The sequence below is a fragment of the Brevibacillus laterosporus genome, assembly GCF_030489605.1.
In the GTDB taxonomy this organism is placed as follows: Bacteria; Bacillota; Bacilli; order Brevibacillales; family Brevibacillaceae; genus Brevibacillus_B; species Brevibacillus_B laterosporus_E.
In genome coordinates, this window is sequence record NZ_JAUKFY010000001.1 from 1 (window position 1) to 57,671 (window position 57,671).

At 40.8% G+C, this 57,671-nt stretch carries 50 protein-coding genes and 2 pseudogenes (1 of these 52 running past the window's edge); 42 read left to right on the forward strand and 10 right to left on the reverse strand.

Translation table 11 applies throughout. From position 1 onward, the window contains the following. Nucleotides 1–550: 550 nt before the first annotated feature. Nucleotides 551–889: a DUF1036 domain-containing protein gene (locus QZ995_RS23770; RefSeq protein ID WP_366919670.1), complete on the reverse strand. Its 339-nt coding sequence runs from the start codon at nucleotides 887–889 to the stop codon at nucleotides 551–553. Between the two features lie 634 nt (nucleotides 890–1,523). On the opposite strand from QZ995_RS23770, the pseudogene QZ995_RS00005 reads away from it, so the two are divergent. From QZ995_RS00005 to QZ995_RS00025, 5 genes and pseudogenes are all read left to right on the forward strand, one after another. Further along, a pseudogene (locus QZ995_RS00005) lies at nucleotides 1,524–2,774 on the forward strand (SpoVR family protein); the annotation flags it as partial. 311 nt (nucleotides 2,775–3,085) lie between these two features. Next, on the forward strand, nucleotides 3,086–4,702 hold the full coding sequence (gene dcuS, locus QZ995_RS00010; RefSeq protein ID WP_301801557.1) for a DcuS/MalK family sensor histidine kinase: 1,617 nt from the start codon (nucleotides 3,086–3,088) through the stop codon (nucleotides 4,700–4,702). Then, the gene (locus QZ995_RS00015; protein ID WP_031411206.1) at nucleotides 4,695–5,408 is read left to right on the forward strand and encodes a response regulator; all 714 of its coding nucleotides are present in this window, start codon (nucleotides 4,695–4,697) and stop codon (nucleotides 5,406–5,408) included. Before dcuS ends, QZ995_RS00015 begins: the two co-directional genes overlap by 8 nt. A 248-nt stretch (nucleotides 5,409–5,656) precedes the next feature. Next, entirely contained in the window at nucleotides 5,657–6,712 is a 1,056-nt protein-coding gene (locus QZ995_RS00020; RefSeq protein ID WP_301801561.1) for an AEC family transporter, read from the forward strand. Nucleotides 6,713–6,775: 63 nt separating this feature from the next. Beyond that, the gene (locus QZ995_RS00025; protein ID WP_301801563.1) at nucleotides 6,776–7,777 is read left to right on the forward strand and encodes a 2-hydroxyacid dehydrogenase; all 1,002 of its coding nucleotides are present in this window, start codon (nucleotides 6,776–6,778) and stop codon (nucleotides 7,775–7,777) included. A gap of 89 nt (nucleotides 7,778–7,866) precedes the next feature. On the opposite strand, the gene QZ995_RS00030 is transcribed toward QZ995_RS00025, so the two are convergent. Continuing rightward, a complete protein-coding gene (locus tag QZ995_RS00030) occupies nucleotides 7,867–8,205 on the reverse strand; it encodes a YxeA family protein (RefSeq protein ID WP_301801565.1) in 339 nt (112 codons plus the stop codon). A 334-nt stretch (nucleotides 8,206–8,539) separates the two neighbouring features. Between QZ995_RS00030 and QZ995_RS00035 the strand changes: the two genes are divergently transcribed. Beyond that, nucleotides 8,540–9,616 carry a hypothetical protein gene (locus tag QZ995_RS00035; RefSeq protein WP_301801567.1) on the forward strand — a complete coding sequence of 359 codons (1,077 nt, stop codon included), beginning with the start codon at nucleotides 8,540–8,542 and terminating at the stop codon, nucleotides 9,614–9,616. Nucleotides 9,617–9,699: 83 nt separating this feature from the next. On the opposite strand, the gene QZ995_RS00040 is transcribed toward QZ995_RS00035, so the two are convergent. Beyond that, nucleotides 9,700–9,879 (reverse strand): hypothetical protein, encoded by a 180-nt coding sequence (locus tag QZ995_RS00040; protein ID WP_301801569.1) that lies wholly within the window; start codon nucleotides 9,877–9,879, stop codon nucleotides 9,700–9,702. Nucleotides 9,880–9,958: 79 nt separating this feature from the next. Between QZ995_RS00040 and QZ995_RS00045 the strand changes: the two genes are divergently transcribed. From QZ995_RS00045 to QZ995_RS00090, 10 genes and pseudogenes are all read left to right on the forward strand, one after another. After that, nucleotides 9,959–10,645 (forward strand): response regulator transcription factor, encoded by a 687-nt coding sequence (locus tag QZ995_RS00045; RefSeq protein WP_301801572.1) that lies wholly within the window; start codon nucleotides 9,959–9,961, stop codon nucleotides 10,643–10,645. Further along, entirely contained in the window at nucleotides 10,635–12,041 is a 1,407-nt protein-coding gene (locus tag QZ995_RS00050; RefSeq protein WP_301802242.1) for a HAMP domain-containing sensor histidine kinase, read from the forward strand. Before QZ995_RS00045 ends, QZ995_RS00050 begins: the two co-directional genes overlap by 11 nt. Nucleotides 12,042–12,329: 288 nt before the next feature. After that, on the forward strand, nucleotides 12,330–13,367 hold the full coding sequence (locus tag QZ995_RS00055; RefSeq protein WP_301801574.1) for an HlyD family secretion protein: 1,038 nt from the start codon (nucleotides 12,330–12,332) through the stop codon (nucleotides 13,365–13,367). A 35-nt stretch (nucleotides 13,368–13,402) separates the two neighbouring features. Next, the gene (locus QZ995_RS00060) at nucleotides 13,403–13,891 is read left to right on the forward strand and encodes an efflux RND transporter periplasmic adaptor subunit (protein ID WP_301801576.1); all 489 of its coding nucleotides are present in this window, start codon (nucleotides 13,403–13,405) and stop codon (nucleotides 13,889–13,891) included. Beyond that, nucleotides 13,851–14,615: an ABC transporter ATP-binding protein gene (locus QZ995_RS00065; protein WP_301801578.1), complete on the forward strand. Its 765-nt coding sequence runs from the start codon at nucleotides 13,851–13,853 to the stop codon at nucleotides 14,613–14,615. Before QZ995_RS00060 ends, QZ995_RS00065 begins: the two co-directional genes overlap by 41 nt. A gap of 71 nt (nucleotides 14,616–14,686) precedes the next feature. Beyond that, a pseudogene (locus QZ995_RS00070) lies at nucleotides 14,687–15,018 on the forward strand (ABC transporter permease); the annotation flags it as partial. A 286-nt stretch (nucleotides 15,019–15,304) separates the two neighbouring features. Further along, nucleotides 15,305–16,753 (forward strand): BglG family transcription antiterminator, encoded by a 1,449-nt coding sequence (locus QZ995_RS00075; protein ID WP_301801580.1) that lies wholly within the window; start codon nucleotides 15,305–15,307, stop codon nucleotides 16,751–16,753. A 304-nt stretch (nucleotides 16,754–17,057) separates the two neighbouring features. Continuing rightward, nucleotides 17,058–18,137 carry an HD-GYP domain-containing protein gene (locus QZ995_RS00080; protein ID WP_301801587.1) on the forward strand — a complete coding sequence of 360 codons (1,080 nt, stop codon included), beginning with the start codon at nucleotides 17,058–17,060 and terminating at the stop codon, nucleotides 18,135–18,137. Between the two features lie 125 nt (nucleotides 18,138–18,262). Continuing rightward, a complete protein-coding gene (locus tag QZ995_RS00085) occupies nucleotides 18,263–19,624 on the forward strand; it encodes an FAD-binding oxidoreductase (protein WP_301801593.1) in 1,362 nt (453 codons plus the stop codon). A 196-nt stretch (nucleotides 19,625–19,820) separates the two neighbouring features. Next, complete coding sequence (locus tag QZ995_RS00090; RefSeq protein ID WP_301801595.1) at nucleotides 19,821–20,366, forward strand: GNAT family N-acetyltransferase; 546 nt, start codon at nucleotides 19,821–19,823, stop codon at nucleotides 20,364–20,366. Between the two features lie 135 nt (nucleotides 20,367–20,501). Here QZ995_RS00090 and QZ995_RS00095 read toward each other — a convergent pair whose 3' ends face one another. Beyond that, nucleotides 20,502–21,398, reverse strand: a complete 897-nt coding sequence (locus QZ995_RS00095) for a LysR family transcriptional regulator (protein ID WP_301801596.1) — start codon at nucleotides 21,396–21,398, stop codon at nucleotides 20,502–20,504. 147 nt (nucleotides 21,399–21,545) lie between these two features. On the opposite strand from QZ995_RS00095, the gene QZ995_RS00100 reads away from it, so the two are divergent. Then, on the forward strand, nucleotides 21,546–22,205 hold the full coding sequence (locus QZ995_RS00100) for a DJ-1/PfpI family protein (RefSeq protein WP_301801597.1): 660 nt from the start codon (nucleotides 21,546–21,548) through the stop codon (nucleotides 22,203–22,205). A gap of 350 nt (nucleotides 22,206–22,555) precedes the next feature. Here the strand turns inward: QZ995_RS00100 and QZ995_RS00105 are convergent, their stop codons facing one another. Further along, complete coding sequence (locus QZ995_RS00105; protein WP_301801598.1) at nucleotides 22,556–25,129, reverse strand: glycosyl hydrolase family 18 protein; 2,574 nt, start codon at nucleotides 25,127–25,129, stop codon at nucleotides 22,556–22,558. 403 nt (nucleotides 25,130–25,532) lie between these two features. On the opposite strand from QZ995_RS00105, the gene QZ995_RS00110 reads away from it, so the two are divergent. From QZ995_RS00110 to QZ995_RS00180, 15 genes are all read left to right on the forward strand, one after another. Further along, nucleotides 25,533–25,985 carry a PTS sugar transporter subunit IIA gene (locus tag QZ995_RS00110; RefSeq protein WP_301801600.1) on the forward strand — a complete coding sequence of 151 codons (453 nt, stop codon included), beginning with the start codon at nucleotides 25,533–25,535 and terminating at the stop codon, nucleotides 25,983–25,985. 32 nt (nucleotides 25,986–26,017) lie between these two features. After that, nucleotides 26,018–26,284 (forward strand): PTS sugar transporter subunit IIB, encoded by a 267-nt coding sequence (locus QZ995_RS00115; RefSeq protein ID WP_301801601.1) that lies wholly within the window; start codon nucleotides 26,018–26,020, stop codon nucleotides 26,282–26,284. Between the two features lie 62 nt (nucleotides 26,285–26,346). Then, nucleotides 26,347–27,609 carry a PTS ascorbate transporter subunit IIC gene (locus QZ995_RS00120; RefSeq protein WP_301801602.1) on the forward strand — a complete coding sequence of 421 codons (1,263 nt, stop codon included), beginning with the start codon at nucleotides 26,347–26,349 and terminating at the stop codon, nucleotides 27,607–27,609. A 518-nt stretch (nucleotides 27,610–28,127) separates the two neighbouring features. Next, nucleotides 28,128–28,883 (forward strand): DeoR/GlpR family DNA-binding transcription regulator, encoded by a 756-nt coding sequence (locus QZ995_RS00125; protein WP_301801603.1) that lies wholly within the window; start codon nucleotides 28,128–28,130, stop codon nucleotides 28,881–28,883. Further along, nucleotides 28,880–29,791 carry a 1-phosphofructokinase gene (gene pfkB / locus QZ995_RS00130; protein ID WP_301801604.1) on the forward strand — a complete coding sequence of 304 codons (912 nt, stop codon included), beginning with the start codon at nucleotides 28,880–28,882 and terminating at the stop codon, nucleotides 29,789–29,791. The genes QZ995_RS00125 and pfkB overlap by 4 nt, the downstream gene beginning before the upstream one ends. Before the next feature lie 17 nt (nucleotides 29,792–29,808). Further along, a complete protein-coding gene (locus tag QZ995_RS00135) occupies nucleotides 29,809–31,689 on the forward strand; it encodes a PTS fructose transporter subunit IIABC (protein WP_301801605.1) in 1,881 nt (626 codons plus the stop codon). 31 nt (nucleotides 31,690–31,720) lie between these two features. Beyond that, complete coding sequence (locus QZ995_RS00140; protein WP_018671489.1) at nucleotides 31,721–31,981, forward strand: HPr family phosphocarrier protein; 261 nt, start codon at nucleotides 31,721–31,723, stop codon at nucleotides 31,979–31,981. Nucleotides 31,982–31,998: 17 nt separating this feature from the next. After that, a complete protein-coding gene (gene ptsP / locus QZ995_RS00145; RefSeq protein WP_301801606.1) occupies nucleotides 31,999–33,726 on the forward strand; it encodes a phosphoenolpyruvate--protein phosphotransferase in 1,728 nt (575 codons plus the stop codon). Nucleotides 33,727–33,964: 238 nt separating this feature from the next. After that, nucleotides 33,965–35,764: an IucA/IucC family protein gene (locus QZ995_RS00150; RefSeq protein ID WP_301801607.1), complete on the forward strand. Its 1,800-nt coding sequence runs from the start codon at nucleotides 33,965–33,967 to the stop codon at nucleotides 35,762–35,764. Nucleotides 35,765–35,803: 39 nt separating this feature from the next. After that, nucleotides 35,804–37,663, forward strand: a complete 1,860-nt coding sequence (locus tag QZ995_RS00155; RefSeq protein WP_301801608.1) for an IucA/IucC family protein — start codon at nucleotides 35,804–35,806, stop codon at nucleotides 37,661–37,663. Then, nucleotides 37,657–38,907 (forward strand): AMP-binding protein, encoded by a 1,251-nt coding sequence (locus QZ995_RS00160; RefSeq protein ID WP_301801609.1) that lies wholly within the window; start codon nucleotides 37,657–37,659, stop codon nucleotides 38,905–38,907. The genes QZ995_RS00155 and QZ995_RS00160 overlap by 7 nt, the downstream gene beginning before the upstream one ends. Further along, nucleotides 38,897–39,181 (forward strand): petrobactin biosynthesis protein AsbD, encoded by a 285-nt coding sequence (gene asbD / locus QZ995_RS00165; RefSeq protein ID WP_301801611.1) that lies wholly within the window; start codon nucleotides 38,897–38,899, stop codon nucleotides 39,179–39,181. Before QZ995_RS00160 ends, asbD begins: the two co-directional genes overlap by 11 nt. A gap of 43 nt (nucleotides 39,182–39,224) precedes the next feature. Continuing rightward, nucleotides 39,225–40,208, forward strand: coding sequence for a DUF6005 family protein (locus QZ995_RS00170; protein WP_301801613.1), 984 nt, complete (start codon nucleotides 39,225–39,227; stop codon nucleotides 40,206–40,208). A 5-nt stretch (nucleotides 40,209–40,213) separates the two neighbouring features. After that, on the forward strand, nucleotides 40,214–41,062 hold the full coding sequence (locus QZ995_RS00175) for a sugar phosphate isomerase/epimerase family protein (protein ID WP_301801615.1): 849 nt from the start codon (nucleotides 40,214–40,216) through the stop codon (nucleotides 41,060–41,062). A gap of 202 nt (nucleotides 41,063–41,264) precedes the next feature. After that, nucleotides 41,265–44,045, forward strand: a complete 2,781-nt coding sequence (locus QZ995_RS00180; protein ID WP_301801617.1) for an S-layer homology domain-containing protein — start codon at nucleotides 41,265–41,267, stop codon at nucleotides 44,043–44,045. Between the two features lie 131 nt (nucleotides 44,046–44,176). Here QZ995_RS00180 and QZ995_RS00185 read toward each other — a convergent pair whose 3' ends face one another. Both QZ995_RS00185 and QZ995_RS00190 read right to left on the reverse strand, forming a co-directional pair. Continuing rightward, complete coding sequence (locus QZ995_RS00185; RefSeq protein WP_301802243.1) at nucleotides 44,177–44,464, reverse strand: ArsR/SmtB family transcription factor; 288 nt, start codon at nucleotides 44,462–44,464, stop codon at nucleotides 44,177–44,179. A 58-nt stretch (nucleotides 44,465–44,522) separates the two neighbouring features. Further along, nucleotides 44,523–44,900: a DUF423 domain-containing protein gene (locus QZ995_RS00190; protein ID WP_301801619.1), complete on the reverse strand. Its 378-nt coding sequence runs from the start codon at nucleotides 44,898–44,900 to the stop codon at nucleotides 44,523–44,525. A 218-nt stretch (nucleotides 44,901–45,118) separates the two neighbouring features. Here QZ995_RS00190 and trhA point away from each other — a divergent pair, with 218 nt between their 5' ends. The 10 genes from trhA (at nucleotide 45,119) to QZ995_RS00240 (ending at nucleotide 54,816) form a co-directional block, all read left to right on the forward strand. Next, nucleotides 45,119–45,769 (forward strand): PAQR family membrane homeostasis protein TrhA, encoded by a 651-nt coding sequence (gene trhA, locus QZ995_RS00195; RefSeq protein ID WP_301801621.1) that lies wholly within the window; start codon nucleotides 45,119–45,121, stop codon nucleotides 45,767–45,769. A 394-nt stretch (nucleotides 45,770–46,163) separates the two neighbouring features. Beyond that, nucleotides 46,164–47,681, forward strand: coding sequence for a DEAD/DEAH box helicase (locus QZ995_RS00200; RefSeq protein ID WP_301801622.1), 1,518 nt, complete (start codon nucleotides 46,164–46,166; stop codon nucleotides 47,679–47,681). Between the two features lie 368 nt (nucleotides 47,682–48,049). Next, nucleotides 48,050–49,201: a TolC family protein gene (locus QZ995_RS00205; protein WP_301801624.1), complete on the forward strand. Its 1,152-nt coding sequence runs from the start codon at nucleotides 48,050–48,052 to the stop codon at nucleotides 49,199–49,201. A 108-nt stretch (nucleotides 49,202–49,309) separates the two neighbouring features. After that, complete coding sequence (locus QZ995_RS00210; protein ID WP_301801626.1) at nucleotides 49,310–49,915, forward strand: class I SAM-dependent methyltransferase; 606 nt, start codon at nucleotides 49,310–49,312, stop codon at nucleotides 49,913–49,915. A 66-nt stretch (nucleotides 49,916–49,981) separates the two neighbouring features. Beyond that, a complete protein-coding gene (locus tag QZ995_RS00215; RefSeq protein ID WP_301801627.1) occupies nucleotides 49,982–50,686 on the forward strand; it encodes a response regulator transcription factor in 705 nt (234 codons plus the stop codon). Next, the gene (locus QZ995_RS00220) at nucleotides 50,667–52,160 is read left to right on the forward strand and encodes a sensor histidine kinase (protein ID WP_301801628.1); all 1,494 of its coding nucleotides are present in this window, start codon (nucleotides 50,667–50,669) and stop codon (nucleotides 52,158–52,160) included. The genes QZ995_RS00215 and QZ995_RS00220 overlap by 20 nt, the downstream gene beginning before the upstream one ends. 201 nt (nucleotides 52,161–52,361) lie before the next feature. Continuing rightward, entirely contained in the window at nucleotides 52,362–53,414 is a 1,053-nt protein-coding gene (locus QZ995_RS00225; protein WP_301801629.1) for a YeiH family protein, read from the forward strand. Between the two features lie 140 nt (nucleotides 53,415–53,554). Beyond that, nucleotides 53,555–53,881: a hypothetical protein gene (locus QZ995_RS00230; protein WP_301801631.1), complete on the forward strand. Its 327-nt coding sequence runs from the start codon at nucleotides 53,555–53,557 to the stop codon at nucleotides 53,879–53,881. A 12-nt stretch (nucleotides 53,882–53,893) separates the two neighbouring features. Beyond that, nucleotides 53,894–54,448: a hypothetical protein gene (locus QZ995_RS00235; protein ID WP_301801633.1), complete on the forward strand. Its 555-nt coding sequence runs from the start codon at nucleotides 53,894–53,896 to the stop codon at nucleotides 54,446–54,448. Then, nucleotides 54,445–54,816, forward strand: a complete 372-nt coding sequence (locus tag QZ995_RS00240) for a hypothetical protein (RefSeq protein ID WP_301801635.1) — start codon at nucleotides 54,445–54,447, stop codon at nucleotides 54,814–54,816. Before QZ995_RS00235 ends, QZ995_RS00240 begins: the two co-directional genes overlap by 4 nt. A 27-nt stretch (nucleotides 54,817–54,843) precedes the next feature. Here the strand turns inward: QZ995_RS00240 and QZ995_RS00245 are convergent, their stop codons facing one another. The 3 genes from QZ995_RS00245 to QZ995_RS00255 all read right to left on the reverse strand — a co-directional run. Next, nucleotides 54,844–55,305 (reverse strand): hypothetical protein, encoded by a 462-nt coding sequence (locus QZ995_RS00245; protein WP_301801636.1) that lies wholly within the window; start codon nucleotides 55,303–55,305, stop codon nucleotides 54,844–54,846. A gap of 80 nt (nucleotides 55,306–55,385) precedes the next feature. Next, nucleotides 55,386–56,411, reverse strand: coding sequence for a hypothetical protein (locus tag QZ995_RS00250; protein WP_301801638.1), 1,026 nt, complete (start codon nucleotides 56,409–56,411; stop codon nucleotides 55,386–55,388). 200 nt (nucleotides 56,412–56,611) lie between these two features. Beyond that, nucleotides 56,612–57,671, reverse strand: the 3' portion of a protein-coding gene (locus tag QZ995_RS00255) for a potassium/proton antiporter (RefSeq protein WP_301801639.1). The gene runs 455 nt beyond the window's last position; 1,060 of the gene's 1,515 nt are visible here — the last part of the coding sequence; its start codon lies beyond the right edge, outside the window; it ends in the stop codon at nucleotides 56,612–56,614.

Consider the following 57,671-nt stretch of genomic DNA (forward strand, 5'->3'; position numbering starts at 1 on the left):
GATATAAGGAAACGATTTTTTCTTTTGTAAAAACGTTCGGGAAAGTACGCTTTTGACATATACCACGATAAAAAGTTTAAATGAGCTGGGGGTCAAAAAATATAGTACAAAAAAGGAACTTCAGTGGACTTGGTGATTTCAGTAGGTTTAGAGTTTAAAATGAAATAATATTCTGGTTTTAAAAAATCCCAAATCAAGAAAGTTTACCCCGAATTTAGAAAGCAATCTTTAAAAGTCCTGTGTGCATGCGGATTGGAAGGCTGAAAATGTTGCACCAAATAAGATGAAGCCAAAAATAAGCCTTGAACACGCCATACGCATAGGATTAGTGGATCTACTTTCGAAATTCGGGATTATTATTAAAAGACAAACCTCTAAAAAGCTATCCATTATTTTGACGGTTTTATAGAGTTGCAAAAAAATAAATATTCATAATTTTACTTCAAATAATAAAAATTATGTATTTTTAAGTGTCTAAAAAACGAAGATTTATGGAACACGCAAGGCAAAAAACACCCTGTTAAGAGTGTTTTTTAGAGAAGGAACCCTTTTACCTAATGTAAAGTGGCCATATGAATTCATCAGCAGTAGCTATAAAACTTTCCATCCCATGACGTTCCCCACCTGGTTCATCCCAGCACCGATCGAATGGGTGATAAGGGAGGTCGGTGTAGGTATTTCCTGACCATGTGTACTGAAAACCTCTGTCATTGGCGAAGAAGTAAAATCTTTTATTTTTAGTTGGCCCGTTATAAACCCTAATGCTCGATCTAGGTCCTAATTCCTTCCAGCCTTCTTTTCTCCATTTGCTGCCAGTGCATCTGTAATCCTCGTAGGCGATAGCTAACCACAAGGTTCTTCCAGTATCGTTCCTAAAGTAAAGTGCCATTGTGGTACTCACTCTCCTTTTTGTTTTGTGTCACAGAGTCAGGGGCAGAGAATATTACATTCTTTAAACCCGGGTCAGAACTAAGTACAGCTTGAACGTCTGATCCTGTAGGTACTCGGTTTATGTCATAAGTGGGTGCTATATACCAGGAGTTTGTTTGATACTGCCGATATAGCACCTCCTATCCATAAAGTAAATTTAGATTAGGTCCAGATGAAGGTACATAGTATGGACGATGTATAGACAATCACTCCTTGTTTCGATTGGGGTTTATTGGTAACTTCTCTCGGTATTATATTTAGCTGTCTATGTTTTTGATGATTGTCTATGCGCAATTGGGGAGATCGCCTAATACGAAGGGCTTAATCTACCCAATGAAGAGCACCTTTGCGAGAGTTACAGATTGAAGCTTGTAAATCTAATTTTACTGAGGCTCCCCAAAAAATATAAAAGCTGTGATCCAATTAACGGGGCCTCTTCTCGTCAAAACCTCCATTTCCTCGTCAAAGCATTCAACAAAACCGACACGTAATAACGTAATGAGGATTCTGGTGGATACCTGTTGAGGATGTAATGAGAGTAGACAATAAATAAACCCTACTCTAAATCAGTTTCATACATCCGGTAGTTAACTAAAAATTTCTACAGAATGAAGCTCCAATACGACTTAAACCTTAGCAAAATTTATGAGTTAGTGATTAACTCTAATCCATGCTATGCCTTTTTATTAGACGGAAATAGCTTGATCCAAAATAAATTAATTGTGGCACATGTACTGGCTCACTGCGATTTCTTCAAGAATAACGTACGCTTTAGCAATACGAATCGCAATATGGTAGAAAGCATGGCAGCTAGTGCAGATCGTATTCGGGAGTACGAGATTGCCTATGGGAAAGAGAAAGTGGAGGAATTATTGGACGCTTGCATTGGGATTCAAGAGCATATTGATCCAAGACTGATCCGGCCCAAAAAAGAAAGAACAAAAACTTATGCTGAAAAGACAGATATCCCTAAGACTTATAAGCCTAGCTCACCTTATGATGATTTATGGAAGCTTGATCAAGATGCCCCAATAACAGATGCTGCTTCTAATCAACCGCAACGATTTCCTGCGCAGCCGGAGAAAGATTTACTCTGGTTTATTCAGGAATATAGTCCGTATTTGGCACCATGGCAGCGTGATATCATGACCATTGTGCGTGATGAGATGTTATATTTTTGGCCACAAATGGAAACGAAGATTATGAATGAAGGCTGGGCTTCCTTTTGGCATTGCCGGATTCTTCGCGAAATGGACTTAACCGAGGCGGAAACAATTGAGTTTGCTAAGCTGCATTCCTCGGTTATCCAACCATCTACGACTAGTATTAATCCGTATCATTTAGGGTTGAAAATGTTTGAAGACATTGAAATGCGTTATAATAATCCTACGAAAGAAGAACAGGAGCGTTTCGGTCGCAAACCAAATCAGGGAATGGAAAAAATCTTTGAGGTGCGCGAATTAGAGGGAGATATTTCTTTTATCCGTAACTATCTTACAGAAGATCTTGTAAGGCAATTGGATATGTATACTTTCGGAAAGCAGGGGAGCGACTGGGTGATCACACAGAAGCAATGGGAGCTGGTGCGTGATCAATTGGTACTTTCCCGTGTAAATGGTGGATTCCCCTACTTGATCGTCCAAGATGGTGACTACCTGCGCAGCGGAGAATTGTATATCAAGCATCTATACGAGGGATTAGAGCTAGATGTGAAATACATTGAGAAAACCTTGCCGTATGTTTATACATTATGGGGCAAAAACGTACACATTGAGACTACATTGGATGACCGGGCTGTGGCTTTTAGCTATGATGGGAAAAAGGTACAACGGAAATTTTTATAGAACATAGCAAATCTGTTCAAATACAATCATGACTGGGTATATACATCTCGAATCATCTGCATGGATGATACGGGATGTTTTTTGTTTGCTTGGACTATTCACAAAATCCTCTCTATTACCGACAATTTGCTAATCTTTTTTGGATAACAATATTACATATCTGTGAAGTTTAGTATAATAGCTAAAATGGCGTAAAAAACTAAGGAGTAATCTGTTAGTTGCATAGAGAAGCATAGCGACTCAGGGGATACAGCACCTTAGCTTACTTAAAAGAAACTAGACATCTCGAGCAGAAGGAGCTTAGCCTGTTCATGAACAAACCTGGCAAAAGGAAGTTACAGCTTAGCTTACACACAAAAATTATCTTGCTTATTGGAATTGTCGTTATTAGTTCTCTATTGGTTACAAATATGCTGATTAGCAGGGATATTGCTAGCCAAACCAAGCATAGTTTGTCTGAGAAGGTGACCGATATTGGACGAATTGTAGCTAATTCGGTGATTGTTATAGAGGGGTTAAAAGGCAAGCGAGATCAAGCCGAAATTCAAACCTTCTCTAATCGGATTAAAGATTTGACGAATGTGAGCTTTGTGGTCGTGCTTGATATGAATTTAATTAGAAAATCCCACCCGATTCCTTCAAGAGTAGGACAATCCTTTTTGGATCGAGAAGATGCGAGCGCTTCATTGTCTGGTAAGGAATACATTTCTATCGCAGTAGGAGTGCTGGGAGAGGCTTTACGTGTATTTACACCTGTATATGATTACGATGGAAAACAGATTGGGGTTGTCACTGTCGGAATCGCATTGGATGATGTAGGAAAAGCAGTTAAGCAGAGCCGATCGGTGATTTATCTAAGCATGATACTCGGGATTGTGATTGGCATAATTGGAGCGTTGCTTTTAGCCAGACATATTAAAAAAATTCTGTTTGGACTAGAGCCCTTTGCTATTGCAAAAGTGCTAGAAGAACAAAACGCGATGCTTCAATCCGTGCGTGAAGGCGTTATAGCCGTGGATCGGGAAGGAATTATTACCTTGGTCAATTCGGAGGCCCGCCGATTATTACAGCTAGCGGACAGCTCTGAAGAAATCGTAGGAAAGTGCGCTAGTGACCACATGTGGATATTGGAGGAAACTCTGCGTACGGGTAAGGCACAGTTAGATGAGCATTACAGCATCAATGGAATCTCTCTCGTGATTAATTGTGTACCAGTAGTTGTTGATGATCACGTAGCAGGGGTTGTGGCTACGTTCCGAGATAAAACAGAAATACAACAACTGGTGGAACAAATCACAGGAATCCAGCTCTATGCTGATGCACTTCGGGCCAAATCGCACGAATTTAAAAATAAATTGCATGTCATTCAAGGCATGATACACATGGGCTATTATGACCAGCTCAATGAATATATTAAACAAATTTCCATTCAACACCAAAAAGAAATCGGGTTTATTGTGAGAAGGATTAAGAGCACAGTGTTCGCTGGATTTTTATTGGGGAAAATTAGCGATGCTAGAGAAGATGATGTAGAACTAATTTTAAATGAAGAAAGCTATTTAGCGGAGACGGAGGATTCGGAGCTGATCCATTCTCTCATTACCATAGTTGGAAATCTGATTAATAATGCTATGGAAGCCTCTATACATGCAGAGGTTAAAAAAGTAGAGCTGAAGATTGAACAAACCGAAGAACAGATTTTAATTGAACTAACCGATAGCGGACAGGGAATTCCACCAACATTTAGACGAGAAATCTTTGTGAAGGGTTTTTCGACTAAAGGAGAAAATAGAGGATTGGGGCTGTATTTTGTTACTCAGCATGTGGATAAGTGGAAAGGTGAGATTGCTATCCATTCTGTTGAGGGAAAAGGAACAAGCTTTGTAATAGCCCTGCCTTACAAAATGAAGGATGAGTATGATGATTAAGGTGCTAATCGTAGAGGATGACCCAATGGTTGCAGAATTTAATAAAAGATATCTAGAGATGGTGGAAGGCTTCACCGTTCAGGCAGTGGCCAATGATGTCAAGAAGGCTTTAGAGATTATTGATGAGATAGAGGTCGATCTCGTACTTCTTGATGTGTATTTGCCCGGAAAGAGTGGGTTTGACTTTCTCACACAAATACGTCAAAGAGAAAGAAGTATTGATGTCATTATGATTACGGCAGCATGCGATACGAAAAGCATTAATAAGGCGTTGCAATTCGGTGCTGTTGATTATTTGATTAAGCCCTTCGAATTTGAACGTTTTCAGGAGGCACTTCAAGATTACAAAGAGAAAGCTAGTGTGATGAAACGCCAAAAAAAATTAAGTCAAACCGATTTGGATAAGTTTTTGTTAGCAAAGGATAAAGACCATACCCAAATGTTATTGGATCTTCCCAAAGGATTAACGCGCACGACATTGCAATTGATTTGGGATCATATTACCGAGAGAAGGGGACAAGCATTCTCCACGGAAGAAATGGCGCATGAGGTAGGTATTTCACGTGTATCTATGCGGAAATACTTAAATTTTTTAAGTGAAATTGGGGTATTGAAGGCTGAAATTATGTACGGTACCGTAGGACGGCCTGTGTGTAAACATCGTACAGTTGAGGATAGCAGCGAGCGCATTAAACAATATATGTAAAAAAAAGGCGACTAGCATTTGACTGGTCGCTTTTTTTATTTACGAAAGCAGACATTCTATTTATACGGTTACATTAGTTTCATAATTGATTTAATAAGTTATATAAGGTAGGCAGAATAGAAAAGTAGGATTATGATAGAACCATAAACAATGTGAATTGATTCACAAGGGTAAAACAAATAACGCACTTATTTTTTTGAGCCACAATGTGAAAGTATTCACATTTTCGATACAAGGGGGAGTGCTCGATGAATATCGGGGAAATTTTTATTAGCACATTAACAGATAGCAAAATTGTTAGTGCCATTAGTTCTTCTGTCTTTATTATTTTCTTAGGATTCTTTTTACGTAAAAAAGAAGTTTTATCAAAGCAAACAGCTAAGATTCTAAGTAACGTTATCTTGTCTGTAGCTCTTCCAACACTAGCGTTTACGGCCTTTATGACTGACATCGATACAGAATCCTTGAAACAAGGGATTAACCTTCTGATTTGGGGAATCTTGGTCTACGTCGTACTCATTATTGTTTCTAAACCACTGTTTGCTAAATATGCAGGTGATAAACAAGATGTATTACGTGTTCTAACGATCTTTGGTTCTACGACTTTCTTCGGAATTCCAATCGTACAAGTTATGTATGGCGCAGTCGGAGTTATGTACGCTTCTATCTTTAACATTGGATATCGAATTTTTCTTTACTCTTACGGCTATATCAAGATGTCTGGTTTAAAAATGGAAGCGAAAAACATCAAGACAATGTTCTTAAATCCAATCGTATTAGCCACCTTTGCAGGATTGTTTATCTGGATGTTCCAAAATTACATTCCACAGGTTCACATGATGGCAGATGGAAAAGAAGTAAGTTACGCATTCCTGCGCATAGATAAAACAGCTTTGTGGCTATTCAAACCAATGGATTATCTGGCTAAATTAGCTTCTCCACTTGCTTGGTTGTCCATCGGTGCTACACTAGCTGAGATTTCTTTAAAAGATGCTGTACGAGTTAAAGATGCTTGGTACTACAGCTTAAACAAAGTTGTTATCGTTCCAATTATTAATATCGTGATCTTGACTGTGCTAACAGTGATTGGTCTATTGCCAGTTTCTCACGTAGCTCTAGCAACAGTAGTAATCATGATGGCTACACCAACAGCAACAGTGGCAGCAGCTTATGCCATCAGTTTTGATAAAGAGGCAGTCTTAACATCTAACTGCTCCTTGCTATCCACAATACTTGGTGTACTAGCAATGCCTTTATGGATTGTGGTCCTAGAAATGATTAAATCTATGGGACTGTTTGTATAAAAAGAAATAACGACATGCAGAGAAGCTTGTAGGTAGGCTCACAACAGAGAGGGAGGATTTCAAATGAAAACAGTTAATCTAGTTTGCTATGGTGTACGAGATGTAGAGGTTGAATTCTTTCAAAAACTAAACAAATTTAATTACAATTTAACTCTGGTAACAGATTTAATGAACGATACGAATGTTGAAATGGCTAAAGGTGCAGATGCGGTTATGGTTCGCGGTAATTGTAAGGCGACTCGCACGAATATCGAAAAATTAGCTAGCTACGGAGTAAAATATTTACTGACTAGAACAGTAGGATTTAACCATATTGACCTGCAAGCGGTGAAGGATTGCGGTATGAAAGCTGCTCGCGTACCAGCTTATTCTCCAAATGCGATTTCTGAATTAGCACTTACACTTGGCATGATGCTGATGCGCAATGCTTCTTATACAGCCAATAAAACAAAAGACAAAGACTTCACAGTTGATGCTTCTATGTTTAGCAAGGAGATTCGCAATTGCACAGTCGGTATCCTGGGTACCGGTAAAATCGGGTTAACAACTGCTAAATTATTCAAAGGCTTGGGAGCTCATGTAGTAGCATACGATGTGTTTGAAAATGAAGCGGCTAAAATCATTGTAGATTACCTGCCTTTAGATGAAGTATTAGCAAAATCTGACTTGGTATCTGTACATGTTCCATTCTTCAAGGATCAGAACTACAAAATGATCAACGACGAGTTCCTTGCGAAAATGAAAGATCAAGCTGTGCTAATCAACACTTCTCGCGGTGAGTTGCAAGACAATGAAGCAATTCTACGAGCTTTAGAAACAAATAAACTAGCTGGGTTTGGTACAGACGTATTCGAAAATGAATCTGCTTTCTTCTTTAAAAACTTGAAGGATCAGGCTTTGCCTAATGAAACAATTGAAAAGCTAATCAACATGTTCCCTCGTGTACTGGTAACACCGCATATCGGTTCTTACACAGACGAAGCGCTTACCAACATGGTAGAAATCTCTTATGAAAACCTATATAGCTTCCTTACTCAGGGAAGATGTGATAACGAAGTAGCATAACAAATTTGGCAAAGGAATAGTTCCTTTGATAAACAGCCACCTTTCATCTGGTTAGAGAAAGGTGGCTGTTTTGATTTGACTGATTTGTTCTATTGAATATGCAGTTGTTTCTGAGCCGGTTCTGGAATGTCCTTAATAGCTACGTTATCAAGTGTTATCACTTCACCTTGCTGATTGATTGTGAATTTAACTAAAGAGCCCTCAGATATTTTAGAATCTGCGATGTAAGTAAGAATTTTCTTATTGCCATCTTTATCATAGGTAGGGAGAGTATATTCCTTGCCTTTGTCAGTTAAGTCTTTACCTTCACTTAACATGGCAGCGTAAAACTCTGTTTCATGACCTAACACATTGTATTGATCCCGCTCACAGCCCGCCAAAGCCATGCTTCCTAGTAACAGAATGATAAGGCCTAGATTCTTTTTCAATACAAACGCACCCTTTCTATCGTTATCGTTATGATGGATTCCTTTTATAGGCGGCAATATTTCTGCAAAAAAATCTTCTGCTTCAAGCGCTAGCTAGGTGGTGACTAGCTTACCAAATCAATAGGTTATTTAGCTTACAATCGCGAAAGTTATACAAAACATACGAAATATTCATTTAATTGTCAACTTTTTTGACAGCTTAAAATGGAACAGCCAGCCTCAGCTTTCCCACAACTTTTCCTTAAGGTGGACATTCACCTGACATACTCCATTAGTAAATTGATACTTGTAAGAAGTACTTCTTGCAAATCAACTATGAAGGAGTTGGATTCGAATGAATAAAAAGGCATCGAAATGGATGATCGGAGCATTAGCTCTTGCAGTGTTTGCACCAACTGCTGCTTTTGCGGCAACTACTACAGATGTAGAGACAACAAAAATAGAACAAACCTTTCAAAAACGTGGGCATTTTTCCCTAGAGGATAAACAAGCCAATCAGCAGGAATTAATGAAGATCATTAATAAATACAATCCTGATCTAGCTGACGATTTCCAAAAGTTGTTTGATCAACAGGAAAAAATGAAAGACAAACTTCCTCAAATGGATGAAGAAACAAAGAAAAAGCTAGATGAAATTCGTGAGCAGGTAAAGGATGGCTCATTAACGAAAGAACAAGCCAAAGAAGAGATGGAAAAACTTGGACTGAAAGGCTTTGATAAGGTTAAGATCAAAATTAAGAACATAGATGAGGAAACCAAAAAGAAGCTGGATGAAATTCAAGAGCAAGTAAAAGCTGGAACATTAACGGAAGAACAAGCAAAAGAGAAAATGGAAGAGCTGGGCATCAAGCAGCCTGTTCGTAAAATCATCAAGCTTGACGAAGAAACCAAAAAGAAACTGGATGAAATCCGTGAGCAGGTGAAGGCTGGAACATTAACGGAAGAACAAGCAAAAGAAGAGATGGAAAAACTGGGCATCGAGCAGCCTGTTCGTAAAATCATCAAGCTTGACGAAGAAACGAAAAAGAAACTGGATGAAATCCGTGAGCAGGTGAAGGCTGGAACATTAACGGAAGAGCAAGCAAAAGAAGAGATGGAAAAACTGGGTGTCAAGAATGTGATCCATAAAGGCATCCAACTTGACGATGAAACCAAGCAAAAACTAGATGCAATCCAAGAGCAAGTGAAAGCTGGAACATTAACGAAAGAACAAGCAAAAGAAGAGATGGAAAAACTAGGTATCAAGCGTTTGGGTCATGAAGGAAAAGAAAATATCATGGAACAGATCAAAGCAGCCGCCGATGCGGATGATGCTGATACCGTAAACAAACTGCTGCAAAAGTGGTTAGAAAAAATGCAAAACAAGAAAAATCCAAAAGCAGAGGCTACGTCCGAAGCAAAGGATGAGTAATTGAAATAGATAAGCAGGAAAAAACGAAGCTAGTGGCTACTATTACGGCAATTAGTAAGCTGCTAGTGGGTGTAAAGGCAAGGTTAAAAAACGGCAGTAGTATCCGGCAAAGAAGCAGTAAGAATGCGGCAAAAAGTAGTATCCTCATGTTTATAAGTACCCTCCCACTTTCGATATAATGCGTGATGATTGGCATGGTTTTCCTGAATATGCAGGAAGGCCATGCCTGTGTGTAGTTTTTTATGTATGAACTGCCAAAACATACCCTCTTTTCCTTTCGGGATGTTTTTCGTATTCTTTTGATAAAGCCCTAGCCTCATATACTGGAAGGGAGCAAATTATATGCAAACAATTGTAATCGTAGAAGATGAAGTACCGATCTCTCGTGTTCTACAGGTATATTTAGAAAAAGCGGGTTATCAGGTAGAGCTTGCCTTTGATGGTGAAGAAGCTATACATACATTTGATCGTGTGGCACCTTCTCTGGTTTTATTGGACGTCATGCTGCCAGGGCAGAGTGGATGGAAGATATTAGAGTATATTCGTACCAAAAGTAGCTGTCCTGTAATTATGCTGACAGCATTAGGTCAACTGGATCAGAAGATAAATGGGCTAAATCAGGGGGCAGACGATTATATTACCAAGCCTTTTATTGGCGAGGAGGTCGTAGCACGTGTCAATGCCGTTTTACGCCGTTCCTTACTGGTCATGGGTGACTATAAAGCTCGAATTTTTGGAAGTTTAAAAGTAGATTATCGAGCCCACTCTGTCACCTTGCACGGCATTGAGCTTACTTTTACGCCACGTGATCTTTCTCTGTTTTTATTTTTAGCTCAGCATCCCAATCAGACCTTTACTAGAGAGCAATTGATCGAGCAGGTTTGGGGGATGGATTATGAGGGAAGTGATCGTGCTGTCGATCTTGCAGTGAAGCGTATCCGGAGAACCCTGCAAAATTGGCCAACCGATGAAGGAGAAATTCGTACACTACGAGGATTGGGGTATCAGTTCTGTGTCAATGAAAAATAAAGAGCGGAAAACGCTATTAACCTATTGGACGACTCGTTATGTATTAACCTTATGCGTTGGTCTTGTTGTCATTGGACTTTTCTCTAGCATGTGGATAAGCTACAATGAAACGCAAAAAAGGCTGGATGTCATGAGATATATGGCTGTGGAAATTTCGGAACAAATTGTATCAGCAGACGGGGCGACGATTGTGATACCTGCCTTCCTGTCACGATTAGTAGAGAATCGTCAGCGCTTCATGGGGGGATTTAAGCCCATGGTTATGATATTAGATGAACACAAGCAGGTTGTCTTTGGAAAATCCAATCGATTTGTTGACGATATCCTCCGCCGAATCTCTCCAGATTGGGAAGAAGATCAGGACGTGCAGGAAATACAGACGCGCTCAGGAGATACTGCTATTTTTCTTACCCAGAAGATAGAGGAGAACGGTCAAACACTGGGGTGGGTGTTTCTCTTCTCTCCGAAAAAAGAGATGGATCGCAGCATAGAGACATTGCAACAATTATGCATCATGCTAACAAGTCTTGGACTATTAGGCTGGATCGTTATTTATTATCTAACAAAAAAATTATCGGAACCCGTGAAGGAAGTTGCGGATGCTGCTAAACAAATTGTGACGGGACGCTATGATATTGAACTGAAGAAGGATATCAAAGAAAAGGAAATCTATGAACTAATACATTCGTTTAAAGATATGGCTGATCGACTTCGACAGTTAGAATTGATGAGAACGGAGCTATTGGCTGGAGTTACCCATGAGCTGAAAACACCCGTTACCTCTATCAGCGGGCTGTTACAAGCGGTTAAGGATGATGTGGTGACCGGTGAGGTAGCCAAAGAGTTCCTGGAGATTTGCTCTAAAGAGATTTTACGCTTACAAAAAATGGTGGAAGATTTATTAGATTTTAACTCATTTGCAGTAGGAGATATTAAAGTTAACAAACAACCACAAAACATGAATCATCTGGTGCAGGAAATTACTCATCAATGGTTGATTGGACAAGACGAGAATACGCTTGTTCTTCAGACGAATATTCCTGAACAAGAAGTATGGATTGACACCGACCCACTACGCATACAGCAAATTTTATATAACCTATTAAATAACGCAAAACAAGCAACAGGATTAAACGGAATTATACAGGTAACTCTATTACAGCAAGATGACGTTCTTCAAATTTGTGTTCAAGATAATGGTGACGGCATTCCAGAAACAGAAAAGGAATTTATTTTTGAGCGATTTTATCGCGGAGAAGAGAAGAAGCACAAGGTAAGAGGGCTTGGATTAGGATTACCCTTTAGCAAAATGATGGCAAAGGCGCTTGGGGGCGATCTTGAATTGACGGAGAGTATTCAGGAGAAGACCGTTTTTACCTTGTCATTAACCAAATGAGGAATATCAAAAAGCTTATCCACAGATAAACAATATTTATAAAAGTTGTCCACAATTACTGATGTCAAAGGTAACTGCGGACAATTTTTTTATAGTCCCTTTTTCTATCTTTATAAAGGGTTTCTTTCTTTTGCTCCCATTTTTCACCAAGTTTCCCACAAGACAGACATCTAGCTGACATACAGCGAACTTATAGTCAGTTCATCACGAAGGCGGTTTACAAATAAACGATTTTTTTGGGGAAATCTCAATGCTTGGAAGTACAACGATACATCATTTTTTAGTGGAATGGGAAAAAGGAAAAGAAGGATTATCACGGGAGCAGTAGCTGTAGCCCTACTGTGTGGAACGGGTGTTTTTACCTATAGTAAGCTGTTATCTCCTTCACGTGCAGCTTCGATTATGCAGACAACTCAAGTCCAGCGAGGGGATGTGTCGGAGGTAGTTACTGCTTCAGGGACCGTACAAGCTGCAAAGCAAGTGACCGTAAACTTTCCGAGTGGCGATCAGTCCGTAACAGCAGTCAACGTTAAAATAGGTGATACTGTTAAAGCAGGGCAAATACTGGCTACAATGGATCAATCCGCTGCCTTGATGCAAATAAAAATTGCAGAAGCTAACCTTTTATCAGCAAAGGCTGGCTTAGCGGAAAAAATGCAGGCAAAGGATGAAAATGAAATTGTGGTATTACAGTCAAATGTAACAAAAGCAAAAGCAGCACTAGAATCTGCCAAGAAAAATTATGACAATCAAAAGGCACTAATCCAACAGGAGAAAGCAAGCGCTAACTTACAAGAGGCTCAAAAAAATATGGAGACGCAAAAAAAATTATACGAGGCTGGCGCTATTTCCAAAAGTGAATTGGATCAGGCGCAAAATAGTTTGAATCAGGCAGTGGCTGAATACAAAACAGCCAGCATGCAGTACAGTCAGACAGTAGACCAGAGTAATAATAATGTTGCCCAAGCACAGGCTGCCTACGATTCTGCGCTAGCCCAATTTAATCAAGCTAAGGCTCCGGTCCAAGAGTCTTCTTTACAGGCCGCAAAAGCATCAGTTGCTCAAGCTGAGGTACAACTGCAACAACAACAGCAGAATTTAGAAAAGCTAACCTTAAAGGCACCAATGGATGGTGTTATTTTACAGGTGAATGGGCAGGTAGGAGAAGCGGCAAGCTCTCCTTTTTTGATTATGGACAACTCGAATTCTGAACAATTGGGGGTGATGGCCCAGATCAGTCAGAATGATATCGGTAAAATCAAACAGGGGATGGAAGCTACTTTTACAATTGGAACCTACAGTAAAAAAAATTTCAAGGAAAAGTAGAAACGGTGTACCCAGAAGGGAGTACAGAATCAGGTGTGACAACCTATAAAGTACTTCTTACTGTTGGAAATAAAGAAGGATTGTTAAAGCCAGGCATGACGCTCCAGACAACAATTCATGTAGGGGAACAAAAGAATGTGCTCTATGTTCCAATTACTGCTTTGCGCGAACAAGGTGGGAAAACTGGAGTTTTGGTAAAAGGAAAAGATGGTGCTGGTACAGATAAGGAAATGAAGTCAACAGCCGATTCAAAAGGCAAATCGCGTGACAAAGGGCAAAATGTATCAGGTTTTCAATTTAAAGAAGTAACGACTGGACTAATAGGCTCAGATCGCGTTGAAATTACGTCTGGACTCGAGGAAGGAGATCAAATCCTTTTAACTATGCAGGTATCTAACAGCTCCTCGAATATACGTCAAATGGGTCAGGGGCCGATGTCGTCAGGTATGGGCGGTATGCCTGTAATGGGAGGAGGTATGCCGAGTGGCGGAGCAGGTTTCCAAGGCGGGGCAAGAGCAAGATAATACTAGAGCTGTAATTCGGATTGCAGATGTGAAAAAGAAGTATGTGATTGGAGATCAAGAAATACATGCCCTGCGAGGAGTAAATCTTAGCATTGCAGAAGGGGATTTTGTAGCTATTATGGGGCCTTCAGGCTCAGGTAAATCTACGATGATGAACATGATTGGTTGCTTGGATCTGCCCTCAAGTGGAACCTTTTATCTGGATGGCTATCCTGTTTCGGAGGCAGAGGATGAGGAGCTGGCTAAAATTCGGAACCAAAAAATAGGCTTTGTTTTTCAAAATTTTAATCTGATTCCGCGTACACCCGCAGTAGAAAATGTAGAGCTTCCACTTTTATATGCAGGTGTAGATGCCAAACAAAGACGACAGCGTGCTATTGATTCCCTACATAGAGTTGGACTTGGCAATCGGTTATATAACAAACCGAATGAGCTATCAGGTGGGCAGCAGCAACGTGTTTCCATTGCCCGCGCCTTGGTTAATGAACCTGTGATTATTTTGGCGGATGAGCCTACCGGTGCTCTTGATACGAAAACAAGTCAAGAGATCATGGGAATATTTCAACGATTAAATAATGAAGGGAAAACGGTTATTTTAGTCACTCACGAACCAGATATTGCAGAATATGCTAAGCGAGTCATCCATTTCCGTGACGGACAGATTGTAGCTAATGAGGTAATTCAAGATCGAAGAATAGCGAATTCCGAGGAAATGGTAGTATGAGTTATTGGGAAGCTATGCGTGTTTCACTGCGGAATGTCACAGCTAACAAGCTTAGATCTTTTCTAACCATGCTAGGTATTATGAACATCATGCTGGTCTCCGTCACAGAGCGTACTCGTGAGATTGGGATTCGCAAGGCCATTGGAGCAACTAAAAAAGCGATTATGCAACAATTCTTGATTGAATCAATTACGCTGAGTATCCTGGGGGGATCATTGGAATTGTGCCGGGAGTTGGAGCGGCTTGGATCGTGAACAAGCTGGGAGGAGTGGAGATTGCCATTACAATAACTCCCATGCTGTATGCCTTTTTATCATCCTTATTGGTAGGTGTGGTATTTGGCGTGTATCCTGCAAAAAAGGCCGCAGAGATGAAGCCAATTGATGCACTGCGATATGAATAAAAATGCATGTGTATCTACTATAATTGAAGCGTAAAGAAGAATATTTGGCACTTATGTCAATATGAAAGTTGGGTAAAGCCCTTTATTCCTTGTTTTGTCAGCAGGAAAAAGGGCTTTTTCCTATATAATGATGTAGTTAAATAAAAATGAAACCTTTTCTCATTTATTCTGTATTAGATTAGTAAGAAGTCATTATGTACGGCCAAAGATGACAGATTATATTTGCATGATTTGGTAGAAGCTATTTTTACCATAAGAAAGGAGTTCCTATAGGGATAGATTTGACATGAGAAAAGAAAAACATCGCCAAATTCAAATTATGAAACTCCTAGGTGGAGAAAATAGATGGTTTACAGTTCAGGAGTTATCGGAGAAAATAGGATGCTCATATAAGACTGTTGCCAAGGAAATTTCCATATTGAGGGATTTCTTGCCGCCTGGCTGGGAGATTAGTTCTGTAAAAGGGAAAGGCATTCAATTATTTTTACCGGAAAGCTCCTCTATAAATGAAGTGATATCTTTATTTGTAAGAGATTCATTTACTTTTCAAGTATTTCAGCAGTTGCTTGAAGGAAATTGTAAAACTGTTTCCCAATTAGCCGAACATTTATTTATCCAAGGACCCTCTCTTCAAAACGTTCTAAGAAGAGTGGGGAAACATTTAAAGACCTATAAATTACAGCTTCAAAGAAATCCCCTTCAAATTGTGGGGAGTGAACTTCAAATCATCATGATGTTTTTTGAGCTATATACTAGCTCTTATACCAATAAAGAATGGCCGTTTACGGAATATGAGGATGTATGCCTGCGCTATTTAGATGAGATTGAAGAGGGATTAGGCATCACTTTTGATGTATGCGATAGGCATAAGCTCTCCTATTTTTTAGCTATTGTATTAAAGAGAAAAAAACAAGGCTACCAAATCAATTTAGGCAATCCCATTTCACACTATAATATTGAGACCCCTTATTACCATACGATATCCACGATACTCGATCAGTTAACATCGAAATATAATATCTCTTTAACAACAGAGGACAAAGTAATAATGACGATTGTGATTAAGGCTTCTAAGCATGTGTACAAGGATGTCGATAAAGTAAAAAAAGAAGCACTTCAATATTTTCATGAAGGAAAAATGCAAGTATTCATATATATGAAGGATTTCATTCGTATGCTTGAAAATAGAATCAACAAGCCATTAATTCATGACGAGGAATTTGTTTTTACCTTAATCGATTACTTTAAGCGAACCATGTATACCCTAAAGTATTTCTCTACTATCAAAGTTAAGGAAAAATCCATTACAAAATATATTAGAGAAAAGCACCGAAAAACGTTTCTACAGGTGAAAGAAGTATATAATGAATGGGCAAAAAAATACGGGATAGCGGATTATATCATTGATGATGAAATTGCTAATGTCACCATGCAAATAGAAGCTACGATTTCATTTAAGCCTGCATCTAAAAAGGCTCTTATTATATCTGGTGACGGGACAAGCTGGAAACGATATATGGAGGCTATTTTAAGAGAAAGATTCGGTGAGAAATTACAAATATTAGATCAATATTTGTATGATATAACAGAGGAACAAATCAAAGCGCTAGGTATAGATATAATCATTACTACTATTCCTATTGATATACAATCCATTCCGGTTATTCGTGTTCAATCTATTTTATCCCAACGTAACCTTCATACCCTTCAGCAATTTATTAACGACGGTAAATAATATGCCTGTCAATGTGGAAAAGACGTTTTCTCTTTCAATCATCATGAGAGAAAACGTCTTTTTTTCTGTTAAAGCTGATGAGTAGAATATTAAAACGCATAAAAATGGATGGCCTTACATAAAGGAAAGGCATCATCAAAATGAAGAGTTAGAGATTATTTTATCAAGGAAGTAAAAAAATTACCTTTAGTAACGGTAATTAATACACTTGATAGGAAAATCAGTTCATATGTAATATATGTATTACGACTTAGGTATAAAGTCTTATGCAATGTCAGCTTTTAGGGAGGATTTATAAATATACATGCAGTTACTTTCTCAAAATCACTGTAGTTCTGGTATGAAGCTTTCAAGCGATATTTATAGTAGCAATCGCTCGATTTCGGCGGGCAATGGAGGAAATTTTACTCAAAGTTTGTTTGGACACAATTCCATCCATGTTCAACATAAAAATATAGCGGATACTCCTGCTAAGGATGTTATATCTGGACAAGCAAGGAAGGAAGCCATAGATTTTGTGCATACCACATTGGATAATTCCTACTCTAAAGCTATCGCAGGAGAACAAATAGGCTCCAGCGCTCAGGATATGCTGGCAAATTTAATTTATAAATGCAAGAATAACTCAATGATCATGGATTTACTGGGAAGGATTTGCGTTTTTGATAAAAGCATATTTGTCCATTCTTTTCATGTGATGATTTATAGTGTATTAGTTGGATTGAAAATGGGCTTGAATAAGCAGCAAATCACAGATTTAGGCTTAGGTGCGCTTTTACATGATGTAGGGAAATTGATGATTCCAACTCAGATCATTCAGAAGCAGGATTCACTAACGAATGAAGAATATGACATGATGAAGACGCATGCCAGCAAAGGATTTGCTCTGTTGAGACGACTGCCAGCAATTCCAGAGATCGTTGCGCAATGCGCTTATCAGCATCACGAACGCATGGATGGAAATGGGTATCCACGTAACTTGCAGGAAAAGGATATTCATTTATTTACGAAAATCATTGGAGTGTGTGACGTATTCGAAGCTTTAACGAGCCAGCGTGTATATCGAAAGCCGATGCTGCCTCACGATGCCATGGAATTTTTATTTGCAGGTTCAGGCACCCAGTTTTGTCAGAAGGTATTGCAAGCGTTCCGTAATTCCATCTATTTATATCCTGTGGGCATGTTTGTAACGTTAAGCTCAGGCTATTCAGGTGTCGTTGTCAAAAATAATCCGGGCATGCCTTCACGGCCTATTGTTCGTCTTTTAGAAAATGAAGCCCGTGTTACATTACCTCCATTTGAAATAGATTTGTCGAGCGAATTGAATTTGGTGATTTCCGATTGCAAAGCGATCGGATCAGAATGGAACAAGAAAACGAAATAAGTCCATGCAATGAACTGTCTATCGGAAGGAATGTTTCGAAATTTATATCTGAAACATTCCTTCCTCTCTTATAATAGAACTAACATCTGGTGCTACTTGTCAAAAGCAATTTAGGAGGAATTCAAATGAATGACCTAAATGATTTACGGCAATTATTTCGAGATGACCAGGTTTCTGTAAATGAGAGTGTTTTAGAGCTGCATAGCAAAGATGAATCTTATCACACCCCTGTCTTACCCGATGTAGTGGTGTTTCCTGAATCCAGGGAGGATGTATCACGTCTGCTTGCTTTTGCTAACGACAGTGAGATACCTGTGGTTCCATTTGGGATCGGAAGCAGTTTAGAGGGACACGTGATTCCTGTGAATAAAGGAATATCCTTAGATTTTCAACGAATGAATCAGATTCTGGAGATCCGGCCAGACGATTTATTGATACGTGTTCAGCCAGGAATAACCAGGACACAAGTAAACAAAGAACTGAAAAAATACGGCTTGTTTTTTTCTGTTGATCCAGGGGCAGATGCTACGCTTGGCGGAATGGCCGCGACAAATGCTAGTGGTACTACTGCTGTCCGATATGGTGTTATGCGTGACCAAGTGCGTGACCTAGAAGTCGCATTAGCTGATGGAAGCATTATTCATACCGGTGGTTTAGCAGCCAAATCATCATCTGGATACCATCTAAATGGTCTGTTTGTTGGTTCGGAAGGGACATTGGGTGTATTTACTGAGCTGACCTTACGCGTGTACGGTATTCCTGAGGAAGTGATGGCCGTTCGAGCTGCATTTCCTGATGTGGAAAGTGCTGTTCAGACAGCAGTGACTATTCTTTCTGTAGGAATTCCTGTTGCTAAAATTGAGCTGGTAGACGAATTATCCATTCAAAAAATTAATCGCCATAAAAATACATCATACGAAGCGACACCTACCTTATTCCTTGAATTCCATGGAAATAGAGCAGGATTGATGCAGGATGCACAATTTGCTAGAGAATTAGCGTTAGAGAAAGGCTGTCTACATTTTCAGCAGGAGATAGATTCAAAGGCCCGGGCGCAATTATGGGAAGCTAGGCATCATTTGTACTATGCTTTTGCACATTCCGCACCGGGAAAGCGTGTAATGACGACGGATGTATGTGTGCCGCTGTCCGAACTGGCTGGTGCAGTACGCAATGCCCAACAAGTTGTCCAAGAATTGAGCTTGGAGGGCGGAGTGGTTGGACATATCGGTGATGGTAATTACCATACGCTACTCTTACTAAATCCACTTGATTCCCAAGAGCTTGCCCGTGCAGAAGCGGCGAATACCCGTATAGTTGAATATGCCTTAGCACGCGGTGGTACATGCACGGGAGAGCACGGTGTGGGGCTGGGGAAACGAAAATACCAGCAAACAGAGCATGGCGTAGCATTTCAAGCCATGATTGCAGTAAAAAAAGCCTTTGATCCTAAAGGAATTTTAAATCCAGGAAAAATTTTCAGCTAGCAACTAATTACGGGGGTACTGGTAGGAACCTCTGGCGGCATGCGCTGTTTATAGGTCGAATGCATGAGGGACTCTTCTCGATTTTTTGAGAAGAGTCTTTTTTTGCCTGTGAATTGCTGATTATTCGCAAGTATTGTGACATATGATAGACTAAGCTTATAAATATTTACCATATCGAATATGAATGGAGTATATCATGGTCATTAACAAACGAGAATTTGATGTAAAAGGACTAAGCTATACGATTCGTTCTGCAACCGAAAAAGATGCAAATGCTTTGTCTGAGCTTAGATTACAGATTGATGGGGAGACTGAAAATTTAGACAGGGAAAAAGGGGAGGCGTTCATAGATCCTTTCGGTTTTGAACAATTAATTAAAGCAGATACTGAAAAGGAAAGAAACTTATTTTTAGTGGCAATCGTTCATGATCAGATAGTCGGGTTTTCCAGATGCGAAGGAAATCAGTTGAAAAGATTCTTGCATAAAATAGAATTTGGAGTGTGCGTTTTAAAGGAGTTTTGGGGATTTGGCATAGGAAAAAATCTGATAAAAGAATCTATTGCTTGGGCTGACTCAAATGATATTAAAAAAATTACTTTGAATGTTTTAGAAACGAATGATAAAGCCATTACCCTTTATAGAAAGCTTGGCTTTGAAATAGAAGGCGTACTAAAAAAAGACAAAATCCTGTCCGACGGTAAATATTATAACACCATTATCATGGGAAGATGCCATGAATAAGAACACGCTAATATTACTGGGTATATCTAATTCACTCTCAGTTGTAATAGAGTGCAAAACCAGTGGAAGCTACTGGAGGCACTCTATTTTTTATCCCCTCATTTTATATTTTTGTATCAACGTAAGTTAGACAGCCTACCTTTCCATAGAAAAATGTTCAACGATTTGGGACTTAAATAATTTTGCAGGAAAATGCAGCTCTCTATCTTTATGGACAATAAGCCCGTGTGTCGAGTAAATTGGAGGGCATAGTGGCAGCGTTTGAAATACTTTTTCTTCCAGTTCTTTTTTTACGCATATTTCTGGAAGTAAAGCAAAACCAATGCCGCATTTCACAGCTTGCTTGATCATTTCAATGCTTGGAAACTCTAATGCACTATTACCTTCAATTCCGGCCTCCTGCAAAATCCTAGTGGCTTGAGTGTGGTATAAGCAACTGGTTCCAAAACTTATTACGTTTTCATCGTGTAACATATCTAATCCACTAGATTCAACTCTTTGTACCAAGGCATCTGAGGCAATAAAAACAAGTTTTTCCTCTAAGAGCGGGTGGAAAATAAGGTCATTGCGATGGGGATTTTGCGGAACAATGCCAAAATCTACAGCGTGATCTAAAACTCTCTTTAGAATATCCGGCTGAAATCCCGCCTCTAGTCTTATTTTGATCCGTGGATATTGATTCATAAATTGTTGGATAAAGGTGGACATACGTGTTAAGAAAAAGGATTCCTGCATGCGAATATGTATCGTTCCCTGTGGCTGATCCAATTCGTTCATTGCATGCTCTAAGGACATGCCTAAATGTATAAATTGATACGCAAATGTAGCAAGTCTAACACCCGCTTCTGTAGGTTTTACACCTCTGGATAATCGATGAAATAATTTTTGGTTGCAGACTTGCTCCAATAACTGAATATGAGTCGTTACAGTAGATTGAACATAGCCTAATTTCTCCGCGGCTCGGCTAAAGCTTTTTTCTTCCATTACTACAATAAATGTCTTAAAAAACTTTCCTTCCAGTAACTCAATCATTGTATATCTGCCTCCGTGATATCGGGATTCAGAATGGGTCGTATCGTAAACATTCATAAGTAAAATCGGTAATTCAATGATATAGTAACTCTCGTACAGAAGAAAGTACTATTTCAAAAGCAGAACGATCCAAAAGGAGAACAAAACATGGACAAAAAACAAGGATTTAGATTAGGCGTATATATTTTTAAAGATGCAGAGGTTATCGATTACGCAGCTCCCTACGGCGTATTTTCGGTAGCACGAAGATTTGACCCTGAATTGGATGTGTTTCTTGTAGCAGACGCGATGAAACCGATTCAAACTCAAGCAGGATTAACTGTACACCCCAACTACAGCTTCAATGACATGCCCGATGTGGATGCCTTTTTAATTCCTGGTGGCTTTGGTACAAGGCAGGAAACGAATAATAAGCGACTACACCAATATATTCGGTCTCTTCCTGAAACAACTTTGCTTACAAGTGTATGTACAGGTTCATGGATTTACGGCAGAATGGGGCTTTTGGATGGCATCCCTGCAACAAATCGTAAAGAGCCAGATCATTTGGAGGCTACGGACATGGGCAAGGTGCCAATCGATCGATTAGCAGAAATCGCACCAGCTTGCAAAATCAGTCGTGCTCGTATAGTTGATACTGGCAGAATTGTAACCGCAGGCGGGATTGCTTCTGGTATGGAAATGGGCTTTCATTTGTTAAGAAGAGCAGGCTATGATGAAAACTTTATTTATGAAGTGGCTCGCGTTATGGAGTATAAAGCAGCATATGACAACTACAAGGATGATATTGAATATTTTGATTATTAGGATAATTAAGTTGGAGCAGAGAGGTAAAATTTATTGCCAAATCCTATTCGAATCGTCTATAAGTAATGATGCTTCAAATGTTTGTAGCTGAGTACAATTATAATAACCAAAAAAAATATCCCAACAATGCGATAAGGCTATGCTGGGACATGCTTGCAGCTCGATTTTCTCTACCTTTCATCAGGTAAGATTTTACGGCTTGTTAAGAAAAATTTGAGTTAGGAATAAAAAATGCCGGTAATCCATTCAAGGATACCGGCTGGCTGGTTTTATGGACGCCAATTCAGACTAAGCTCAAATCACCTCATTCATTTCCAAACTCGGTCATATCACCAAAAACACTCATGTTCTTACTTATCAGTAACCGCATATTTTTTGCCGTCAATTGTAATGGTATAGTTTGTAGGACCGCTGATTGGCACGTAATAGACGATGCTTACATCTATGCTTTGTCCAGGCGCTACTGATTTCCAAGTAGGAATGGTGACTGCCACACGGTGAAAATCACCCTTTAATCCACCGATGTTTGGCCCCGTATGACCAGCAGAGATTAGTTTTACACTATCCCCGCTATAGCTACTAAATTGGGCTGAGGTAGAAGTAGGAACATCAAACTCAATGACGGAGCCGCCTGTGATAGTTAGATTACTGTTATTGGTTATTTTTAGCGTAGGATTGATTGGATAATTTTGATCTCCTAGTTGAAATCCAGTGACCTCTATATTTAGGGCTAGTTTATCGGCTGGGAGTGGGGTTTTACTATTTGAAGCATCATATGGGGTTGCTGTTACAAATTTATTATGCATCAATTTGGTTAAAGTAGAACCCATGTAGTATTCTCCTTTACCGTCATTGCGATCCTTGTACCAGTCGTAGTCACCTGCCAGTTCCCAGATCATAATGCCGCCAATTCCATTTTTTATAACATAATCTGCTTTGACACCGATAGATTGTTCATCCTCAGTGGATAGAAAAACCCTCTTCTCAGCATTCCATAGCCATGGGGCAACAAGAGTAGAATCATAGTTACGCTTATAGGTGCCAGTCAACACTGGATTTACAATCCCATGATCCTTCAAATAGGAGCCAGCAATACCTTTCTCGAGATTCTTGGCATGCCACATAGGATTTGAGCCTGCCCCTTCCTCTTTGCCATTCTCATCTTTATCATGCCAGATGTTATCAATGCCTGTGGCGCCATCCCCGCAAGCGGTTAGTCCAGTTGGGCAATTTTTACCCACAGCTTTTCCCCATAGCCCATCTGTTCCTCCCACAACATTTTGAAAGCCACGAGTATAATAGGGCACACCGATATTGATCCGTCCTGCCTGCATCATCCCGCGCATGTAATGGTAAGCCCAATCTGTATTGAGATAGCCAATGCCGCCGTATTGAGGTGTGTTATAAATGTTATACTTAATTAACTCTCCATCCTTGCCATCATCAAATAATGCAGCATTAGGACCAACGAATTCATTCCAAGCCCCGTGAAGATCATAGGACATTACATTCACATAGTCGAGATACTTCAAAGCTTGGAAAGACTCCATTCCACGCAACAAATAAGCAGAGGAAGGCGAGGCTACGGTCAGCATGTAATATTTACCGTCCTCAGCAGATGCCTGATCCAGTTTGACTCGCAAGGTTTTTAATAAGGTGTTATAGCCTGCCATTAGTCCTTTTAAGCGAGGTGTGGAAAATTGCCAATCTAATGGATTACCGGCTTGGTTCATTGTAGTTGGGTATTCGTAGTCGATGTCTATTCCTTCAAAATTATATTTGCGTAAAAAGTCAACAGCAGAGGTGGCGAATGTGTCAATTGCCGCTTGATTGACGGAGCCATCTTCATTAGTCGTCATCGTGTAAAAGCCTCCAGAAGCAATTCGCTTTCCATTCTCATCAATATATCCTCCTGATTCAGCCCATCCGCCAACGGAAATAAGGGTTTTTACACCAGGATGTCTTTTCTTCCATTGTGTTAGCAAATTGAAGTGTCCTTTATATGGTAGGGATGGGTCCATAGCGGCATCGGGATACTCCGGCCAAGTCAAGCCTAGCGCTGGATTGGCTGGATCAGTGGGAGAACCAACAGATACGCGGTTATTACTGTCAACATGTGCGAAGGCGTAGTTGATATGTGTTAGGTTTTTCCACGGAATATCAGTGACTAAATATTTGGATTGTCCATTTTTCCCTGTTCTCCAGCTCGTAAAGTAGCCAATTATTCGTCGTTTAGAATCATTGGCTAGCTTTTCACGTCCATCCTGGTCATATGCTTGGCAATAAGGTATGTTTTTTACGCCAGAATCATATAGAACTGCTGGACGGCAAGGGGTGGCTTGCTCAGGTGGTAAAGTGTCTTTATCTGTAGTGACTTTTAACGGCTGACTAGCCTCAGACTCCAAGCCTTGATTATCTTTTGCTTTTACTGTAAACGTGTAAGTGGTATTGGGAGTCAGATTGGTGATCGTAGCACTGGTTTTTGTAATCGCTTCCAACTTACCGTTATAATAAACCGTATAGCCTGTCACTTGCTTGTCATCGGTAGAAGCATCCCATGTGAGAGAGACACTTGTGGAGGTTTTTGCTGTTACGGCTAGATTGGTAGGTACGGTAGGAGGAGTATTAGAAGGATCAGGCGGATTAGTGGGAGTAGCAGAACAGACGCCAAGGTCCTGCCACACATCATTGGCACCTGGCTCTTCACCTTGTGTCCACCATTTTGCTTTGTATTCATGACCCTTGTAGGAAGCTTGTTGTCCACTAGTGTAAATTGTTTTACTATCCCACACAGCAGAGCAGATCGGCGAAGCAGAGACGCTAGCTGGTAGAATAGCCGGGAAAATACTTGCAAAAAGAACGAAGGCTAACAACAAGAAACTGAATTTTCTGACTGAATGAGCGGTAGGAATGCGTTGATACATCTTTCTCATCTCCTAACTTTCATTTTTTACTTAGGTCAGTTCATATCATTGTTGTTATATTAGATTGGTTCGTTTAAATATACAATAGTCTGAAATAAATGAAAAGTGGATTTTTGTGAAATAAAACAGTTTGCAAAAAGAAGGGAAGAAAGACCTGGGTATAGTTTCGTGCAATGATTCGTAAACTTTCAGTCTAATTCTTGCACAAATGTATAACGAACATTTGGACTAAAACTTTCAACAGCTAGGCGATATAATAAAGCCATAAAGCGATTGATATAATTATAAAATATATTTAGAAAGCGCTAACATTAATTTTGTTAATTAGGTGAAAAAATAGTTCCAATTAAGGATGAAGCACTAAAAAACACTGGAACACGGGGAAGGAGATTAAAGGATCACCATGCTGCGTGAACTGTTAACCAGAGACCACATTCAGGTTATTGAGGAGGTTCCTACTTGGGAGGAAGCGATACGCCTAGCTGCTCAGCCGTTACTGGATGATGAGATCATTCAAGACTCCTATATTCAGGCCATGATCCATAATGTGAAGGAGCTGGGGCCATATATAGTGATTGCGCCAGACATTGCTATTCCTCATTCACGTCCTGAGAATGGCGTCAACAGAGTAGGCATGAGCTTTCTGAAATGTCATAATCCAGTCTCCTTTTCAGAAAAAGCAGAGCATCAGGTAAGATTGCTCTTTGTGCTAGCGGCTACGGATAATGACTCCCATTTAGGTGCATTATCTCAATTGACAGAAGTATTATCTGATCCAAATTCTTTACAAACCCTGCTAACAACAGATTCTATTGACGAGGTCCTTCAGCTTATTCAGATTAAAAACAATCAGTAAATATAACAAGGAAATTTGAGGAGGAATTAAATATGAAAAAGATTTTAGTTGTATGTGGAAACGGTCTAGGAAGTAGCTTCATTGTGGAAATGAACGTGAAAAAAATGTTAGGAGAGCTAGGCGTTGAAGCGGAGGTCTCCCATACCGACTTGGCTTCTAGTAAAACAGAGAGAGCTGATCTATATCTAGGCTCTAAAGATATCGTGGGGAATCTTGAAGATGGTTCACGTGTTGTGGAAGGCCTAACAAACATTTTGGATCAGAACGAAATTCGTGAAGTCCTGAAAAAACACTTCTAAAGCTAGAAGTGTTTGGACTCCTCTTTATGGCACCATGAAAAAGAAAAGTGGAGGGATTGTCCATGCTAGACTTTCTGATGAATGATATTTTAGGAACACCTGCAATCTTGGTCGGACTCTTCGCTTTATTCGGCTTGTTGCTTCAAAAGAAAAATATGGCTGATATCATCGCAGGAACTTTGAAAACCACTATGGGTTTTATTATTCTAGGCGGTGGAGCTAGTATTTTAATTGGCTCTTTGGACGCTTTTAGCAAAATATTTACAGAGGCCTTTCATATTAACGGGGTTATTCCAAATAACGAGGCGATTGTAGCCATTGCCCAACAAACATTTGGGAAAGAAACAGCGATGATCATGTTCTTTGGTATGGTAGCAAATATTTTGTTTGCCCGCTTCACTCCGTTTAAATATATTTTCTTAACGGGGCATCATACGCTGTTCATGGCTTGTCTGTTATCCGCAGTATTATCCACAGGTGGTTTTACAGGTGTACCGTTAGTTATTATCGGATCGGTTTTATTGGGAGCTTTAATGGTTTTATCCCCAGCAATGACACAACCATATACTCGTAAAGTAACTGGTTCGGACGATTTTGCCATGGGTCACTTCGGATCTTTTGGATATCTAACAGCGGGCTTTATTGGAGCAAAGCTTGGCAATAAAGCAAAATCCACCGAGGATATTAAAGTTCCAAAATCTCTTGGCTTCCTGCGCGATACCTCGATTTCTATCTCTTTGACGATGGCACTCTTGTATTTGATTATTGCACCATTTGCTGGGCAGAGCTTTATCGAGACACAGCTCTCTAACGGCCAAAACTTCATTGTATATTCCTTTATTCAAGCGATCACTTTTGCAGCCGGTGTGTATATCGTGCTTGCCGGTGTACGTATGCTGATTGCAGAAATTATTCCTGCTTTTAAAGGAATTGCAGATAAAATTGTACCAAATGCAAAACCAGCGCTCGATTGCCCAACTATTTTCCCATTTGCACCAAACGCTGTGATTATTGGCTTCTTAGCTAGTTTTGTGGCAGGATTAATCGCCATGTTTATCTTGCCAGTGATCGGGCTTAAGGTTATCGTACCTGGTGTTGTTGGTCACTTCTTCACAGGTGCTGCGGCCGGTGTTTATGGAAATGCTACAGGTGGACGACGAGGTGCGATCATCGGTGCTTTTGTAAATGGACTATTGATCTCTCTCTTGCCAGCCCTATTATTGCCTGTGCTAGGTGGTCTAGGCTTTGAAGGTTCTACGTTCGGTGACGCTGACTTTGGAATTGTAGGGATTATTCTTGGAAAAATGATTACCTTGTTTCAATAGATAAAATAGTAAACAAATAAGTGCAGGCTAGTTTCGCTTTAGGTGAAACTAGCCTTTTTCATAAGGAAAAGCTCAAAATCCTACATGCAACAATGTATTTTGATTAGAGGAAGGTATTTTTTGGAGGAAGTTTGCAAAATCTGAGTAAAATACGGGCATAAAATAAAGAGTGCAAAGGAAGAGAAATCGCTTTATTCACGGATGACTGAAGCGGTTTTTTTGATCAAAAAAACCGAGTTTCTTCCTATTTATAATAGGGAACTGTGCAAAGGCTATAAAATGACCCTGCAAATTGTGCAAAAGCATCGTTCTTTTTGCAAATGAGAAATAGGAGTCATCAAGGGTTTTTGCAAGAAAAAAAGTAGCTGTCAAGAAATGGACGAGATTTGTAAGAGCTTACCGTTGATTTGTAGAAGAATTATGTATATAATCAAAAACAATCACAAACAATTAAAAACGATCGAATATTAATCATAAACGATCAATTGTGTGATTTTTACTAAAGGAGCGACAATAGAATGTTAACTCCAGAACGTCATCAGCTCATTTTGGCTTTACTCAAAGAAAAAGAAGTGGTTACTGTTCATGAACTGGTAAATGCCACGAACGCATCTGAATCTACAATTCGTCGGGATTTAAGCGAGTTAGAGGAAAAGCGTTATTTAAAGCGCGTTCATGGTGGAGCATCCATCTTACATCGCAAACTTGAAGAACCGACCGTGCTGGAAAAGGTAAAGAAAAGTGAACAAGAAAAAGTAGCGATTGCTGCTTATGCTGCTTCTCTCATCAAGGATAAAGATTCCATTTATCTAGATGCAGGTACGACAACAGAACAGATGATTCACCACATCACAGCTAAACAAATCGTAATTGTTACGAACGGTCTTAATATTGCCCTGACTGCCCGCCAATATGATTGCAAGGTTATTCTGATCGGCGGAGAGTTAAAAGCAGGTACGATGGCCGTGATTGGTAGAGGGGCTGCCACTGGAATGGGGCAATATCGCTTTGATAAATGCTTCGTCGGTATGAATGCCTTTGATCTCACACATGGCTTTACTACTCCTGATCCAGAGGAGGCCTATATTAAGCAATTGGCGCTTTCTTACTCAGATGAGAAGTATGTGCTGTGTGATTCACAAAAGTATGGAGAGGTGACGTTTGCTAAAGTAGCGGATCTCAGCGAAGCGATGATTATCACAGATGATCGCATAAATCCGACAGAAGCAGAGAAAGTAAGAAAACTAACAAGATGCAAAGTGGTGAAATTATGATTTATACGGTAAGTCTTAATCCTTCGATAGACTATCACATCTGGTTGCCAAGCTTGCAAGTAGGAAGAATTACCGGTGCAACAAAAGAAATTAAGATGGCTGGAGGCAAAGGGATTAATGTCTCCAAGGTATTAAAGAATTTAGGAAAAGAATCGGTGGCTCTCGGCTTTATCGGTGGATTTACAGGTGAATTTATTGCTCAGGAAATGGAAGCGCTTGATATATCCACTTCGTTTATCAAAGTAGAGGGAGATTCACGAATTAACGTCAAGATGAAAGCCGAGACAGAAACAGATATCAGTGGTGTTTCCCCGGAGATTCCAGAAGCAGCGTTTGCGCAATTGATGGACCAAATCCAAAGTTTGCACAAAGAAGATTATTTAGTGCTAGCAGGCAGCGTGCCTAAAAGCCTAAAAAGCGATACCTACGAAATAATGATGGACGTTCTTGCAAAGAAGGGTTTGCAAATTGCACTAGATGCCAGCGGAGATGCTTTAAAAAGCGGTATAACCAAAAAACCATTTTTTATTAAACCCAACCATCATGAGCTAGGCGAATTATTTGGAGTAACCATTGCCACACCGATGGAAGCCTATCAGTATGCTAAGCGCATAATCGATCAGGGAGTCGAGAATGTCATTGTTTCATTGGCTGGTAAAGGAGCAGTCTTTGTCAACCAAGAAGGCGCTTACGTCGCCGAATTTCCTGAGAGTAAGCCAGTCAATTCGATTGGAGCAGGGGATTCTGTGGTTGCAGGCTTTTTATACGCTACATGCGAGCAGATGCAAGGGGCAGAAGCTTTTCAGTTTGCGATTGCTTGTGGTACTGCAACAGCTTTGTCCGAAGGTTTTTGTACACCAACGACTATCGCGAAATACTTGCCAACCATCCAAGTGGCAAAAATATAGAACCAGGGGGACAAGAAATGCGTATCTTAGACATGCTGCGAGCAGATACTATTGTTATGCAACTATCTGCAACCTCCAAGGCAGAGGTCATTCAAGAATTGATTGACCAATTGGATCAAGCAGATTGCCTGAACGATAAAGATGGAATGAGAGAAGCAATCTTAGCCCGTGAGGCTCATGCTTCAACAGGAATTGGTGAAGGAATTGCAATTCCACATGCCAAAACTGAGGCGGTAAAAAAACCAAGTATTGCGTTTGGCTACTCCCGTGAAGGAATAGATTACGATGCATTGGACGGACAAAAATCGCACTTATTTTTTATGATTGCAGCTACTGCCGATGCTAACCAGGCGCACTTAGAAACCTTGGCACATCTGTCAGAAATGCTAATGGACGAGTCCTTCCGAAATCAATTGACTCAGGCTACTAGCAAGGAAGAATTACTAAAAATGATTGCGAGAAAAGAAAAGGAAAGTCATAATGTAGAGGAGCCTTCTGTTTTACCAGGTGAAACAGGACGAGTAAAAGTTGTCGCTGTGACAGCTTGTCCAACAGGAATCGCTCATACTTATATGGCAGCCGATGCCTTGAAAAAGAAGGCGGAAGAAATGGGTATAGCCATCCGGGTAGAGACAAATGGTTCCGGTGGTGCAAAGAATAAATTAACATCTGAAGAGATTGAACAGGCAGATGCGGTAATCGTTGCTGCTGACAAACAGGTCGATATGGACAGGTTTAAGGGCAAGGTAGTGATTGAGGTGCCGGTAGCTGATGGAATTCGTAAGGCAGAGGACTTGATTACACGAGCAGTAAATCAAGATGGCCCAGTCTACCAAGGTAGCACGTCAACGTCTTCCGCAGATTCCTCTGAAGATAAGTCAGGCAGATCAGGTTTCTATAAGCATTTGATGAGCGGTGTATCCAACATGCTGCCATTGGTGGTTGGTGGAGGTATCATCATCGCTATTAGCTTTATGTTTGGGATAAATGCAGCCAATCCGGATGATCCCACTTTTAACCCGATTGCCAAGCTGTTGAGTGACATCGGTGGTGGTTCCGCTTTCAAACTGATGATCCCTGTACTAGCGGGTTATATTGCCATGAGTATTGCTGATCGACCAGGTTTAGCCCCTGGTTTAGTTGGTGGATGGCTAGCCGCGGAAACAGGCTCCGGATTTTTAGGTGGATTAATTGCTGGTTTCCTTGCCGGCTATTTGGTGGTAGGATTGAAAAAAGCATTCTCTGGTTTACCGCAGTCTCTTGAAGGTATTAAACCAACTCTGTTGTATCCGTTGTTTGGTATCTTGCTTACCGGTCTAGTGATGCTTGGTGTTATTTCACAGCCGGTCGCAGCGCTTAATAACTGGTTAACGGATTGGCTAAGTAATATGGGACAAGGGAATGCTGTCATTCTTGGCATTGTAGTTGGTGCTATGATGGCTGTTGATATGGGCGGCCCTGTGAATAAAGCCGCATTTACATTCGGTATTGCTATGATTGCAGCAGGAAACTACGGTCCGCACGCCGCAATTATGGCGGCTGGCATGACACCCCCATTAGGAATTGCATTGGCAACGACTTTGTTCAAAAAGAAATTTACTGCACAGGAAAGAGAAGCAGGTAAAACCGCATATATTTTAGGAGCTTCCTTCATCACGGAGGGTGCAATTCCGTTTGCAGCAGCAGACCCAACACGCATAATTCCGGCAACAGTTCTGGGCTCCGCTGTAGCAGGTGGCTTGTCGATGTTCTTTGGATGTACACTACCAGCTCCTCACGGGGGAATGTTTGTTCTTCCGGTTGTAGGGAATGTTGGGATGTATATTGTGTCAATTTTGGTAGGGACATTGATTACTGCCTTGATGATCAATATACTAAAAAAAGAAGTTCATGAATAACTAAATTAACGAGAAAAAGGAGAAATATTCCATGTTAACAAAAACTTGCGTAATTCAAAACCCTGCTGGCTTGCATGCTCGTCCGGCAACAATGTTCGTACAAAAAGCAACTTCTTTCTCTTGCGATGTAAATTTAATTAAAGGCACTAAAAAAATTAACGGTAAAAGCATCATGGGTGTTATGACACTTGCAGCGAAAAAAGGCGACGAAATCGTACTTGAAGTAAGTGGCGAAAACGAAGCTCAAGCTCTAGAAGAATTGGGCGCGATCCTAGAAAGTGCAAAAGAATAGTTAGGAGATGATCCGTCTTGCTTTGTAAAGGTATTGCAGCAGCCCAAGGGATCGCTCTTGGTCGAGCTTTGGTAAAGGTAGAAGAAACCCTCTCTTATACACGTAAAACACTTGCAGCGGATCAAGTGCCTGCTGAAGTGGCGCGTTTGAAAGAGGCTTTGAATAAAACCAACTCCCAATTAGAAGCGATTAAACAAAAAGCGCTTCGTGACATTGGGGAAGCAGAAGCAAAAATCTTCGAGGCTCACCAACTGTTCCTGGAAGATCCAGAATTCGTTGGAGCAATGGAAGGTAACATCGAGAATGATAAAGTGAACGCTGAAGCAGCTTTAGAAGATGTTCGCGACATGTTCGTTGGCATGTTTGAGAGCATGGACAACGAGTATATGCGCGAGCGTGCAGCAGACCTGCGTGATGTAAGTCAACGAATTCTAAAGAACTTGCTAGGTGTGGAAGACACTTTGGTTGGTGACTCCAAAGAACCAGTAATTCTGGTTGTTCATGACCTGACACCATCCGATACCGCACAACTTGATAAGAGCAAAGTGAAAGCGTTTGTAACCAATATTGGTGGTCGGACTTCTCACTCTGCGATTATGGCACGCACGATGGAAATCCCTGCGATTACCGGTCTTAACGATATCACTGAAAAAGTTCAAACCGGCGATATGTTGATTGTTGACGGTGAGACGGGTGATGTATACGTAAACCCTGAACAAGAGCTCATTGCTACGTACCAGAAAAAATTAGAAGAGTACGAAGCACAAAAAGCCGCTTGGGCACAATTAATTAATGAGCCATCTGTATCTAAAGACGGTCATCATGTTGAATTAGTTGCGAACATCGGAAACCCTCATGATGCCGAAGTAGCTGATAAAGCGGGCGCTGAAGGTATTGGTTTGTTCCGTACAGAATTCTTGTACATGGGCCGTGATAACTTCCCGACTGAGGAAGAACAATTTGAATCATATAAAGCCGTAGCACTTACGATGGACAACAACCGTCCTGTAGTTATTCGTACGTTGGATATCGGTGGAGATAAAGAGCTTCCATACTTACAATTGCCGCATGAAATGAATCCATTCCTAGGCTACCGTGCGATCCGCATTTGCTTAGATCAAGTGGACTTGTTTAAAACGCAATTGCGTGCCCTTTTACGAGCAAGCGCATTTGGTAACATTAAAATTATGTATCCAATGATCGCTACGTTAAAAGAGCTGCGTCAAGCAAACGCAATCTTAGAAGAAGTGAAAGCAGAGCTGCGCGATAAAGGTATTGCCTTTAACGATGAGATTGAAGTGGGAATGATGATTGAAATTCCTGCAGCGGCTGTCATTGCTGATCAATTGGCTAAAGAAGCTGACTTCTTCAGTATTGGTACAAATGATCTAATTCAATACACCATGGCATGCGACCGTATGAACCAACAAATTTCTTATCTGTATGATCCGTATAACCCTGCGGTATTACGTTTGATTAAAAACGTGATTGATGCTGCTCATAAAGAAGGAAAGTGGGCTGGTATGTGCGGAGAGATGGCAGGAGAAGAATATGCATTGCCAATCCTTCTTGGCTTTGGACTTGATGAATTTAGCATGAGTGCACCTACTGTATTGCGTGCACGTCATATGCTAAAACAACTAAGCTATGCAGAGCTTCAAGCAGTAGCTGAGCATGTACTTAGCTTAGAGAGCGGCGAAGAAATTCGTAACTATATCAAGGTTAATGTATTGGACAAGTTATAAGGTAAGCATGAAGCAGGCTGTTGAGATTAACTCTCAATGGCCTGTTTTTTTATATCGAATAGGGGAGGATTAACTTTTGTAGATATTTTACATAAAAAATGCAAAATATCCCTTTTTTCTCTTGTGTTGATAATGATAATCGTTTACATTTATAGATGAGCACTATCAATTTTTATTAAATAATCTAAATATCTACTTTTTTGGTAAAAAAAGCGTAGCAAGCAAAAGGAGTTGCAATATGAAGCATGTTAAAGATATTGCCGAACACGCAGCTATGCAAAGCTTTCTGAACTGCTATCTCCGGGAAACAGGAAACGGCAGATGGGTGACGACAAATGGAGAAAAATATCTTCATGTGCCGTTGATGTCTCAGAAAATGGATTTATACGTCAAGGCCAGCTATCAATCGCCGACAGGAAGGCATCAATTTGACTATCCAGCCTTTTATCAGAGCAGAGAAGAGGCTCCAGTCGTTGAAGCTGATTATGTCACGATGACCGTATTATTGGTTAAGGAATTGTCGTTACAGCATGGAACGAAGGCAGTACCGGACGAGCTGGTATTGCGAGTTATTCAGAGCCGCCAAAATATGGAGAGATACTTAGCGGCTCGCTATGACGACAGAGAAGAGCTATATGGCTTTGAAATGGATTTCATTACGGCTGAGCAAGCTTTACTCTTTGGACACCTTTTCCATCCTACACCAAAGAGTCGGCAAGGCATTCCTGATACAAAGCAGGCTGTTTTTTCGCCAGAACAAAAAGGAGCTTTTCCTCTGCATTATTTTGCAGCCCATCACTCTTTAGTCTTAGAAGGATCAGGACTTGGGCAATCTGCTACTGAGATTATCAAAGCGGAGCTGGGGGAGGAAGTGCTAGAGCAAGATGGGATTAGGCAATATGCAAAAAAGGAAGATTACTCACTTATCCCTCTGCATCCTCTACAGGCGGAATGGATGCTGGAGCAGCACTCCGTTCAAAAGTACATCAAACGTGGGCTGCTCCATAATCTAGGCCCTCTAGGTGAATGCTATCAAGCTACTTCTTCATTGCGAACGGTTTACCATCCGGATAAGAGCTTTATGATAAAGCTTTCTATTCCTGTTAAGGTGACCAATTCCTTACGTGTTAACAAACGATCAGAGCTAGAAAGCGGTGTAGAAGCAAAAAAGGTGCTGGATATGTTGCAAGAGGATATGAGTAAACAATTCCCGGGATTTGCTTTTATACACGATCCAGCTTATATCACACTCAAGCTGGACGAGCAGGATGAATCAGGATTTGAAGTCATCCTTCGTCATAATCCCTTCCAGGGTAGTGCGGCTGAAAATGCTACCGTGCTGGCTGCTCTCATTCAAGACCCATTACCGGGACAAAAGAGTAGACTAGCCGTTATTATTTTACAGCTTGCGAAACAGGAGGGACGGACGCCTTCAGAGGTAAGTCTTGAGTGGTTCCGCCGTTATTTAGAGATTTCACTCAAGCCAATGGTATGGCTTTATCTCAAGTGGGGAATTGGCTTAGAAGCTCATCAGCAGAACAGTATCGTCAAGCTCCAAGACGGGTATCCCAGCCAATTTTACTACAGGGATAATCAAGGATATTATTACTGTCAGTCAATGAAGGAATTGTTATCACGCAATTTTCCCAATCTTGGCGAAACGAGCAAGAATGTAACCGAAGACAGCTTAGTGGACGAGCGGTTGCGTTATTATTTGATTTTTAATCATATGTTTGGGCTTATTAACGGCTTTGGGTCTGCGGGATTAATAGATGAACAGCAGTTATTAGACGAGATGCGTAGTGTGTTACAAGAATTTTTGCCATTAAATCGAGAACCATCTCAATTTTTACATAGCCTGCTGACATCTGAAAAGCTTGCTTGCAAGGCGAATTTACTTACTCGTTTTCATGATGTGGATGAACTAGAGAGTGACGAGAGCAATTCTGCTATTTTTGTTAAGATCGATAATCCGCTTGCAAAAGCAAGGGAGCGTCAGATAGAGCTTGAAGCTGTAAACCAACTGGCACTACGTTAACAAAATGAAAATGACTTGTTGATAATGGAGGCTTTGGTCATGCAAGTAACTGACTGCGATGTGAACATTGGACAAGCCATTCGCTCCGAACAACACATAAAGGTGCGGAGAAGAGTGTTTCGTCAATGTATCGAATCTATGATTTATGAAGGAATTTTGACTCCTGAGACACAGCTAGAAGAGACATTTACACCTACCACTATCTCAGGATGGGATGAACACGACCAACCGGTAGCTTACCGATGCTGGGCGCGACGGACTATGACATTTGGAATGATTCGGCTTCTACCATCTAAACCGCTGATGCGCGTTGTGGGAAAGAAAGAGCAGGAGGCAGAGTCGATTACGCGTTTTTTAATGGATATATTCCGTAAAAGAGACGTGAATGAGCAAAAGCTAGCCTCGTTTGCTCAGGAGTTGGAGCAAACCCTGCTGAAGGACACACTAGCCCAGTACAGTCGGTCAGAACGAAACGTGTGGTTAAGAGGAAAAAGTTACGACGAACTGGAAGGGGACCTGATGGACGGTCACCCCTATCATCCTAGCTACAAATCCCGTCTAGGATTCGATTACCTTGACCATTACGCATATGGACCAGAGTTCAAACAGGAAGTGCAGCTATTATGGCTAGGCATACATAAACAGTATGCCCATGTAAAAATAGATGAGGATATGGAGATTCAGCAGTTTTTATTAGATGAATTAGGAGCAGAGAAGAGAGAAGCTTTTCGTTCGGTTTTCGTTCAACAAGGATGCGACCCTGAGGAGTATGATATGGTACCTGTGCATCCATGGCAGTGGCGCAAACATATCGTTCCTGCTTTCCAGGCTGATTTGCATGCCAAAAGAATTGTGGAGCTGGGATTCTCCAGCGATCGCTATCGGCCTCAGCAATCAATTCGAACCTTTACCAACAGCAGCAATCCAATTAAACCTTATGTAAAGCTAGCGATAAATGTGGTCAACACGTCCGCGGCTCGTCATTTAACCCCTCATTCACTTGCTAGTGCGCCGCTCATTTCTCGTTGGTTAAAGGGAATGCGAGATTCAGATCCATATTTAAAAGACGAGATGAAGCTGGTTATGCTTGGGGAATTTGCGACTGTTTGCTATGATCCACCCCCTCCAGCCGATTTGGTTGAAATGGTGACGTTTGGTGTGATCGGATGCATGTGGAGAGAAAGCTTACATCAATACTTGGAGCCTGATGAAGAAGCTGTGCCTTTTAATGCTTTATCTGCGAAAGAGTTAGATGGAGTCCCGTTTATTGATCCATGGATTCGAGAGCATGGTATAGAAAATTGGCTGAGACAATTGGTTGAAAAAAGTGTGCTTCCAGTCGTTCATTTGCTAATCAAGCATGGAATTGCACTGGAATCTCACGCTCAGAACATGATACTGATCCATCGAAACGGGGTTCCAGTTCGAGTTGCATTGAAGGATTTTCATGAGGACTTGATTTACTGCAAACCATATCTGAACGATCCGGAAGCATGTCCTGATTTTGCCAAGGTACATGAATTTTACGAAACGGTTGAGCCTAATGTCATGTTTCACATGGACGACCCTTCGCTTGTACGAGACTTGACGTTAGAAACGCTATTTTTAATTAATTTAGGTCAATTGGCGCTTTTGTTGGCGGAACATTATGATTTTGCAGAAAGCAGATTCTGGATGCTTCTTGCTCAAATGATTGAGAGATATCAAAATCGTTTTCCTGAGCTCAAGGAACGATTTGAGATATTTGAATTATTTGTTCCAAGCATCCTGGCTGAGCAATTAACCAAACGACGTCTGCATCCTGATAATGTGACGCATGTACATCAGGTGCCCAATGCCCTGTATCAAGCTAGAGAAAGCCTCCGGGCTACCCCTCTAGGAGGTGATAAGCCATGTTAATCATCAATGACAATGAAATCGGTTCAAATCAATTTGATTCCCGATTGCTGAGCTATTCAGGAATGCCTCATTTTCAAAAACCAGAGGGAAAACGATACGCCTTATGCTTGTCCGACGCTTTAGACATTATTAGTCTTGTCCTCTATTTACGTGACCATGGTGGTTCTGTTCTGCTCATTCATGGAGAAACGCCAGAGAAGACAGCTTATCAAATGGCAATGGATGGCCAATGCTACGGGTTTATCTACCATGTTCCCGAAAATTTTGTGTTGGTTCCGAAAGAAGGGGCGATAGAGCAGGAACCTTCTGTTTACCAATACAGCTCAGGAACAACTGGTCAACCAAAGCTGGTAAGGCGTAGCTGGCAGGAAATCAAAGTAGAAATGTCGGCGTATAATCAGGTGCTTCATGCATACGAGGAATTAATCCCGATAGTCATGGCGACAGTTACTCATTCCTATGGCTTAATTTGCGGGGTATTGGCTAGTTTGGAACGCGGAAGTAAGCCGTTGGTGGTTACTCATAAGAATCCTAAATTTGCCTGGGAGGTTATTAAAAGGACCCCAAAGCACGTCGTTTACGGGGTGCCGTTGTTATTCCACGTCTTATCCAGCTTTACCAATGAAGCAGTTCGCTTTCATCGGATCATGACCTCTGGAGCCCCAATGCCGGAGCAATTGTTTGCAAGGCTGCAAGGCATGACTGATACGATGATGCAACAGTATGGTTGCTCAGAGACAGGGTGTATAAGTATCAGTGAACAGATGACCTCTCATGTTGATCTGGGGAAACCTCTTTCACATGTGACGCTTACAGCAGGAATGGAAACGGACAATCCAGCCGAGATTACGGCTACGATCCATAATAAGACGATCTATACACAGGATTTGGGGTATTGGCAAGAAGGGCATATTCAATTTGTTGCCCGAATGGATGACGTAATTAATGTATCAGGATTAAAGGTGTTTCCCATGGAAGTAGAGGAAACGATTTTGAAGCTCGGCGGGGTTAAAGAGGCTGTTGTTTATAGAGGCCAGCATCCTGTAATGGGTGAGGTAGTCAAGGCGATGGTTGTGGCTGATGAGAGTATCACTCCTTCTAGCATTCGAGAATGGTGCTTACCGAGGCTGCCAGCTTACAAGGTTCCTTTTGAAATTAGATGTGTACAAAGGATTCCGAAAACACCAAATGGTAAAGTAAGTCGTCGCTTGTTAGAAATGGAGGAAGCTGTTCATGAAGCGTGAGGAAAGAATGGAACAAGTGAAGGAAATCATTACGACGAAGCTAAAATTGAAGCACCTGGTCAGCCTAGATGAATCCATGCGATTACAGGAGGATTTATTCATAGATTCAATCATGCTTCTTCAATTGATTGTTTATATTGAGGAAGAGATGAAGTTGATGGTTCCGGCAAAAGAATTGGACCCGCGCACTTTTCTTACTGTAGGATCGTTGCTTGATTTTATTGAGCAGCTGCAGCCAGTTCATTCTAATGCTTTATCGTCTACTGCGGAATAGATTTTTCGATTTTGTACCAATATGTACAGCTCAGGGGGATTTCATGGTTAAGGTTCATTGCTTAATTAGTTGCTTTTGTGAAGTGATCAAACGATATACACATGTGGATTACCGCCCTTATTACTTTGGGGTGTGGGATGCTGATTTTGTTAAAAAGGAAGACGGAGTTCTAACCTACTACACAGACAATCATGAACCAATTATAAATGGATTTGAACACCTTTTTAGTGCTAACGTACAGGAATGGTACGATTCTGATAAAGATAAAGAAAGTAATTTGCAAACCTTTTTAGAGCTTCTTGATTCGCGTAACGAGCATCAGTTTGTGCTTGTACAGATAGATATGTCGCTTATTCCTGAACGCGATAATAAATTTGCCTTAAAACCGTTCCCTCATTTTCTGATGGTCTCTAAGACAGAGAATGAAGACGAATGGTTTATGTTTGACCCAGATTTTCGCTGGGAGGGAAATGTGAAAAAGGCAACAGTTATAGAAGCATTCCTGCAAAATCCATTCGGAGGAGGCTATTTATTTGATGCTAGGGATATCACAGCACCCTCTTATGAAAAAACAGAGCAATACTTTCATGCCACCTTTCAACGAAATCATAATGAATTTACAAGTAGTCTGAAAGAACTGATCACGGATATGGCAGAGGAGAGAAATGGATATACCCTCGATATGCTCCTACCGGCTGTGAAACAAGTGAAAGTGATTGCGATCCGAAAATATAGTTATGAGTATGCATTTATGTTTTTTAAAGATTATCTCCAGTATTCTCGTGATGAATTTTTACGATTAGCGTATCAGATTGAGGATGTTGTCCAAGCATTCACCACGGCGCAATATCTAGCGGTAAAAATGTCTATGACGAAAAATCTGGCACTTCTACCTCCGATCATTGAGGCGCTAGAGGAAGCCGATGCGATTGAACTGCAAATTAAAGAAGAGCTAGAGAGACAGTTTGTGCAATGGACATTGATGGATAGGGCAGCAGTGACTCTTAATGAAGAGGAATGGAGGTAGGGTTGATGAAATTTTCACTATGTACAATTTCTTTTCGCCATCAGCTAATCTCTTTTGCCGATATGGTTGATTTTGCCAAGCGACATGATTTTGATGGCATTGAATTATGGGGGATTCATGCTCAGCATTTGTATGATGGAAATCGAGAAAAAGCCGAAGAACAGCTTCGTATTTTAACAAAGCATGACATGCAGGTATCGATGCTAAGCGACTATTTAGATATATCTTCTCATCAGCCATTTTCCAAAACAATGGATAAGGGGAAACGGTTAGTCTCCCTAGCAAAGTGGTTAGGGGTCAATCGCATTCGGACATTTGCAGGGCAAAAGGCTAGCGCTGAGGTATCGGCAAGCGAGCGAGCATTATATGTAACGTATTTGCGCGAGCTATGCGAACTATGTGGAGAAAATGGGATGGAACTGCTCTTAGAGACGCATCCCAACACTTTGACAGATGATCTTGCTTCTACGCTGACTCTTTTAGAGGAAATTACCCATCCAGCGGTTGCTATCAACCTTGACTTTTTGCATATTTGGGAATCTGGTGCCGATCCGATCGACAGCTTTGAAAAGCTACAGCCTTGGGTGCGCCATTATCATCTGAAAAATATCGTTTCAACTGAGTATCTGGGAGTTTTTCAGCCGAATAATGTTTACTCGCCGAGTGGAAGTAGGGAAGGGATTGTTCCATTAGCATACGGAGCAGTAGATTATAGTTCTATTCTTGAGGTGATTGCAAAGACAGAATATTTTGCTTCAATCGAATGGTTCGGTCCCAACCCCGCTAAGGTTTTACGCGAAGAGATGAGATGGTTGCGCCAGCAGGTGCCGGCTCAGTCATTAAGCCTTTTATAGAAAGACACATACATTCAAAATAGTTAGTCGCATAATACAAAAAGATAGCCATTCCGGCTATCTTTTTGTATGGAGAAAACTTGAAAAAGCATAATCTGTTTCAGTAAACGCATAACATGGTTAAGAACCTTTGAGGTTAAATACTGTTGTATCGTTATCTCTAATGAAATGTGATGAAACAACAAAGTAAAAGGAGGATACCATGTTTAACAGCGTTTTTAAATGGATTTCTGCTGGAGCTGCCTTCGTGCTATTTTTATCCACCGTACACACAGACGTATGGGCAGCATCTAAGGCACAGGTGATTGTACCGATCGCCGAAGTCAAAGATAACAATCACACGAGCACAGAACAAGAACCAGATCCATTTAACGAACCAAACACAAAGTCAAAGAAAGGACAACAAAAACCAGATGTCTCATCCCAGAAGGATTCTGCTGAATCGGAGGGAAAAACCAAGGAACCACTCAAGGAACCGCCTAAGAAACAATCTTTGCCCTTTCTAACACCCCCATCACTCCCCGCAAAGAGTAATGCTTCCACAACTGATACAATCACCTTGAAGGAAGCAAAGAAGCTCTTATCACAGTTTTCCCTAACGCCTGACAGGCTTGCCATTCACGTAAATCACTGTGTCGATGTGACTTTGGTAGCTCCTGCTACAGAGCTAGACTTTAAAGTAAAAAGCGATAATCCAGACGTAGCCATTATCACGGAACAAGCTGCTGACCGACTGCGAATACAGGGAAACTCTCCTGGTAAGGCCCGTTTTTATGTTTTCATAGATAAAGCCTCTCCTGCCTATATCGGCGAGGTGCAAGTATATGCGAATACCGATGTCAATCAAGACGGGCTGCTAACCCCTGAGGATGTAGCGTTTGTCCAAAAACACATGGGTAAAGATAAGAATGATCCTGCTTGGGAAAAAATCAAAAACGCTGATGTCAACGGAGACGGAAAGATTGATGGTCTCGATAAAAAATTGGTGCAACAGCAGCTTGATCAGTATAAACATGTACCTTCGTATGAACACGTCATGTTGATTGGTATCAGCGGACTTGGTAACGCTAACAAAAAGATTTCTACTCCAAACATGGATAGCCTGATTAAAAACGGGTCATATACGTATGCCGCCAAGCCTGTAGCTGAGCAAAAAAGTGCAGAAAACTGGGCAAGCATTTTACTTGGAGTCCCACCTAAGGAACATGGTATTACTAGCAGCAATATAGATACGAATTTACGTACAGCATATAGTCCACATGCTTCTGTGATTCGGTGGTTACACGAGGAAAGACCGGCAGCTCATATCGGGGTTTTTACAGCTAACGCAGATATACGCCGAGGGATTTTAGAAGAAGAGTTAGCAAAGGTCGGCCAAATTACCATGAACACTGGTAGTCATGATTTAGCTGATGCAGAAGTAGCTAAGCAAGCGGCATCGTATCTTTTACATCAAGGCAATAAAAATAGATTAACGTTTGTACAATTACAAGGTCCAAAGCTAGCGGCAAATCAATATGGCTATTACTCAGCACAATACGTAGACGCCGTGCGAAGGGTTGATCAGGAATTGGGACTTATACTAAAGGCGCTAGAGATACAGAAACAAAAAAATAAATCCTTAATTCTATTGGTAACGGATGAAGGTGCTGATGTAGATTCACCCGCTTCGACGAGCAAATTTAACAGGCTCACATGGGTAGCAGCCGGACCGGGCATAAAGCAGGGCAACAATCAAAATTCAATTTCAAACATGGATACGGCGGCAGTTATTGTAGAAGCGCTAAAGCTAAATAATCCAACTGTTTTCGCAGCAAAAGCACCGGGAGATATATTTAGTAAAGAGGCGAAGATTAAGAGTATTCGAATCAATAAATCAAGAATTAGATTGGATAAGGGCGATACCGTTACGGTTCGAGCCGTTATTTCTCCTAAGGATGCGTCTAATCAAAACATCGAATGGAAAAGCAAAAACAAACGAATCGCGACTGTAAAAGACCGAGGGAAGGGAAAAGCTGAAATAAAAGGAAAGCGAGAAGGGACTACCTATGTCTACGTTGTTACTGATGACAAAGATAAAGAGGATAGAGTTAAGGTAATCGTCGAGGATGATTCTGATTCCAGAAAAAATTCTCGTAAAGACAAAGAAAATCAAAAAGAGTGGCAACGGGAAATGATAAGAGCTGTTGAAAAGGAGGACGGCAGGGTAATCTCAAGAGTTATTCATTTTGACAAAAAAGATAGCTACACTTTTACCATAGATGGGAGAATAGATACCAGCACGAAAGTCTTGCTCCGCTATGATGAAAAAAAGAATCGCTTAACTTATGTACCGGCTGATTTTGAATATATACGTGGTGAAACTAGAGTCAAAATTCGGGATAAGCGTTTGAGTGGGACCTTTGCTCTCGCAACCTTTACAAAGACATTTCGAGATATGTACGGACACTGGGCACGTCATGATGTAGAATGGCTGGCCAACAGATTAATAATCTATGGACAGTCTAGTAATCAATTTGTACCAGAACAACCAATTACCCGTGCTGAATTTGTGGCGATGGTAATAAGAGCGCTTGGAGAACAAGAAGGAAACGGCTCTCGCTTTAACGATGTTTATTCTTCCGCATGGTACGCTGGTGCTGTAGAGACAGCAAGAAGCCAAGGTTATGTTGTTGGCTACGAAAATCGCTTGTTTGAGCCAAATAAAACTATCACTCGTCAGGAAATGGCAGTAATTATGAAACGCATTATCGAAAAACGGGGACTTCGTGTAAAGATTACTACCGGTCAACAAGCTGCCTTTAATGCTGCATTCCATGATCTAGGCCAGCTTGCATGGGGAAAACAAGATATAGCAGAGGCTTATTATGCTGGACTCATTCAGGGTGTCAGCTCCGGGTATTTACAACCACAGGCAAATGCAACGAGAGCCCAGTGTGCGGTAATGATTAAACGAATGATGGGAAAACTTAACCTATTGTAGAGGAAAAGGATAGAGACAAGCATACGAATCGGAAATGAATCAAATGGCCCGGTTCGTATGCTTTTTTTACCGCGTATGCCGAATAAATATATTTTTCTTGTTAGAATGGCACGGGAAATAATGCTCTTACTCTATAAGGTTTCGAGGAATGAGGGTAAATATTTTTCAAAGGTTTCTCGATTGATACGTAAAAATTTAGACTGACCTTCATTTCGCATATGGATGAGCCCAGCTTCTCGTAAGGTTCGAAAATGATAAGAGGCATTAGATTTTGACATGTGACAAAGTTCACCTACCTCCCCGCACTTTGCCTCTTGTTCTTTTTGGAAAAGAACCCGAATGATCTGCAGGCGTGTTTCATCCGCCAACGCTTTTAAAATTTTTATTCGCTGTTTATCTTTAATTAAATTATTATACATGGAAAAATAATACAAAAAATAGGTATTATCTGCAAGTTTTTTATTTATGAAAAAACAATCATGCTGACCAAGTAATCCCATAGATAAATAGGCAAGCCCATCCTGCCAGAAAAGCCAGCCCACCGAGTGGAGTAATAGCACCTAGCTTACGAACGCCTGATAAACTCAATGCATATAAGCTTCCTGAAAAAAGAATGATTCCCACAAGAAACAACCATCCAGCAGCAGTAAGCAGTGTACTTGTCCCTAAGACTTTAAGCAAAACGGCTGTCATCACTAAAGCTAAAGAATGATACATTTGATATTGTGCACCGGTTTGAAAATTGGCTAGCATGTTATCGCTTAGCTTTCCTTTTAAACCATGAGCTGCAAATGCTCCTAGCGCCACAGATAGAAAACCACCTATGCCGCCTAGTATCATAAAGGTTTGAGCCATATTTCGTCTTCCTTTCTCGAATACTGTTGATTTACAAATATTGTACATCAATAACAAGGAAAACCACACCAATGCAAGCACATCGCAAGAAGTATCTTATTGATCAAGATGAATGTTTTGTTAAAAATGAAAGTATTTCTATTCGATATGGTGTTGGAGTGATACAATAGGGCTTATTATGAAGCAAGTCCGATATGCAAGGAAGGGAGAGAGGGAAGATGAAGCGTTTTTGGAAAATGAAAGAGCCAGTTAATACATGGACGCATTTTATAACGTTCCTGGCTGGCATTGTTGGTCTTGTGTTTTTGATCGTCTTGTCCCGTCACAATGTTTCCAAGCTGATCACATTAACAATTTTTGGTGTTAGCATCATCTTGTTATACGGTGCAAGCTCTTTATATCATTGGGTGAGAACAACGCCAGCAAAAGAAATGATGCTTAAGAAATTTGATCACATCGCGATTTATTTCCTCATCGCAGGCTCGTATACTCCGGTGTTTCACTATGGTTTATCAGGTGGCTGGAAATGGAGTATGCTCGCTGCCGTGTGGGTGTTAGCGCTGATTGGAATGTTCCTGAAAATTTTTTACATTCATGCACCGCGCTATGTTTCTACGGCTTTTTATGTGACGCTAGGCTGGATTGCGGTCGTTCCGTTTGTTCAACTCATCCATCATTTGCCGATTGGAGCAATCGCTCTCATTATTATTGGCGGCGTCATGTATACGATAGGAGCGATCATTTACGCAACCAAGATATTTGATTTTTTCCCAAATCGGTTTGGTTTTCATGAGATATTTCATTTGTTCGTGATGGCAGGAACCACACTTCATTTTATCATGGTAGTAAAGTACATTGTGCCCATCTAATCAAGCGTTTCTAAGGGGTTTTGTTGGTTGTAATTAGTTGCTTTTCATCAAAAGACATGATATTGTTATTACGTTGCGATGAAACGCCTATATCCGTGGGAAATTCGCGAGTAACCAATGGCGATGGACTTGATGCTCCATCCTTATCAATGCCATTTTTTTATAAAACACGAGAATGTGCAGGCATTAAGTGTGAATTCTGCTTAATGCTTTTTTTTGTGAAAAACGAGTGCTTACAGACGATCATTCCACTGATAGGTTTATCAGAAGCAAATAAAATATTAGAGGCTTATATACACAATAAAGTGGCAAACTATAAATGTTAGGTTTTCCGGCACTTATCGTGTATAAAGCATGAAGGATTTCATCCGTAAATAAAGGAGATTGAAAAAATTTGGCTACATTTAATGAATTAGGATTGAGTCCATCCGTACTTCGATCCATCAGTAACATGGGTTTTGAAGAAGCGACTCCTATCCAAGCTTTAACGATTCCAGTTGCATTAACAGGAAGAGACCTGATTGGTCAGGCTCAAACAGGAACAGGGAAAACCGTAGCATTCGGTATCCCAATGATTGAAAAGATTGATACCTCCTCTAACCACATTCAAGGGATTGTATTGGCTCCAACTCGTGAGCTTGCTGTACAGGTATCTGAGGAATTGATCAAACTAGGTCAATACACAGGTATTAAAACCTTGCCAATCTATGGTGGACAGGATATCATGCGTCAAATACGCGCATTGAAAAAGAACCCTCACGTTATCGTAGCAACTCCTGGACGTCTAATCGACCACATCAATCGTCGCACAATCCGTCTACAAAACATTCAAACCTTGGTATTGGATGAAGCTGATGAAATGCTAAACATGGGTTTCATTGAAGAAATCGAAAGCATTCTAGAGCAAATTCCAGACGAGCGTCAAACTTTGTTGTTCTCAGCAACAATGCCGCGCCAAATCGAATCTTTGGCACAGCGCTACCTGAAAAACCCAGAAAAAATTACCGTGAAAGCAAAAGAAGTAACGGTTCCAAACATTGAGCAAGTATACATGGAAGTTCAGGAAAAAATGAAGTTCGATGTAATGACTCGCTTATTAGATATACAGTCTCCAGAATTAGCTATCGTGTTTGGCCGTACGAAGCGTCGCGTTGATGAATTAAGCGAAGCCTTGAACAAGCGCGGTTATTCTGCAGAAGGCATTCATGGTGACTTAACACAAGCGAAGCGCGACAGTGTTCTTCGTCAATTTAAAGAAGGTACTATCGACATTTTAGTCGCAACAGATGTAGCAGCTCGCGGTTTGGATATTAGCGGTGTTACACACGTGTATAACTTTGATATTCCACAAGACCCTGAGAGCTATGTTCACCGTATTGGCCGTACAGGTCGCGCAGGTAAGACCGGGGTTGCGACTACATTTGTAACATCCCGCGAGATAGATCACCTGCGTATGATTGAACACGTTACAAAACGTAAAATGAGTCGTCGTCCTGTACCAACATTAACGGAAGCTATTGAAGGTGCACAGCGCATTGCAGTTGAAAAACTGTTGACTGTAATCGGTGAAGAAAACTACCGTGATTACCATGGTTTGGCAGAAAGTCTGCTTCAAGAAAATGATTCTGTTACATTGGTGGCAGCTGCTTTAAAAATGCTGACAAAAGAGCCAGATGTAACTCCAGTTCGTTTAACGGAAGAAGCACCTCTTCGTTCTAAAAAACGCCGTCCGTTTGGCGATGATAAGCGCGGTGGTGGTTCACGCCGTGGTTATGGCGATCGTCGTAGCGGCGGTAGCAACTATCGTGGAGGCCGTTCAGAAGGTGGTCGCCGTAGCGGTGATGACCGTCGTCGCAGCAGCGGCAGAACATCTAGCAGACCATCATCTGAAGGTAGAAAGCCTCGCGTATAGTTGTTGGTTCAACTGTAAACAGCTAATCTATATCTACAAGACGTGTATGATTGTCCGAATCCGACAGGAAAAAAGGGCTATCTACACGTCTTTTTTGTATGCCTGTAAAGGTAGATTTTTCAGAATATGCTTTTAACTTATCAAAAGACAGCGGAAAAGAAAAGGAAGTTTAACAAGTAAGCTATTTTTCAATAACAATCATGCTATAAGCTGGGATTTCTGGATTTATGTTGGCAGGAAATGAAACATTTACTGATTGAAAGGTTACATAATGCAGGTGGATAATAAGCAAAGAATATTGGTATTTGCTTATAAATTTATGAATTTATGCAGAGCACCAGGGATTATAAAGGAGGAACCGATACGTAATGAGTGTTTCCAATATAAAAAAGACCCGGCTATTGATAGTCATGATGGGTTCACTGCTGCTTTTAGGCAATCCGCTATTGGCTCAAGCGACTGAGGAGAAAGCTGTACATTCCCAAGCAAGTGAAAAAGAAAACAAGCATGAGCTAACTCCCGAAAAAGCTGGCGAGTTGGCTTTGGAACAAAATATTGATCTGAAGAAATTCCGCCTGGAACTTGATACGGCCGATATTAATGCTAATCAAGCCGTATATAATTCTGTAAAGATGAAGGAATCAAATATTTCATCGCTTGGCGAGGCTCAGCAGAAATATGTGCAAACAGCCAAAGCGGAAGCGGCGCGAAACATCCACAAATATATGCTACAGGCCATGGAAGATAAGACTAAGCTAGGTGCTGAGAAAGCTTTTTATGAGCTATGGCATGCTAAGCAAGATTTGCAGGTAAAGGAGCAAAGCTTAACTCGCGCACAAAAGCAGGTAGATACAGCAAACGCTTTATTTACAGCAGGTATCAAAGCTAAAAACGATGTTTTGCAGGCGGAAACAGGATTAGCCCAAGCAAAAGCTAATTATGAAGAAGCTCGCAATCAAGTCCACTTATCTACACTTTCATTAAATCAATTTTTAGCAGAAGACTTAACGAAAGAATGGGAGCTCTCTATACCTGAAGAAGATATCCGCGGCAAAGAGATTATTCCATTAGAAGAAGCCAAGCGTTTGGCTGTTGTTCAACGTGCTGAAATTCTGAAAAGTGACGAAGAAATAAAAGCGGCGAAAAAGAATGTAGATACGATAGAAAAATATTCAATCTTGTCCTCCTTCCAAGGACAGCTTGCCAAAAATGAATTGGAAACAGCAGAAATGAACAAGGAGCAAATCAAAAACGATATTTTGTTAGAGGTGACTCGAAACTATGAGGCTCTAACCTCCGCTAAACAAGGTATAGAGGCGCTTGATAAAGCAAGAGAAGCTTCCAAAGAGAATTATCGTTTAACACAATTACGCTATGAAAATGGCCTTGCCACAACCTTAGATGTTATGTCTGCAGAGGAGGATCTGGCAAAGAGGGCAAACGAATATGAAACAGCTCTACACAATTATCAGGTAGCATATCTCAACTACAAAAACTCAATGGGAAGGCCTGTTTCTTAATAAAGAAACGTATAAATTTTAAGTTTTTTTTAAGAACTTGTACCCTTTCTTGTTAAGATCCGTCTTATAAAATAGGACAAAGGATCAGACAAGAAAGGAAGAACATAAATGAAAGCGAATAAAAGCGCTGTAGAAACGACCACTTGTCTAGCTATGCAACGTTACGTTAGAGATAAAGTTCGGTTCTTTACTACATTTGTTAAATCTCCTCGCGAGGTAGGGAGTGTTACCCCAAGCTCTGCACGTTTATCTAGCAGAATGCTGGAAGGAATCGACTGGGCGAAAGTTACGTCAGTGGTTGAACTAGGCGCAGGAACAGGTGTGTTTACACAAAAACTGAAGCATAAAATTTCACCCAATACAAACGTGTTTGTCTATGAACAAGATGTAAAACTTCGAGCCGATTTACAAGAAAGATTTCCTTCATTTCACCATCATTGCGATGCTCAGTGCTTGTCAACAGACTTGAAGCAAGCTGGTGTAGAACAGGTAGATGTCATCATTAGCGGATTGCCGTTTATGAACTTTCCGCAGGAATTACGGGAACGGATTGTATCGGAGGTTATGCAATCGTTAAAACCAGGCGGCGCTTTCGTCGCTTTCCAGTATTCCTTACAAATGAGAAAACAACTGAAAGAGACCTTTCGTGAGGTATCTATCTCCTTTGAGCCCTTGAACATCCCTCCTGCATTTGTCTATCGGTGTCGTAAATAACAGACAATCTGATTGAGAAATAAGTAGAATGAACATACGGTGCTATTTGTTCACGGGAGGAGCTCGATGATGAAAGAAACAATATTAATCATTGATGATGAAAAAGAAATACGTGATTTGATTGATATTTATCTGAGTAACGAGGGCTTTCAGGTTTTGAAAGCGGCTGATGGAGTAGAAGGGTTAAAAATCTTAGAGCAAAATCAGGTACACGTCATTATTTTAGACATTATGATGCCCAGACTGGATGGATTGGCTGCCTGCATGAGGATCAGGGAAAAGCAAAATGTCCCGATCATCATGCTGTCCGCCAAAGCGGAGGATATGGATAAGATTATTGGGTTAGCGACGGGAGCAGACGATTATATGACAAAGCCGTTTAACCCGATGGAACTTTTGGCACGGGTAAAGTCGCAGTTAAGACGTTACATGCGGTTAAGCGGTTTTTCAGAAGTGAAGACTGATGAACTGGTAGTCGATGACTTAACGATCAATGTCTCCACGCATGAGGTGAAGGTAGATGGGCGAGAGGTCAAACTAACTCCGCGGGAATTTGCCATTTTAGAACTATTGGCTCGCCATAAAGGAATTGTATTTAGCGCTGAAAAAATCTACGAACGAATCTGGAACGAGCCTTTTTATCAATCTGATAATACGGTTATGGTACATATACGTAAAATCAGGGAGAAAATTGAGCAAAACCCACGAAAACCTCGCTATATCAAAACCGTTTGGGGAGTAGGTTATAAAGTTGAGATGGAATCCGTTTAAGTTAATACCATATACGTTTTATGCTTGTTATAAGCTTGCGAAAAAAATGATTGCTCAGGGAAAATCAAGTTTACGCATTCAATTGATTGCTGCTTTCGGACTATGTGTACTGGCTGGTTTTTTTGTGGCGAATGTTCTGAATCCCTATATGCGAACGCAACGGGCATATATAGATTATACGCAAGGCATGGAAAATATTGATAATCATGCGCGTAATTTGATAAGCATCCTTCGAACAGAAAATGAAAATAAACAACAAAATGCTTCCTATCAATTTGATTTGCAAGAAATAGTTGATGACCGTTCGGATAGCGGGAAGTATCGTATTTTATTGGCTGATGAACAAGGAAAGGTCTTATATAAGAGTAAACAAACCTCTGAGGCTACGATTGATATTCATTCTGTTATCCAAAATGCAATGGATGTGCGTATCTATCGTCAGGATTATCAAAATGAGGCGAAAGAATTCGTATCCTTTTATCCTGTGGATGTGGGGGAGAAAAAGTTATATCTAATAGTGCGAGGTATGCCAGAACCATCTATCATCTATCAAACAGGCTATAGTCAGTTACCTGGGCTGATTGGTTTTGGTGTATTTATTTTTTCCTTTTACTATCTTACAAAGCGAAAAATGTATCAGATTCAAAGCATTTCTCAAGGCATTCAAGAAATGGCACTGGGGAATCTGGATAGCCGTGTACCGGTTAACAGCAACGATGAATTAGGACAGTTGGCTCAGAATATTAATGTTATGGCCATGCAATTGCATCATACGAGAGAGGAAGAACGCAAGGCGGAGCGAACCAAGCATGAACTAATCACCAATGTTTCACATGATTTACGGACTCCGCTTACTTCTATTATGGGCTATTTACGGTTGATTCAGGATAAGCGTTATCATAGTGAGGGGCAATTGGAGGAGTATGCCGGAATTGCTGTAAATAAGTCGGAACAATTAAAACGCTTAGTTGAAGACTTATTTGATTATACGAAGCTCTCTAATAATGGTGTAGGAATGCAAATGCAGCGAGTTGACATATTAGAAATGTTAGAACAGTTAATGGAAGAGCTTGTACCGCAAGCAGAGGAAGAAGGCTTGTCCTTTCGAAAAAACTATGCTGTAGATCATCTATTCGTGAATGTAGATGCAGATAAAATAGTGCGTGTGTTTGATAATCTATTAATAAATGCCATTAAATATAGTGATAAACCAGGGGAAATTTTAATAAATGCAGAGCAACTGGGAAGTTCTATTCGTATCTCCATTGGAAATAGAGGTCCCAAATTGACTCCTCAGGAATTAGAGCGCTTATTTGAACGTTTCTATAAGGTTGATGAATCTCGAAGCATGGCAAAGGAAGGTTCTGGATTGGGTTTAGCCATTGCTAAAAGCATCGTTGAATTGCATTGCGGGGAAATTTGGGCTGAATCGCATGATAACATGATCCTTTTTTACGTGGAATTGCCGCAGTAAAAATCCCCATAATACTGGCAAAACGCATGTCATTCTCTTTAAGAAGAGAAGCATGCGTTTTTTGCTGTACGTGATTTACTTCCTATGATAAGTTTTTCTAATGATAAGCATTGTATATCTGTATTTCACTTGTCAATCAAAAGAACTTATAGTGAAAGCATGGTAAGGGAAGTTGCTTGATGGACAGAATGGAGAGATACAATGGAAGATAAAACGAAAACCAAAGAGCTTGTCAAACAAGAGAAGCAGACCGTTGGTTTTATCATGGGAGTAGTAATTACTTTAATAATTGCTTTAGCAGCTAGGTATTTGGCTCAATTTCCTTTCTTAAGCATAATGGGGCAATTGGTAATTGCTATCCTGATTGGTATTATCTGGCGTGCTGTAGCTGGTGTTCCGCAGCAAGCGATTGCGGGCACAAATTTTTCCAGCAAAAAATTGCTTCGATTCGGCATTATTTTACTTGGTATGCGATTAAATTTGATGGATATTTTATATGCAGGTCCTAAAGTGTTTGCTATGGCGGCATTAGCCATTATTTTTGGGTTGAGTGTTGTTTATCTATTTACACGTTGGTTTCAGGTAGAGAAAAAATTAGGCATTTTAACGGCATGTGGAACGGCTATTTGCGGTGCGGCAGCGGTTGTGGCTATTGCACCACAAATCAAAGCTAACGATGAAGAAACAGCAATCGGAGCGGCTACTGTAGCTATTTTGGGTACTATTTTCACGCTTTTATATACGCTTCTCTATCCTTTTCTTGGTTTTACCCCTAATGGTTATGGTGTTTTTTCTGGCGCTACCCTCCATGAGATAGCGCACGTGATTGCCGCAGCGGCACCTGGTGGAAATAATGCTGTAGACATTGCTGTCATTGTCAAATTAACTCGGGTTGCTCTTCTTGTCCCGATCGCCATTGGTATAGGAATATGGAGCAGTCGTTTGGAACAAAAGATGACTGGGGAAAACAATAAACGGGTTTCCTGGCGGGCACTACCTATTCCATGGTTTATCTTTGGATTTTTGGCGATGAGTGCGGTTAACTCACTAGGTATTATTCCTCAGGAAATAGCTACACAAATCGTTAGCATCGCTTATTTATTAATTGCGATGGCTATGGCCGGTTTAGGGTTAAACGTAAATCTAGTTGCCTTTAAGCGGATGGGATTAAAATCGTTTTCAGCCGGTTTAGTTGGATCGGTACTGCTTTCCCTGTTTGGCTTTGCAATGACCTATGCTTTTCATTTAGCTTAATGAAATACTGCCTCCATTCCTACTTGGGAGTGGAGTTTTTTTATCTCGAAAGTCGTACATTCATATGTTACAAGCTTGTGAACAAGATTAGTTTGCTGTATGCTTCAAATAGCGGAAGCTTGAAAAGGGGAGTACAAGGTATGCATTACTATGGAAATGAAACGATAATGTCGATAACACAAGCCATTCATTTAAAACCAAATGAAATCAGGGTTCTTGAGTGGGTTCGTACCTATGAATATGTTGAAAATACGTATGGTGTAGACGAGAATGTGCCAATATTTTTAGAGATTCAGCTTATACCGGAAGGGGTTCGTGTTCAAAAGAATCAAATTACGGATTTCCCTAATTTTACTTGTTTGCAAAAGGAAGTATACAGCGATATTGAATCAGCTCTTTGTGTATTTAAAGAATGGGCTGACGAGATTATTGACCGCTTGAAAAAACAAGGAACGGTCATCGAGTAAGGGGATGAATATATGCGTGATACAAATAGCCGATACAAAAATCTGCCTCCGCGGCCCCCTGCTTTGTTATTTCAGATTGTTCAAAAATTTTATCGCGGGGCTGTCAGTCATTTTCCGGTCATTGAGCTAGCCAAAGAGCAGCTGCGTCAAGGTGTATTTGATTGGGAGGCTTGTATAGACACAAAAAACAATGACGAATTAGAAGCAGAGGAGTTGGTTCGAAAAGCGCTTACTACTTTGTTTCTAGAGTTTCACTTTTATGTGACGTGCTGGTTGCAAATTGATTTGGCGCTCCATCGCTTATGTAACCACCCGAATGGCTCCGTTTATTGTCGATTGAAGCAACGCTTTTCAGATGATATAGAACGGCATCTTGCTGTACGGCATTGTGTAGACGACACAGATACGTGTGTTATGGCCCAAATAGAACAAACCGAGGGAGATTTGAGTCAGCTTGCAAACGATAGTTACTGGTTTGATGGACAATTGTTTACTGTTGATACGACTAGTCTGCATACACTTAATGAGCTTTATCGTGCCATTATGGAGAAAAGAGGTAGCGTATGAAAATAAGTTGGAAAGTCGGCTGTGTCCTGGCAGGTTTTTTCGTTGTTTATCTGTGGATCATTCATTTACCCTATCCTCCGTTGCCCATTGCCTCAATACCGGTCGAACAAGCGATGGCTAAGGTAAAGGAACATCCTGAACAGCTAGTTAATATCGGTAAAGAAGATGGTTATGAGTATTACATGATAGAAGGAACACAAAAGGAGGCGGCAGAAAAGCTAAAACAGCAAATGGGTCAAAAGGGATATCAATTCGTTGAGAAGCAAGGAGCAGGGTATTTCTTTGAACGCAATGGCCAAAAAAAGGTGATTACCAGTAACATGTGGACTGGCAATTATGTGATCTTGAAGACGGCGAACCCTCTCTAAAAAGGAGAGGGAAGCATTAATCCATCTCTATAGCATTGGAGAAGCTACAAGCGGACAGCTTTGCTCGTCTTCAGAGTTTTTTTCTTTAGATTTCACTTGCAATAAGCTCTCCACAATGTATAAGTGTAGAGCATTATATGATTTGTTGCGGAAATGCCGGAAAATCAAAAAGACTAATAACGTGACGAAACCAACAATCAGCACAGAGAGCAAAGGGATGCTATTCGCAATGTAATGTGTAAGTTTGCTGGAAAAAATGATGAAAACGATGGGAACGGTAGAAAAGCAAAACGGTATGTAGCCAAGCTGAGCTTCTGTTTTTTTAATAGCAGCACAGAGAATGCGCAGTTCATGAACGGTGAGTGTCTCATAAAAGTGCCAGATTTCTTCAATTTCTAACAGATCCTCACTGCGTTGAACAGCAATCTGTTGTGAATCATAGCGCCTAAGAGATTTATACAGCTTGCGAAAGTCGCCATACGGCTTCATATTCAGCCTCCTCTTACGAATAAAAAAGACCGCCTGTGAAGAGCGGTCTTTTTGTTTACGGCTAAGCAATAGGGGAAGAATTATATGCCGCTATAAGAGTGTAATGTACCGTATCCACCAGCGTTTTGAGCTTTTACTTCTTGAGGGGTGGTTCCTGCGAATCCACTTTGAAAAATGCTTGAAGCAGGAGAACTAAAGTTTTGATAGCTTTGTTGAGCTTGTTGAGAAAAAGCTGGTGTTGCAAATCCCGCATTTAACGATCTAACCTCTTGCGCATTAGTTCCAGCAAAACCAGGCTGGAATACACTGTTAGCCCCAGCATAGCTCACTGGACTGCTGTATGAAGGAGTTTGGAATTGATATGATTGGGTTTGCGGCGTGAAGGATTGGTACGGCTGTTGAGCTACAGCAGGCAGCGAATAGCCGGCATTAAGCGCTTGCACCTCATGTGCATTTGTACCTGCAAAGCCTGGGGTATACACACTGTTAACGTTAGTGTTCATACCTTGAGATAAAGCAGTTCCTGCTTGGCCTGCGTTTAATTGGCGTACCTCTTGGACATTTGTACCAGCAAAACCAGGTTGGAACACGGTGTTTGCATTAGTAAATCCGCCTTGTGCCGCAAAATTTTGGTTTTGTCCGTAAGCTAGGTTGGTTAGGCTTGCAACACCTGGAGTAGGCTGACCTGCGTTTTGAGCTCGTACTTCTTGAACATTTGTACCAGCAAAGCCAGGCTGGAATATGCTATTTGCACCAGTAAATCCAGCTTGTGTTGCATAATTTTGATTACCATAAGAAGGGACTTGTCCGTAAGCTTGATGTGCCAAAGCCGGAGCAGGCTGACCTGCATTCAGAGCTCGAACCTCCTGAACATCTGTACCAGCAAAACCACGGGTGAAAACACTGTTAGCAGCTCCAAAACCGCTTTGTGCTCCAAAAGATTGGCTTGGTACTTGGCTGAAGGCTTGGTTTGTTGGATAAAAGCTATTGTTCAAAGCTTTTACCTCCTGCACATTTGTACCAGCGAAATTCGGATTGAAGATCGCGCTTGCAGGTCCAGAGATTTGGTTGTAAGCAGAAGTATTATAATTTTGATTGTAGGTCATGTTGACCACCTCCTACCCTCAGTTTTTACCAACAAAGGAAACTCAATGCATGCAAAGGAAAAAAATTTCGTTTTTCCTAATAAAAAAACAGGGAACTGCATCAGTAGGATTGATGAGACTCCCTGTTTGTAAGCTATATATGTTATTTGCAAATAAAATCCATTCTACTTAGCAATATGCTTTTTCAGCTAGCTTCTATTTTAAGTTCCATTCGTTCTAGGAATGATCATGCTCTCTTCTTCCTTTTGAACATGCTCCTCTTCTCGATTGGAACGCTCTTCCGAAAATAATTGCTTAATTCTCTCCTGCTCTGTTTTCGGCCCAAGCACGTACAAGATATCATCTGCTTGTAAAATGGTATCTCCCTTTGGTATCAGCAATTTTTTACCTCTGATAATCGCGTTTACTAGTGCCTGATCGGACAATTGAAGATCGAGCAAATTGGTGCCCACGGCCTTGCTGTTTTCCCGAATGTGAACTTCAATCATTTCAGCGTTTGTTTTTGCAAGCGAAACCAGTTCCAAGCTATAGGGAGCTACTGTCTTTTCCCCTTTAGAAAAACCAAACCAGTTCGCAAGAGGCGAAATAGTTGCTCCTTGAATAAGAGCAGAGGTTAAGACAACGAAAAAGACCACATTGAAGATTAGCTGAGCATTCTCTAGTCCCGCAATCAAGGGATAAGTAGCTAATACGATTGGTACGGCGCCGCGTAACCCCGACCAAGCGATAAAGGCTCGTTCTTTAGTTGAGAAGCTCATGCCAAGCGTACTTACATAAACTCCGATCGGTCGTGCTACAAACATTAGTAGGAAGGAAAGGGCAATACCTTGCCAAATCACTTCCAACAAATCTGATGGAAAAACCAGCAAACCTAACAGGATAAACATCAGGATTTGCATCATCCAGGCAAAGGCTTCGTTAAAGCGCAGAATGGAGTGCCGATAGGGAATGTCAACATTTCCTACAAAGACAGCCATCACATAGACAGCGAGTAAGCCACTTCCGCCCAATATGGATGTGGCACCGTAGGCTAGAACTGCCAGAGCGATAGACAATACCGGATAGAGTCCGGATGAGTCCAGATTAATGCTTTTGATAAGCATAGTGGAGATTTTGCCTAATAAATAACCCATTACTAGACCTAACCCCATCTCCCATAGGAATTCTAAAATCATTGCCGGTACATTTACTTCTGGATGCTGCATGAATTCTATCAGGGCAATGGTCAAAAACATGGCCATGGGATCGTTTGTGCCTGAT

Excerpts from the sequence above, each read along its gene's own strand:
- QZ995_RS00140 (WP_018671489.1), top strand. The coding sequence starts at position 31,721 with ATGTTAACAAAAACTTGCGTAATTCAAAACCCTGCTGGCTTGCATGCT.
- QZ995_RS00170 (WP_301801613.1), top strand. The coding sequence starts at position 39,225 with ATGGTTAAGGTTCATTGCTTAATTAGTTGCTTTTGTGAAGTGATCAAA.
- QZ995_RS00230 (WP_301801631.1), top strand. The coding sequence starts at position 53,555 with ATGCATTACTATGGAAATGAAACGATAATGTCGATAACACAAGCCATT.
- QZ995_RS00160 (WP_301801609.1), top strand. The coding sequence starts at position 37,657 with ATGTTAATCATCAATGACAATGAAATCGGTTCAAATCAATTTGATTCC.
- QZ995_RS00125 (WP_301801603.1), top strand. The coding sequence starts at position 28,128 with ATGTTAACTCCAGAACGTCATCAGCTCATTTTGGCTTTACTCAAAGAA.
- QZ995_RS00215 (WP_301801627.1), top strand. The coding sequence starts at position 49,982 with ATGATGAAAGAAACAATATTAATCATTGATGATGAAAAAGAAATACGT.
- QZ995_RS00135 (WP_301801605.1), top strand. The coding sequence starts at position 29,809 with ATGCGTATCTTAGACATGCTGCGAGCAGATACTATTGTTATGCAACTA.
- QZ995_RS00150 (WP_301801607.1), top strand. The coding sequence starts at position 33,965 with ATGAAGCATGTTAAAGATATTGCCGAACACGCAGCTATGCAAAGCTTT.
- QZ995_RS00035 (WP_301801567.1), top strand. The coding sequence starts at position 8,540 with ATGAATAAAAAGGCATCGAAATGGATGATCGGAGCATTAGCTCTTGCA.
- QZ995_RS23770 (WP_366919670.1), bottom strand. The coding sequence starts at position 889 with ATGGCACTTTACTTTAGGAACGATACTGGAAGAACCTTGTGGTTAGCT.
- QZ995_RS00110 (WP_301801600.1), top strand. The coding sequence starts at position 25,533 with ATGCTGCGTGAACTGTTAACCAGAGACCACATTCAGGTTATTGAGGAG.
- QZ995_RS00115 (WP_301801601.1), top strand. The coding sequence starts at position 26,018 with ATGAAAAAGATTTTAGTTGTATGTGGAAACGGTCTAGGAAGTAGCTTC.
- QZ995_RS00180 (WP_301801617.1), top strand. The coding sequence starts at position 41,265 with ATGTTTAACAGCGTTTTTAAATGGATTTCTGCTGGAGCTGCCTTCGTG.
- QZ995_RS00175 (WP_301801615.1), top strand. The coding sequence starts at position 40,214 with ATGAAATTTTCACTATGTACAATTTCTTTTCGCCATCAGCTAATCTCT.
- QZ995_RS00075 (WP_301801580.1), top strand. The coding sequence starts at position 15,305 with ATGAGAAAAGAAAAACATCGCCAAATTCAAATTATGAAACTCCTAGGT.
- QZ995_RS00105 (WP_301801598.1), bottom strand. The coding sequence starts at position 25,129 with ATGTATCAACGCATTCCTACCGCTCATTCAGTCAGAAAATTCAGTTTC.
- QZ995_RS00040 (WP_301801569.1), bottom strand. The coding sequence starts at position 9,879 with ATGTTTTGGCAGTTCATACATAAAAAACTACACACAGGCATGGCCTTC.
- QZ995_RS00085 (WP_301801593.1), top strand. The coding sequence starts at position 18,263 with ATGAATGACCTAAATGATTTACGGCAATTATTTCGAGATGACCAGGTT.
- QZ995_RS00020 (WP_301801561.1), top strand. The coding sequence starts at position 5,657 with ATGAATATCGGGGAAATTTTTATTAGCACATTAACAGATAGCAAAATT.
- QZ995_RS00050 (WP_301802242.1), top strand. The coding sequence starts at position 10,635 with ATGAAAAATAAAGAGCGGAAAACGCTATTAACCTATTGGACGACTCGT.
- QZ995_RS00090 (WP_301801595.1), top strand. The coding sequence starts at position 19,821 with ATGGTCATTAACAAACGAGAATTTGATGTAAAAGGACTAAGCTATACG.
- pfkB (WP_301801604.1), top strand. The coding sequence starts at position 28,880 with ATGATTTATACGGTAAGTCTTAATCCTTCGATAGACTATCACATCTGG.
- QZ995_RS00245 (WP_301801636.1), bottom strand. The coding sequence starts at position 55,305 with ATGAAGCCGTATGGCGACTTTCGCAAGCTGTATAAATCTCTTAGGCGC.
- QZ995_RS00100 (WP_301801597.1), top strand. The coding sequence starts at position 21,546 with ATGGACAAAAAACAAGGATTTAGATTAGGCGTATATATTTTTAAAGAT.
- QZ995_RS00250 (WP_301801638.1), bottom strand. The coding sequence starts at position 56,411 with ATGACCTACAATCAAAATTATAATACTTCTGCTTACAACCAAATCTCT.
- asbD (WP_301801611.1), top strand. The coding sequence starts at position 38,897 with ATGAAGCGTGAGGAAAGAATGGAACAAGTGAAGGAAATCATTACGACG.
- trhA (WP_301801621.1), top strand. The coding sequence starts at position 45,119 with ATGAAGCGTTTTTGGAAAATGAAAGAGCCAGTTAATACATGGACGCAT.
- QZ995_RS00240 (WP_301801635.1), top strand. The coding sequence starts at position 54,445 with ATGAAAATAAGTTGGAAAGTCGGCTGTGTCCTGGCAGGTTTTTTCGTT.
- QZ995_RS00120 (WP_301801602.1), top strand. The coding sequence starts at position 26,347 with ATGCTAGACTTTCTGATGAATGATATTTTAGGAACACCTGCAATCTTG.
- QZ995_RS00210 (WP_301801626.1), top strand. The coding sequence starts at position 49,310 with ATGAAAGCGAATAAAAGCGCTGTAGAAACGACCACTTGTCTAGCTATG.
- QZ995_RS00155 (WP_301801608.1), top strand. The coding sequence starts at position 35,804 with ATGCAAGTAACTGACTGCGATGTGAACATTGGACAAGCCATTCGCTCC.
- QZ995_RS00025 (WP_301801563.1), top strand. The coding sequence starts at position 6,776 with ATGAAAACAGTTAATCTAGTTTGCTATGGTGTACGAGATGTAGAGGTT.
- QZ995_RS00015 (WP_031411206.1), top strand. The coding sequence starts at position 4,695 with ATGATTAAGGTGCTAATCGTAGAGGATGACCCAATGGTTGCAGAATTT.
- dcuS (WP_301801557.1), top strand. The coding sequence starts at position 3,086 with ATGAACAAACCTGGCAAAAGGAAGTTACAGCTTAGCTTACACACAAAA.
- QZ995_RS00185 (WP_301802243.1), bottom strand. The coding sequence starts at position 44,464 with ATGTATAATAATTTAATTAAAGATAAACAGCGAATAAAAATTTTAAAA.
- QZ995_RS00235 (WP_301801633.1), top strand. The coding sequence starts at position 53,894 with ATGCGTGATACAAATAGCCGATACAAAAATCTGCCTCCGCGGCCCCCT.
- QZ995_RS00190 (WP_301801619.1), bottom strand. The coding sequence starts at position 44,900 with ATGGCTCAAACCTTTATGATACTAGGCGGCATAGGTGGTTTTCTATCT.
- QZ995_RS00225 (WP_301801629.1), top strand. The coding sequence starts at position 52,362 with ATGGAAGATAAAACGAAAACCAAAGAGCTTGTCAAACAAGAGAAGCAG.
- QZ995_RS00055 (WP_301801574.1), top strand. The coding sequence starts at position 12,330 with ATGGGAAAAAGGAAAAGAAGGATTATCACGGGAGCAGTAGCTGTAGCC.
- QZ995_RS00080 (WP_301801587.1), top strand. The coding sequence starts at position 17,058 with ATGCAGTTACTTTCTCAAAATCACTGTAGTTCTGGTATGAAGCTTTCA.
- QZ995_RS00205 (WP_301801624.1), top strand. The coding sequence starts at position 48,050 with ATGAGTGTTTCCAATATAAAAAAGACCCGGCTATTGATAGTCATGATG.
- QZ995_RS00095 (WP_301801596.1), bottom strand. The coding sequence starts at position 21,398 with ATGATTGAGTTACTGGAAGGAAAGTTTTTTAAGACATTTATTGTAGTA.
- QZ995_RS00045 (WP_301801572.1), top strand. The coding sequence starts at position 9,959 with ATGCAAACAATTGTAATCGTAGAAGATGAAGTACCGATCTCTCGTGTT.